The organism is Caballeronia udeis (assembly GCF_001544555.2).
GTDB lineage: Bacteria > Pseudomonadota > Gammaproteobacteria > Burkholderiales > Burkholderiaceae > Caballeronia > Caballeronia udeis.
Map to the genome: position 1 here is coordinate 55,832 of NZ_FCOK02000030.1, position 42,631 is coordinate 98,462.

General features: G+C 61.2%; 42 protein-coding genes (1 of these 42 only partly in view). 15 read left to right on the forward strand and 27 right to left on the reverse strand.

Features of this window, described 5'->3' with window-relative positions:
- The 3 genes in view from AWB69_RS21290 to AWB69_RS21300 are tightly spaced (at most 14 nt apart) and all read right to left on the reverse strand, a layout consistent with a single transcriptional unit that may run on beyond the window.
- Positions 1-1,469, reverse strand: the 5' portion of a protein-coding gene (locus AWB69_RS21290) for an ABC transporter substrate-binding protein (RefSeq protein ID WP_062088360.1). The gene continues 40 nt to the left of window position 1, outside the view; only the first 1,469 of its 1,509 coding nucleotides appear in the window; it begins with the start codon at positions 1,467-1,469; its stop codon lies beyond the left edge, outside the window.
- Between the two features lie 14 nt (positions 1,470-1,483).
- Positions 1,484-2,587, reverse strand: a complete 1,104-nt coding sequence (locus tag AWB69_RS21295; RefSeq protein WP_062088362.1) for an ABC transporter ATP-binding protein — start codon at positions 2,585-2,587, stop codon at positions 1,484-1,486.
- Positions 2,584-3,648 carry an ABC transporter ATP-binding protein gene (locus tag AWB69_RS21300; protein WP_062088454.1) on the reverse strand — a complete coding sequence of 355 codons (1,065 nt, stop codon included), beginning with the start codon at positions 3,646-3,648 and terminating at the stop codon, positions 2,584-2,586. Before AWB69_RS21300 ends, AWB69_RS21295 begins: the two co-directional genes overlap by 4 nt.
- Before the next feature lie 210 nt (positions 3,649-3,858).
- On the opposite strand from AWB69_RS21300, the gene AWB69_RS21305 reads away from it, so the two are divergent.
- From AWB69_RS21305 to AWB69_RS21315, 3 genes are all read left to right on the forward strand, one after another.
- Complete coding sequence (locus AWB69_RS21305) at positions 3,859-4,722, forward strand: LysR substrate-binding domain-containing protein (RefSeq protein ID WP_062088365.1); 864 nt, start codon at positions 3,859-3,861, stop codon at positions 4,720-4,722.
- 179 nt (positions 4,723-4,901) lie between these two features.
- A complete protein-coding gene (locus tag AWB69_RS21310) occupies positions 4,902-5,177 on the forward strand; it encodes a hypothetical protein (protein WP_062088367.1) in 276 nt (91 codons plus the stop codon).
- A 253-nt stretch (positions 5,178-5,430) separates the two neighbouring features.
- Complete coding sequence (locus AWB69_RS21315; RefSeq protein WP_062088370.1) at positions 5,431-6,405, forward strand: PDR/VanB family oxidoreductase; 975 nt, start codon at positions 5,431-5,433, stop codon at positions 6,403-6,405.
- 31 nt (positions 6,406-6,436) lie between these two features.
- Here AWB69_RS21315 and AWB69_RS21320 read toward each other — a convergent pair whose 3' ends face one another.
- Complete coding sequence (locus AWB69_RS21320) at positions 6,437-7,372, reverse strand: LysR family transcriptional regulator (protein ID WP_062088372.1); 936 nt, start codon at positions 7,370-7,372, stop codon at positions 6,437-6,439.
- Positions 7,373-7,489: 117 nt separating this feature from the next.
- On the opposite strand from AWB69_RS21320, the gene AWB69_RS21325 reads away from it, so the two are divergent.
- The 6 genes from AWB69_RS21325 to AWB69_RS21350 are packed head-to-tail and all read left to right on the forward strand — an operon-like array spanning position 7,490 to position 12,100.
- A complete protein-coding gene (locus AWB69_RS21325) occupies positions 7,490-8,782 on the forward strand; it encodes an aromatic ring-hydroxylating oxygenase subunit alpha (protein WP_062088374.1) in 1,293 nt (430 codons plus the stop codon).
- Between the two features lies 1 nt (position 8,783).
- On the forward strand, positions 8,784-9,281 hold the full coding sequence (locus AWB69_RS21330; protein ID WP_062088376.1) for an aromatic-ring-hydroxylating dioxygenase subunit beta: 498 nt from the start codon (positions 8,784-8,786) through the stop codon (positions 9,279-9,281).
- Between the two features lie 23 nt (positions 9,282-9,304).
- Positions 9,305-9,670, forward strand: coding sequence for a hypothetical protein (locus tag AWB69_RS21335; RefSeq protein ID WP_062088378.1), 366 nt, complete (start codon positions 9,305-9,307; stop codon positions 9,668-9,670).
- Positions 9,667-10,209 (forward strand): nuclear transport factor 2 family protein, encoded by a 543-nt coding sequence (locus AWB69_RS21340; RefSeq protein WP_062088380.1) that lies wholly within the window; start codon positions 9,667-9,669, stop codon positions 10,207-10,209. Before AWB69_RS21335 ends, AWB69_RS21340 begins: the two co-directional genes overlap by 4 nt.
- The gene (locus AWB69_RS21345) at positions 10,206-11,360 is read left to right on the forward strand and encodes an amidase (RefSeq protein WP_062088381.1); all 1,155 of its coding nucleotides are present in this window, start codon (positions 10,206-10,208) and stop codon (positions 11,358-11,360) included. The genes AWB69_RS21340 and AWB69_RS21345 overlap by 4 nt, the downstream gene beginning before the upstream one ends.
- Positions 11,357-12,100, forward strand: coding sequence for an SDR family NAD(P)-dependent oxidoreductase (locus tag AWB69_RS21350; protein WP_062088383.1), 744 nt, complete (start codon positions 11,357-11,359; stop codon positions 12,098-12,100). The genes AWB69_RS21345 and AWB69_RS21350 overlap by 4 nt, the downstream gene beginning before the upstream one ends.
- A gap of 76 nt (positions 12,101-12,176) precedes the next feature.
- Here AWB69_RS21350 and AWB69_RS21355 read toward each other — a convergent pair whose 3' ends face one another.
- The 4 genes from AWB69_RS21355 to AWB69_RS21370 all read right to left on the reverse strand — a co-directional run bounded on the left by AWB69_RS21355 (position 12,177) and on the right by AWB69_RS21370 (position 16,953).
- Positions 12,177-13,415 carry a dienelactone hydrolase family protein gene (locus AWB69_RS21355; RefSeq protein ID WP_062088456.1) on the reverse strand — a complete coding sequence of 413 codons (1,239 nt, stop codon included), beginning with the start codon at positions 13,413-13,415 and terminating at the stop codon, positions 12,177-12,179.
- A 20-nt stretch (positions 13,416-13,435) separates the two neighbouring features.
- Positions 13,436-14,152: an SDR family oxidoreductase gene (locus tag AWB69_RS21360; protein WP_062088390.1), complete on the reverse strand. Its 717-nt coding sequence runs from the start codon at positions 14,150-14,152 to the stop codon at positions 13,436-13,438.
- Between the two features lie 30 nt (positions 14,153-14,182).
- Positions 14,183-15,736, reverse strand: a complete 1,554-nt coding sequence (locus AWB69_RS21365) for an ABC transporter substrate-binding protein (RefSeq protein WP_062088391.1) — start codon at positions 15,734-15,736, stop codon at positions 14,183-14,185.
- A gap of 95 nt (positions 15,737-15,831) precedes the next feature.
- Positions 15,832-16,953, reverse strand: a complete 1,122-nt coding sequence (locus tag AWB69_RS21370) for a porin (RefSeq protein WP_063977871.1) — start codon at positions 16,951-16,953, stop codon at positions 15,832-15,834.
- A gap of 650 nt (positions 16,954-17,603) precedes the next feature.
- Between AWB69_RS21370 and AWB69_RS21375 the strand changes: the two genes are divergently transcribed.
- The gene (locus AWB69_RS21375) at positions 17,604-18,710 is read left to right on the forward strand and encodes an LLM class flavin-dependent oxidoreductase (RefSeq protein WP_197500290.1); all 1,107 of its coding nucleotides are present in this window, start codon (positions 17,604-17,606) and stop codon (positions 18,708-18,710) included.
- Between the two features lie 116 nt (positions 18,711-18,826).
- Entirely contained in the window at positions 18,827-20,446 is a 1,620-nt protein-coding gene (locus tag AWB69_RS21380; protein WP_062088393.1) for an AMP-binding protein, read from the forward strand.
- Here AWB69_RS21380 and AWB69_RS21385 read toward each other — a convergent pair.
- The 10 genes from AWB69_RS21385 to AWB69_RS21430 all read right to left on the reverse strand — a co-directional run bounded on the left by AWB69_RS21385 (position 20,443) and on the right by AWB69_RS21430 (position 30,372).
- On the reverse strand, positions 20,443-20,739 hold the full coding sequence (locus AWB69_RS21385; protein ID WP_062088397.1) for a Zn-ribbon domain-containing OB-fold protein: 297 nt from the start codon (positions 20,737-20,739) through the stop codon (positions 20,443-20,445). The two genes, AWB69_RS21380 and AWB69_RS21385, sit on opposite strands and share 4 nt — an antisense overlap.
- Positions 20,736-21,902, reverse strand: coding sequence for a thiolase family protein (locus AWB69_RS21390; protein WP_062088399.1), 1,167 nt, complete (start codon positions 21,900-21,902; stop codon positions 20,736-20,738). The genes AWB69_RS21385 and AWB69_RS21390 overlap by 4 nt, the downstream gene beginning before the upstream one ends.
- 12 nt (positions 21,903-21,914) lie before the next feature.
- Entirely contained in the window at positions 21,915-22,607 is a 693-nt protein-coding gene (locus tag AWB69_RS21395) for a GntR family transcriptional regulator (RefSeq protein WP_062088401.1), read from the reverse strand.
- Positions 22,608-22,758: 151 nt separating this feature from the next.
- Positions 22,759-24,633, reverse strand: coding sequence for a dipeptide ABC transporter ATP-binding protein (locus tag AWB69_RS21400; protein ID WP_231937186.1), 1,875 nt, complete (start codon positions 24,631-24,633; stop codon positions 22,759-22,761).
- Between the two features lie 2 nt (positions 24,634-24,635).
- Positions 24,636-25,604 carry an ABC transporter permease gene (locus AWB69_RS21405; RefSeq protein ID WP_231937187.1) on the reverse strand — a complete coding sequence of 323 codons (969 nt, stop codon included), beginning with the start codon at positions 25,602-25,604 and terminating at the stop codon, positions 24,636-24,638.
- A gap of 11 nt (positions 25,605-25,615) precedes the next feature.
- Positions 25,616-26,635 (reverse strand): ABC transporter permease, encoded by a 1,020-nt coding sequence (locus AWB69_RS21410; RefSeq protein WP_062088405.1) that lies wholly within the window; start codon positions 26,633-26,635, stop codon positions 25,616-25,618.
- On the reverse strand, positions 26,635-28,071 hold the full coding sequence (locus AWB69_RS21415; RefSeq protein WP_062088408.1) for an FAD-binding oxidoreductase: 1,437 nt from the start codon (positions 28,069-28,071) through the stop codon (positions 26,635-26,637). Before AWB69_RS21415 ends, AWB69_RS21410 begins: the two co-directional genes overlap by 1 nt.
- Positions 28,072-28,078: 7 nt before the next feature.
- Complete coding sequence (locus AWB69_RS21420) at positions 28,079-28,840, reverse strand: HpcH/HpaI aldolase family protein (protein WP_062088411.1); 762 nt, start codon at positions 28,838-28,840, stop codon at positions 28,079-28,081.
- 132 nt (positions 28,841-28,972) lie between these two features.
- Entirely contained in the window at positions 28,973-29,923 is a 951-nt protein-coding gene (locus AWB69_RS21425) for an NADP-dependent oxidoreductase (RefSeq protein WP_062088413.1), read from the reverse strand.
- Positions 29,920-30,372, reverse strand: a complete 453-nt coding sequence (locus AWB69_RS21430; RefSeq protein ID WP_062088415.1) for a hypothetical protein — start codon at positions 30,370-30,372, stop codon at positions 29,920-29,922. The genes AWB69_RS21425 and AWB69_RS21430 overlap by 4 nt, the downstream gene beginning before the upstream one ends.
- A gap of 157 nt (positions 30,373-30,529) precedes the next feature.
- On the opposite strand from AWB69_RS21430, the gene AWB69_RS21435 reads away from it, so the two are divergent.
- Complete coding sequence (locus tag AWB69_RS21435) at positions 30,530-31,234, forward strand: EthD family reductase (protein ID WP_062088417.1); 705 nt, start codon at positions 30,530-30,532, stop codon at positions 31,232-31,234.
- A 22-nt stretch (positions 31,235-31,256) separates the two neighbouring features.
- Here AWB69_RS21435 and hpaC read toward each other — a convergent pair whose 3' ends face one another.
- Together hpaC and AWB69_RS21445 are read right to left on the reverse strand one after the other, a co-directional pair.
- The gene (gene hpaC / locus AWB69_RS21440) at positions 31,257-31,766 is read right to left on the reverse strand and encodes a 4-hydroxyphenylacetate 3-monooxygenase, reductase component (RefSeq protein ID WP_062088419.1); all 510 of its coding nucleotides are present in this window, start codon (positions 31,764-31,766) and stop codon (positions 31,257-31,259) included.
- A 13-nt stretch (positions 31,767-31,779) separates the two neighbouring features.
- Entirely contained in the window at positions 31,780-32,973 is a 1,194-nt protein-coding gene (locus AWB69_RS21445) for an acyl-CoA dehydrogenase family protein (RefSeq protein WP_062088421.1), read from the reverse strand.
- Between the two features lie 95 nt (positions 32,974-33,068).
- On the opposite strand from AWB69_RS21445, the gene AWB69_RS21450 reads away from it, so the two are divergent.
- The gene (locus AWB69_RS21450; protein ID WP_062088466.1) at positions 33,069-33,986 is read left to right on the forward strand and encodes a LysR family transcriptional regulator; all 918 of its coding nucleotides are present in this window, start codon (positions 33,069-33,071) and stop codon (positions 33,984-33,986) included.
- Between the two features lie 16 nt (positions 33,987-34,002).
- Here AWB69_RS21450 and AWB69_RS21455 read toward each other — a convergent pair whose 3' ends face one another.
- The 7 genes from AWB69_RS21455 to AWB69_RS21485 form a co-directional block, all read right to left on the reverse strand.
- Positions 34,003-34,776 (reverse strand): class II aldolase/adducin family protein, encoded by a 774-nt coding sequence (locus AWB69_RS21455; RefSeq protein WP_062088423.1) that lies wholly within the window; start codon positions 34,774-34,776, stop codon positions 34,003-34,005.
- A 411-nt stretch (positions 34,777-35,187) separates the two neighbouring features.
- Complete coding sequence (locus tag AWB69_RS21460) at positions 35,188-35,547, reverse strand: L-rhamnose mutarotase (protein ID WP_231937188.1); 360 nt, start codon at positions 35,545-35,547, stop codon at positions 35,188-35,190.
- Positions 35,548-35,550: 3 nt separating this feature from the next.
- The gene (locus AWB69_RS21465) at positions 35,551-36,669 is read right to left on the reverse strand and encodes a mandelate racemase/muconate lactonizing enzyme family protein (RefSeq protein WP_062088425.1); all 1,119 of its coding nucleotides are present in this window, start codon (positions 36,667-36,669) and stop codon (positions 35,551-35,553) included.
- Positions 36,670-36,692: 23 nt separating this feature from the next.
- Positions 36,693-37,553, reverse strand: coding sequence for a carbohydrate ABC transporter permease (locus AWB69_RS21470; RefSeq protein ID WP_062088470.1), 861 nt, complete (start codon positions 37,551-37,553; stop codon positions 36,693-36,695).
- Between the two features lie 4 nt (positions 37,554-37,557).
- Positions 37,558-38,412 (reverse strand): carbohydrate ABC transporter permease, encoded by an 855-nt coding sequence (locus AWB69_RS21475; protein WP_407923048.1) that lies wholly within the window; start codon positions 38,410-38,412, stop codon positions 37,558-37,560.
- A gap of 99 nt (positions 38,413-38,511) precedes the next feature.
- Positions 38,512-39,846, reverse strand: coding sequence for an ABC transporter substrate-binding protein (locus AWB69_RS21480; protein WP_062088429.1), 1,335 nt, complete (start codon positions 39,844-39,846; stop codon positions 38,512-38,514).
- A gap of 68 nt (positions 39,847-39,914) precedes the next feature.
- Positions 39,915-40,979 (reverse strand): ABC transporter ATP-binding protein, encoded by a 1,065-nt coding sequence (locus AWB69_RS21485; protein WP_062088431.1) that lies wholly within the window; start codon positions 40,977-40,979, stop codon positions 39,915-39,917.
- 387 nt (positions 40,980-41,366) lie between these two features.
- Between AWB69_RS21485 and AWB69_RS21490 the strand changes: the two genes are divergently transcribed.
- Together AWB69_RS21490 and AWB69_RS21495 are read left to right on the forward strand one after the other, a co-directional pair.
- The gene (locus AWB69_RS21490; RefSeq protein ID WP_062088433.1) at positions 41,367-42,158 is read left to right on the forward strand and encodes an IclR family transcriptional regulator; all 792 of its coding nucleotides are present in this window, start codon (positions 41,367-41,369) and stop codon (positions 42,156-42,158) included.
- 55 nt (positions 42,159-42,213) lie between these two features.
- On the forward strand, positions 42,214-42,631 hold a 418-nt coding region (locus tag AWB69_RS21495), incomplete at its 3' end, for a cupin domain-containing protein (protein WP_082913506.1).

Sequence of the window (42,631 nt, forward strand, 5' to 3'; positions counted from 1 at the left end):
TCAGGATAGGGCGTGAATCCCTGTACTTTCTTCGACAACGCATACGGCCACGGCTGCGCGTACAAATAGATGACCGGATCTTCCTCGGCGAGGATCTTTTGCGCGGTGTCATAGACCGTCTTACGCTCGGCCACGGTCGCTTTCACACGGGCGTCGTCGAGCAGCTTGTCGACATCCGCATTGCAATAGCGCCCGTAGTTCAGATTACCCTTGCAGGTCACGAACTGATGCAGGTTGCCGTCCGGGTCCGTGCGGCCCGACCAGCCGAGATACAGCAATTCGAAGTCACCTTTCGTCGATGCATTCAGCGCAGCAGCGTAGTCAGTCGGACGCAGCTTCAGGTTGATGCCGGCTTCGGAAAGCATGGCTTGCAGCATCTGCGCCATCTGGTTCGATACCGTGTTGTTACCAAAGGTCAGCTCCACATTGAGCTGCTCGAAACCCGCCGCCTTGAGCAAGGCCTTCGCCTTCGGAATATCGCGTTTGGTCGTCTTGATCGATGCATCGAAGTACGGGCTGTTAGACGGGATCGCCTGCCCGATGGGCGAGAAAATCCCGCCGCCAATCACCTGGTTGATCGCGTCACGATCAATGGCAAATTCGAACGCCTGACGCACGCGTTTGTCCTTGAACGCCTTCGGCGCACGCGGTCCGTTCGAGACGTTGAACGTCAGGTCGTAGAAGCCCAGTCCGCTCATCGAAATGAAGTTGAGGTTCTTGTCGCTTTTCACCGACGCCACGTCGGACGGCGCGAGACGTTCCAGCATGTCGAGCGAACCAGAGCGCAGGTTCGCGAGGCGCACGGTGCTGTCGGGAATCGGCTGGAAGATGACTTTCTGGATCGGGTATTTGTCGGTGTCCCAGTAGCCCGCGAATTTCTCCAGCACCACGCGGTCGTTCTGCACGCGCTCAACGAACTTGTATGGTCCCGAGCACACCGGATGCGTGGAAACGCCCGCGTCATCGGTGAGGGTTTTCGGCGCGAGCATCATGCCGGCGCGGTCGGTGAGCGTGGCGAGCAACGCGGCATCCGGCGCTTTCAACACGATCGCGACGGTGAACTCGTCAACCACGTCCACGTGATCGATGGAAGCCAGTTCGCTCTTGCGATTGCTCGCGGGCATGGAACGCGCGCGGTCCAGGTTCGCCTTGACGGCGGCGGCGTTGAACGGCTCGTCGTCGTGGAATTTCACACCGTGGCGCAGCTTGAACGTGAGCGTCTTGTTGTCGGCGCTCATGCTCCAGGAGGTCGCGAGCATGGGCACGATCTTCAGGTCCGGGCTAATATCCACCAGCGAATTGCATAGCGAACTGAACACGATCCGGTCGACCACCTGACTGCTGCGCGCCGGATCGAGTGTGCCAATATCGTCTTGCAAACCAATCCGGATGGTCGAGTTCGACTGAGCCATCACGGTGCTGCTACCGACACTTGCGGCGAGCGCCGCGGCCAACATAATCTTTCGCATCTGGACTTCCCCGTTTACTGTGTGTTCGATTGTTCTTTGAGCGCGCCGTCGACCAGCGCCTGACGCTGCCGGTACACCTCCAGCCGCTCGGTAAGCTTCGGGCTGACGATGGAAACAAGAGGCGCACCGCCGCCCGCGTTCTGGATCTCGCGCCAGAAATGACACGCAACCCGGTGGCCGTTTTCCAGCGTTTCGCTGACTGGTTGTTCGTCGGCGCAACGTGAACGTGCATGCGGGCATCGCGGATGAAAACGGCAGCCGGAAGGCGGCGCGGTTGGACTTGGCAGATCGCCGGTCAACGCGGGTTTGCTTCTCCGTTGACGCGGACTGCTTGCAGGAATCGCCTGCAACAGAGCTTGCGTATAAGGATGCAGCGGCTGGTCGAACAACACGTTCACGTCTGCCATTTCCACGATTTCGCCGAGATACATCACCGCCACGCGATCGCTCATATGGCGGATCACCGCGAGGTCATGCGCGATCATGATAAGCGTCAGCCCAAGCTCCTGCTTCAGCGACTCGAGCAGGTTGATCACTTGGGCTTGTACGGAGACATCGAGCGCGGACACGGGTTCATCGCCGACTATCAGCTTGGGCTCGCCCGCGAGCGCCCGCGCAATCCCAATGCGCTGCCGCTGCCCGCCCGAAAACTCATGCGGATAACGCTCCGCGTAACCCGGCTGCAGCCCGACCGTACGCAGCAGGTCGGCCACGCGTTGCTGAAGTGCTGCTCCTTTCGCGAGGCCATGCAGCGAGATCGGTTCACCAATGATCTGGCCAACGGTCATGCCCGGATTCAGCGACGCGAACGGGTCCTGGAAGATGATCTGCATCTCGCGGCGCAAGCGGCGCATGGGCTCGGTGCCCAAGTGCGTGATGTCCTTGCCTTCGTAGATCACGCGGCCTTCGGTGCTATCGATAAGACGCAGCAACAGGCGTCCCAGCGTCGACTTGCCGCAACCCGACTCCCCGACTATGGCAAACGTCTCGCCCTTCCGCACGGAGAACGAGACGCCGTTCACCGCGTAGACCGTCGGCGTACGCGTGAACATGTTGCGTGTACCGCCAAAGTGCTTGGTCAGCTCCTTGGCTTCAATGATGGGAACGTTGGGGTTCATGCCGCCGCCCCGCCAAGAGCCGGCGCATCGAGAGTCACTTCAACCGGCGCGACCCAGCACGCCACCCGATGCGTTCCGTCCAGCCGCTTGTCTGGTGGTACCGCGTCGATGCACCGCTGCTCCACGAACGGACAGCGCGGCGCAAACCTGCAGCCTTTGGGCATCTGTTCGGGCGACGGCACAGAACCGCGAATGGTCGCGAGCGCGCCTTCACGTTTTCCCACCGATGGAATCGCGCCCATCAAACCAATGGTGTACGGATGCTGCGGGTCATCGAAGATTTCATCCACCGAGCCATATTCCACGATCCGTCCCGCATACATCACCGCGACGTAATCGGCCACTTCGGCCACGACGCCCAGGTCGTGCGTGATCAACACCATCGCCGTGCCGGTTTCGGCTTGCAGGCTGCGCACCAGCAACAAGACCTGCGCCTGGATGGTGACATCGAGTGCTGTCGTGGGTTCGTCGGCGATCACCAACTGCGGGCGATTGGCCAGCGCCATCGCGATCATCACGCGCTGGCGCATGCCGCCGGACAGCTCATGCGGATACGCGTCAAGCCGGGTTTCGGGTGCCGGAATGCGCACGAGGCGCAGCATGTCCAGCGCCTCCTTGCGCGCCGCCACGCCGCTCAAGCCACGATGCCGCTGCACGCATTCCGCAATCTGATGCCCGACGGTGAACGCGGGATTGAGCGAGGTCATCGGCTCCTGGAAGATCATCGACATCCGGTTGCCGCGGATATCGGCGAGTTCGCGTTCGCTCAGCGTGAAGAGATCGCGGCCGTCGAAGATCGCCTTCCCCGCGACAATATTCGCCGGCGGGCTCGGCAGCAAACCCATCAACGCCAGCGACGTCACGCTTTTCCCGCACCCCGACTCCCCGACGATGCACAGCGTTTCGCCCGCGTTCACGGAAAACGAGACGTCCTCGACTAGATTCGGAACCTGCGCGGCGCGCGAGAATTTCAACGAGAAACCGCTGACTTCGAGTACAGGATGCCTGGCAGGCGGATTGACCTGATCGAGGCGATCAGGCTGGCGATCGGGCTGGTTCAGGGGCAGCTTGCTTAACGTCGACAAATTCAATACTCCGCTGCGGGGGAATACAAGCGGCTAACCCGGGCCTTTTAGTCCATGTCGACACCGGTGTCAGCAACCCGGCAGCCGCCCGTCGCCAAAACTTTCAATGAAGTAATTATGTCGGCCTAAATCCATCAGGAAATATTAAACTTTCTTTTTGATACTTAACTTTTTCTTGAATAAGCCATGCCGACTATTCGAATGCTGAAGACGTTCCGGGCGGTTGCGCGCACGGGCTCGTTCGCGGCCGCGGCTGATAAGGTCGCGCTCACCCAGGCTGCGGTCAGCTTGCAGATGCGTGGGCTGGAACAAGCGCTGGGGCGGCAGCTTTTTGACCGCAGCGCAAGGCAGATCACGCTGAACCGGCAGGGGCACGAGATTCGGCCGAAGGTCGAGCAGATACTGGATCTGCTCGATGAGCTGGAGGCCACGCCGGCCGGGTCTATGCAAGGGCCTGTGGCGATCGGCGCGGTGGTGTCGGTGATTGGGGCGCTTTCGCTGGGTGTTGCGCAGTTGAAAACGGCACACCCTGGGTTGGATGTGAGGTTGCTGTCGGCCCGTTCGGACGAACTGACGGTCATGGTCGAACAAGGGGAAGTCGACATTGCAGCGGTAGTGGCACGTCCCGACAAGGCCTTGCCTGAGGCGCTCAAGTGGACGCCGCTGTACACGGAACCGCTGATGCTGATCGTGAGCCGCGAGATCACCGATACGGACCCGCGGCGAATCTTGGCATCGCATGGCTTCCTGCGTTTCGACCGGCGCGTCCGAACGGGCGTGGTCGTCGATCAGGCACTAACCACGCTCGGGCTGGAGGTGACCGAGTATCTGGAGCTCAATTCCATCGAGACGATCGTGGCGCTGGTGCGGAAGAACGTAGGGGTGACGGTGTTGCCACAGCTACATAGGGCGGGATGGCAGACAGACCCGTCGCTGCGGCTGATTTCGATTGCGCAGCCGGCGATTCTCCGGACGGTAGGGATGGTCGAACGAGCTTCGTACGGGCGCAGCGCCATCACGGCGGCGATTATCGAGACGCTTCACGACTAGCTTGCGCCCCCGGATGGCACCCGCGCCTCCATCTCATTATTGGCAAATTCCGAAAAGTCAATTGCATGCTATCGACATAATAAATCGATAGTAGGGGTATACACTGCATTTCATCGACGCAGCGAGCAGAAAAAACCAGCCACTGCGCCCCTTAAAACTCATGCAAATCGGAGCACATCATGAACAAGAATCTTATCGCCGCATTGTTGGTCGCCGCTTCCGCAGCTTTGGCTGCCCCCGCTTTCGCCAGCAGCGGCTACGGCCCGGCGCCGTCGTATAACCCGACCGTCGGCGCACCGGCTTCGCAACGCGGCCAAAGCGTTCAAACCGTTGCAGCGGAACAAGCGCAAGCCAACGCAAATGCAACGTCCTACGGCGGCGTGCAAGACACGCAATCGCAATCGGGCAGCCGCATTAGCGTGAGCAACGAAAAGTCGCTCTACTCGCACAACTAATTCCAAGGCCGTACACCGGAGCGATGTTTGCTCCGTCGTAAGGCGGAAGTGTGCAAAAACCAAAGCCCGGGAGAACTTGAGTTCTCCCGGGCTTTGGTTTTTGCACACCCTCATAAGCGTGGCTGATAGCACTATCGATTTATTATCGATTTGGCCTATCTGGAATCTGCCTGTATTTTTCCAGTACAGCGCGCTCCGGCCAAATCCCTTGATGCCTTTGCGCGCATCAATCGTAAAACAGCCCCCACACGCCATGAGTTCTTCCGTCATCACCGTCTGCGTCGATGCTGTGCGCGACGAAGCCCCCGGTATTCGCTCCTTCGTCATCTCGCGCGTCGACGGCGCGCCGCTCGACGCGTACGAGCCCGGCGCTCACATCGACGTAACCAGTCCGTCCGGCGTCACGCGGCAATACTCGCTGTGTGGTGACCCGGATCGCAGAGAGCAGCATCTTTTCGCGGTCAAGCGCGAAAACGCTTCGCGAGGAGGATCGAGCTCGTTGCACGACCACGTGGAGCCGGGCGCGCATTTGCTCATCGGGCCGCCGCGCAGCCTGTTTCGCCTCGACCCGACAGCCAGCGAACATGTCCTGATCGCAGCCGGGATTGGTATTACGCCGCTGCTCAGCATGGCCTACCGCCTGGTTCGCCAGAATGCCTCGTTCAAACTGCACTATTTCGTTCGCGACCAAGCCAGCGCCGCCTTCCTCCCGTTGCTTTCGCAGCCGCCATTCGCCGACCATGTGGCGCTTCATTGCGGCATCGAACCGGATAGAGTCGATGCCGAAGTCGAAGGATGTCTCGTGGGCGTTGCTCCCGGGGCCCACGTCTACACATGCGGCCCGGGTGCGTTCATGGATCGTGTGGTCAGCGTGGCGGAACAGCACGTTTCCGCTGAATCAATCCATCTCGAACGGTTCGCCGCCGATCCCGCCACGACCGCCGCCACAGCGCCCATGCTCGATTCCTTCGACGTGGAGGTCGCCAGCACGGGGGCGAGAGTGCGAGTGAGCGAAGGCATGTCGATAGTGGAAGCGCTCGCATCCATTGACATCATCGTCGATACATCCTGTGGCGAAGGCGTCTGCGGCACCTGCATGGTCGATGTCGTCAGCGGTGAGCCTGAGCACCGTGATCACTGCCTGAGCAAGTCGGAACGCGCGAGCGGCGCGGTCATTTGCTGCTGCGTCTCGCGCTCGAGATCTCCCGTGCTGGTCCTTGACATCTAATCGACATCTAATCGACCTCTAAAACCGACCTCTACGCGTCCGCCTGCGGAAACTGATCGAAGGTCTGCACCCTCTCGGTCAGCAACTCACGCAGCCAGACGTTGCCTTCGTCGTTATCGAAGTTCTCGTGCCAATGCATCGTGACGGTCGCGCCGGGTAACTGCACCGGCAGTTCGTAGACCTTGAAGCGGCCATCGCGATTAAAGATCTGGGCCAGCCGGCGCGGCAGCGTCGCGTAGTAGTCCGTGACGCCGAGCACGCTGGGCAACGCAACGAAGTGCGGCAATTCCAGCAGCGTATTGCGCCCAACGCCCTGCGAGCGGAACGCGTCTTCCAGTGCATGGTGACTGTGTTCAACCGACAAGACCTGCACGTGCGGCGCTTCCGTGAACGCGGCCAGATCGATCTGCGCGCCGCGCGGCAAGCCGGGGCGCTTGCGCGTCATGCAGACATAAGTCTCATCGAATAAAAGCCGATGGCGCGTTCGCGCCGTGAGCTCCGGCAAATTACCGATCGCGAAATCGAGCCGGCTTACCCTCAGCGCTTCTTCAATCTCCTCCACGGGCGTCGGCTCTATCCGCAGCTTCACGCGCGGCGCAAGCCGCTGCAACGCCGCGCAGATCGGCGGCAAATATGCCAATTCCCCCGCATCCGATAACGACAGCCTGAAGGTCCGCGTACTGATGGCCGGGTCGAACCGTTCCGCATAACGCAGCGCTTCGCGCACCGTATCCAGCGCCCGCGCCACGATTGCCGCCAGTTCGAGCGCGATGGGCGTCGGCTGCATGCCAACGCGCGTGCGAATAAAAAGCGGATCGTCAAAAAGCGTGCGCAGGCGGCCGAGCGAATAGCTGACCGCCGGCTGCGACAACGCCAGCCGCTGCCCCGCTCGCGTCAGGCTGCGCTCTTCAATGATCGCGTTGAAGACACGCAGCAGGTTCAGGTCAACGTGATCGATGGAGGTCATGATATTTGCCGCATTGATGGACCTACCGATTTTAGATGAATTTGACCTATGAGCACCGGCAGCCGACACTTCAATCTATAACTAGCGTCACGGCCCCCCACTTTACTCAGGTGATCGATGAGCGATTTCCAACCAACGGCCTGTCAGACCATCGACACGAGCGCGCTTTACAAGCGCGCGGAAGCCGACCGCGTTTCTCCCTCGCTTTATAACGATCCGGCGATTTTCGAAGCGGAACTCGAACGCATCTTCTACAAGACGTGGATCTGGGTTGCGCATGAAAGCGAACTGCCGAAGCCGGGCGACTTCCGCACCACGACAATCGGACGCCAGCCGGTGATCGTGGTCCGCGACAAGACCGGTGAGATCAATGTGCTCGAGAACCGTTGCCGCCATCGCGGCGCGACCGTCTGCGAGCAGCACAAAGGCAACGCGCGCGGCTTTACGTGTCCGTATCACAGCTGGACCTACGGACTTGACGGCGCACTGCGCGCGCTGCCGTATGGCGATGGCTACGAGGGGATTGTCGACAAGACGGAACTGCCGCTGAAGAGCCTGCGCGTCGGCATTTATCACGGACTGGTTTTCGCGAGCTTCGATCAGTCGATCGAACCGCTGGAGGATTTTCTCGGCGGAGCGAAACCGTGGATCGACCTGTTCATGAAACAGGGCGCGGGATTTCCGGTCAAGGCGAACGGTGAACACAAGTTCAAGTTCAAGGGCAACTGGAAGATCCAGCTCGAAAACACCACTGACCTGTATCACTTCCCCGTCGTCCACAAGTCGTGGATGAAGACGATCGACGACGAAACCGCTGCCGCCATCACCAGCTTCATGACGAGCGACAAGGCGTTTTGCCGCTCGCTTGGCAACGGCCATAGTCTTGCCGTCCTGGTCCCGGAGATAGTCGACTTGGACGAAGACAACGGCGCGCCAATTCCGACGCGCTACGAGGCCCTGGCAGAGTCCTTGGCGGCGGACTATCCGCCCGATCAGGTGAGGCGAATCGTTCGCTCGCTGATGGGCGTGGGCTTCAACCTGAACCTGTTCCCCAACCTCGCGTTGTCGATGGCATTTTTCCGCGTGCTGCGGCCCATTTCCGTCGAGGAGACCGAGATCCGTCATGTCGCGCTCGGCATGGACGGTGGTCCCGAGGAAGCCAACCGCGCACGCTTGCGCGTGCATGAACATTTCCAGGGGCCGTTCGGTTTTGGCAGCCCCGACGACGCCGAAGCGTGGGAGCGCGTGCAACGCGGCTCGCATGCAGGGCCCGACGTACCGATCCTCGTCAACCGCGGATTGAACCGCGAAACCACGGCGGCGAACGGCGAGAAAACAGCGCACGCCACCGACGAAACCGGCATGCGCGCCGCCTACGCGAAATGGCGCGAAATGATGGAGCAGCAATAACATGGACGCTACCAACGCCCTCCTCATGCAGCCCGTGTTTGCGAAAGCCGTGCAGTTCATCTGGCGGGAAGCCGAAATCCTGGACCGGAAGGACTATCGAGCGTGGCTTGAACTGTGGTCGCCTAAGGGATTCTATGTGGTGCCTATCGACCCGCTTGCGACCGACTTCGCGGCCACGCTGAACTACGCCTATGACGATCACGCCATGCGTGCGCTGCGCGTGCAGCGGCTGAGCTCGGGCTACTCGCCGTCGGTCACGGACGCCGCGCGCACGGTACGCACCGTATCGCGCTTCACGATGTCGAGTGAGTCGGCGGACATAGTCGACGTACGCAGCGCGCAGGTCATCGTTGCGTACAAGCGCGGTGCCAGCACGCTGTTCGCGGCGGACGTGGAGCATCGCATCGATCTGTCCGATGGTGAGCCGCGCATTGTGCAGAAGGTCGTGAGGCTGATCGATTCCACCGACGCGCTCAACGCGATCGGGTTCCTGCTCTAGCTCGCTCCCAGGAGAGATCCACCATGGTGGACAACGCATCGTTGCCTCTGCGCGTACTGTTTTGCTGCGGCGTGACGCAGAATTTCTTCGACCTTCCTCGCGAGCAGATCGGCACGGTCTGGCAGGCATACGGCGCGATGCTGAAAAGCATCGAGGCCATGGAAGGGGTCAAGGTGCTCGGCATCATGGACGACGACCGCGTGGTTGTGGGTCAGGCCACCGGCGCACCGTGGACCTTCTACATCATGGCCGACGTCGACAGCTTCGACACAGCGGCCGCCGTCTGCAACCTGTACCGGACCACCCCCGTGGGCGAATACAACCTGTGGCGCTACGGCAAGATCGAAGCCCGCATAGGCCGGGCGCTGACCGTGCCGAGCCCGTCATGAACGAGACGACAGAAGCGGCGCTTGCCGACATCACAGCCCGGCTCTCCGTGCTCGAAGCCGAGCGTGCGGTGCGCCGGACCATGATGCGATACATGGCGCTCTGCGACGTTCCATCGGGTGGCCAGCCGTCCGAGACGCTCGCGGAGTTGTTCAGCGTTGATGCTGTATGGCAAGGCGTCGGGCCTGAGTACGCGGAGAAGTTCGGCGCATTGACCGGCCGGGAAGCGATCGTCGCAATGCTTGCGCGCTATCTGCCGCCCACGCCGCATTTCAGCGTAAACGCGCACTTCATGGCGTCGGAGACTATCGATGTCGACGCCGCCGCGACGCACGCCACGGGGCGCTGGATCATGTTGCAGGCATCGGGCTATGTGACCGGCGGGGCCGAGCTGGTATCGGCGAGACTTGAAGTGGATTTCGAGCCGGCCGCCGGCAGCGAGCGCTGGCTCATCAGGCATTTCCGTACCCAACGCCTGTTCGATGCGCCCTGGCAGGTCCATCCCTCTTCCACCGGCAGCTCCGGCGCCCTCAGGCAATGAACGAATTCATCAGCGAATTTACGCTTGGCGACGCCGATGGCCCGAGCATTGCGCTCAAGGACACCATCGACGTGGCCGGTTATCCGACCACGGCGGCAAGCCGCGCACTGCTGGACGCGCCGTCGGCGCCACGTCACGCGGAAGTGGTGGACCGCCTGCTCGCGCAGGGCTGGCGTGTGGTCGGAAAGACCAACATGCACGAGCTGGCGTTCGGCATGACCGGCATCAACGACTACACCGGCACGCCGGAGAATCCGCAGGACGAGACGCGCATTCCGGGCGGTTCGTCGAGCGGGTCTGCGGCGGCGGTCGGGCTGCATCTCTCGAGTGCAGCGCTTGGCACCGACACCGGCGGCTCGGTGCGCGGCCCTGCTGCTTGCTGCGCTGTGATCGGCATGAAACCTACGTTCGGACGCGTGTCGCGACGCGGCGTTGCGCCGGCACGGAGCACGCTCGATTGCGTCGGCCCGTTTGCGCGCGAGATGCTGACGCTGATCGATGTAATGGCTGCCATCACACCCGGCTTCGATGAACACGTGGCGAACACGTTGCCGTCATCGGTCAGGATTGGCGTAGTGTCCGCCGATGCAACCCGTGAGATCAGCGACGCCGTGACCAACGCGCCGTCGCTTGCGGGCTTCGCCTCGCAGGGCATCGAGTTGCTCAACCTGCGCGCCGCGTTCGATGCGGGACTGACCGTGATCAACGCCGAAACGTGGGCGGCATTCGGGCATCTGCTCGAGACGGGCAAGCTCGGTGCGGATCTGGTTGCACGCCTGCGCGTGGCGTCGAAGACGACGGAGGCTGATCTTGCCGTCGCGGAGTCAGTGCGCGCGCGCTTTACCGACGAGGTCGATCATGCGTTGCAGAGCGTGGATGCGATTGTGCTGCCGACCCTGCCCGCGTTGCCGATCACGCTGGAAGCGGCGAGGAACGGGACGTCGGTCATTGCCATGTCGTCGTTGATCCGGCCATTTAATCTCAGCGGTCATCCGGCGCTCAGCCTGCCCCTGCCGATCGCTAGCTCGCCTCTGCGAGCAGGTTTGCAGATCGTCGGGCGCAAGGGCGCGGACGAACTCGTGTGCGCTATCGCCGCAAGTTTTGAAGCTTGTTTTGAAGACTCGTTTGCCCGATGGACGGAAACAGCATGACGGACAGGGTAGTCCTGGTGACGGGTGCAGCCCGAGGTCTCGGCGCGGTCATTGCGCGGCGCTTTCACGCGTCGGGATATCGCGTAGCGATTGGCGACATTGCATTCAATGCCGCGCAGGAACTGGCGAGCGAACTCAGCGCCGATCATTCGACCGCGTTTGCGTTGAATCTCGACGTGACATCGAAAGACGATTTCACCGCTGCGCGCGATGCGATCCTGCACAAGTGGCAACGCATTGATGTTCTGGTCAACAACGCGGGCGCGTCGAAGGTCGTGCCGGTGATGGAAATCACCGCGGAGCAATTCGACCACGTGATCCAGGTGAATCTGCGCAGCGTGTTGTTCGGATGCCAGGTTTTCGGCCAGCATTTCGCCGATGCAGGCGCGGGGCGCATCGTCAACATCGCATCGCTCGCGGGGCAGAATGGCGGCTCGGCAACGGGCGCGCACTACGCGGCATCGAAGGGCGGCGTCATTACGCTCACCAAGGTTTTCGCGCGTGACCTCGCCTCGCGCGGCGTGACGGTCAATGCCATTTCACCCGGCCCGATGGACTTGCCCATCGTTCATGAAAGTGTGCCCGCCGACAAGTTGAGCGCGGTTGTCGCGAGCATTCCAGGCGGACGTCTTGGATCGGCCGACTACGTGGCCGATGTGGCCGTCATGCTCGCCGCGGAGAATGCTTACTTCGCGAACGGGGCATGCTGGGATGTGAACGGCGGCTTGTTCATGCGATAAGGCGGGTGCTTTTCAGGCGACGGAACCGCGTGGCGCCGTCACCTTTTACGTCGCCTTTTACGTCGCGTTTTCCCGGTTAAACCGGCTTGCCTTCACTCGATGCCCAGTTCGGCATCAACGTATTGGTCGGCAAGGTTTCGTCGACCATTTTCTTCGCGGTCTGAATGCCCGCGACCGGCAAGCCTGTTGGATCGAGCGCGCCGATCTGCACCAGCACCGACGCCTGGTCCCAATAGATATGCTCGTTGTACAGCTTGTCGCCGCGAAAACAGATGACCGCGAGCATGGGCACTTCGAAGTATTTTCCGGTCGGCTTGAGTCCCGGCAACAGCCAGTCGATTTCCCGATCGTGCGTCGCGCAGAACACGAACTCGTCGACCACCCGATCCGCGCCGATAGTGCGCGACACCGGAATCAGGCGCGTGTCGGCCGGATTCGAATCGACGAAATGGTATTTATAAAAGCGCTTCAACTGGTCATGGCCCACACCGCCGGTCATCGTCGGAACGTGGTTGACGTAGGGCTGCGCCACCATGGTCGGCATGACGGCGTTGACGTCGCGCGTGCCGAATTCGTAGTAGCAATGCATCTCCCAAAGCTGGTTCAGGTCGTACACGGGACCGAGCACTTTACGCAGCAGCGCCATGGTTCGCGAGTACGCCATCATGGCCGCGGGCTTGTCGAAATGCTCGCGCTCGGGCGTGGCGAATGCATGGTCGCAACCCGGGTAAACATAGGTTTCAATCGACGGTTTTTGCTTCAGCGCCGCGATGATCTTTTCACGCGACTCAGTCGGCGTCATCGCGTCGTTCTCTGCGAAGTGGAAGATCATCGGACAGTGAATCGCCGGGATCTTGCTCGTGTACGCATCGAGTCCCACGCCGTAGTAACTCACCGCGCAATCCACGTCGGTGCGCGCGGCTGCGAGCATCGCAAGACGGCCGCCCAGGCAATAACCGATCGTGCCGACCTTGCCGGCCTGCTCAGGCAATGCGCGAATCGCGGCAATGGTCGCGGCAATGTCGTTGACCGCGTTCTCTTCATCGAGCTTTTCGTTATAACCGAGCGCTTCCTTGAAATCCGCTTCGCCGTAGCCGAGTTCGACACCCGGTTTCATGCGCCAGAACAAATCCGGAACGAGCACCACATAGCCTTCCTCGGCATAACGATCGGCCATCGACTTCATATAGCCATTGATGCCGAAAATCTCCTGAAGCAGCACGAGGCCGGGACCGGACCCTTGCGCCGGCTTCGCGAGATACGCCGCGAACTTGCCGCCGTCGTACGCTGTCACCTGTATTGTCTGACCGCTCATCATCTCTCCTCCGTCGATGTTCAAAGATACCCCGCGAACTGCTTCTGGACCGCATCGCGATCGGCCGCGAGACCCGCACTGACGCCTTGCGCCATCGCGCCAACATACACCTCGTCGGGACCATCCGCGAGTGCGGCGAACACGGCGTCGACCACTTCGGTTACCGACAGCTTGGGCGGCGGAAAGTCGCGGCTCATGTCGGTATCGATCGCACCGGGCAGCACGCCGAGCACGCGCACATGATGTTCCGCGAGTTCGGCACGCAGGCATTCCGTCATGCGCAACGCCGCCGCCTTCGACGCACACAAGGAGCCCATCATGGGCAAGCCGACGCGCGCGAGAATGGACAGCATGTTCACGACCGCGCCGCGATTGGCGATCAGCGCGGGGGTGAACGCGCGGCACATCCCAAGCGTGCCGAAGTAGTTCACCTCCATTTCAGCGCGGGCTGCAGTAGCGTCGCGAGGAAGAATGGCTCGCTCGAGCCGGTTGATGCCGGCGTTGTTGATCAGCAGCGTGACATCGCCTGCTGTTGCAGCGGCTTGTGTCACCTGTGCCGGGTCCGTGATGTCGAGCGTGATCGGGATGATCCGCGAGTCGCCTGTAGCAACGGCGCTGGAATCGCGGGCCGCGGCATACACCTTGCGCGCGCCGCCTTCGAGCAGGCTCGTGACAAAGCGTGCACCTACACCGCGATTGGCGCCTGAGACGAAGGCAACAGAATCTTCAATCTGCATCGCATGCTCCTGGTTGAAAAGGACCGGACTTCACTTGCGCTTATATTCGACCGGCAGGATATAGCCGCTATCGAAGGTCTTCACATCAATATTCGATCGGTACGCAATCGTGGTCACGGCCTGCAGCAGAGGCACGACCCACGATTTCTCCGATGCCTCCTGACTCAGCGCGCGATACCCCGCCATACGCTTGTCTTCATCGACTTCGGTCATCAGGGCCTCGACACGCGGCGCCAGCGAGTCGTCTTTCCACGCCGAAAAACGCAGGCGCGGATCGAGAATGCGGCCCGTGTAGTTCTCGGGGTCGCCGGTCGAATTGGCCCAGCTATAGAGCAGCACACCGCTCATCTTGGTCGCCTGGATCTCACCGATCACCTTGGCCATGGTGGTCTGCGTAAGGTCCGCCTGGATGCCCACGCGCTGCCACATACCAGCAATCGCGCGCGCCATGTCGTAGTCGCTCGGGAACGTGCCGTTGGTCGTCAGGAACGGCACCTTCACCGGTTTGTTCGGGCCATACCCCGACTTCGCGAGCGCCGCGATCGCGCGTTGCGGATCAAAGCCGATCTTGAAACCCGGCACGTCCGCGGGCGATCCGGGCGTGGCCGTGACGGACAACGGCACGGCTTCGCCACCGTAGAACGCCTTGGACAGCGCGGCGGTATCAATGGACCAATGCATGGCTGCGCGCACGTTTTCGTCGTCGAACGGCTTGACGTAGTTCGGCATGCGCAGCATGTAGATCTCGCTGTACGGATAGATCTTCGTCGTGATGCCCGGCGTCTTCGCCAGGCGCTGCGCCTCGCGCAGCGGAATCTGCACGGCCACGCCCGCGCGGCCGGATTCAACCGCGGCCACCCGCGCCGACGGTTCCGTCGTGATCTGGAACGTGACGTTCTTGATGGCCGGAACGCCGCCCCAGTATTTATCGAAGGCTTCGAGCACGATCCGCGAACCGCGTTGGTAATCGACCAGCTTGTAGGGCCCGGCGCCAATTGGCTTCGCCAGTAAACCGTCAATGCCGGCCTTCTCCATATAAGCCTTCGGCACAATATAGCCAGCCAGGAACGCAAGATAGATCGGTGCGGCCGGCGTCGGTTTGGCATACACCAGCACGGCGCGCGTGGGCGAAATGATCTCGACATCCTTCAGCGTCTGGAACATCCCGCCAACAGCCAGTTTCTTGTCGGCGGACGGGCGATCGTGAAGACTGTATTTCAGGTCGGCGGTCGTGAGCTTCGAGCCGTCATGGAACAGGATGTCGTCGCGCAAGGTCACTTCAAGCCGCTGGTCGGTCTTGTCCTGCCACTTCCATGCCGTGATCTGGCGCGCCTCCAGCTTCAGCGTTGGCGAGTATCGCAACGGGGAATCGAAGACGGTCTCGTAGATGGATTGCGCCTGCGGCACCGTGATCGCCGTCGGGTCCCAGGTCGGCACGTCGGAGATGTACGCAATGTTCAATACATCGTCGCTTGCCGAACCCTGTGCACGCGCGAAGTCCCACGGCAATATCAGGCCCGCTCCTGCGGCCAGCGAGCCCAACAACCATTGCCTGCGCTTCGCGTCGATCTCGAAACTGTCCATCGATACTCCTGTGTCCCGGCATCCCGCCGGATGAAGATGCACGAAAGCGTGCCGCGACTTGACTCGTGGCACGCGCGAAGATGAATTATTGACGGTCAGAAACGATGGCGCAGCCCCAATCGCACTTCAACCTGGTTGGGCGTGCTCGAGCGCTGCAAGACCGGCGCGAGATCGGCGTATTGAGCGTCACCCGCGGCGTGCATGTAAGTGGCCTGCAAGTAGGTATCGGTGCGTTTCGACAGGAAGTAATCCACGATCGCATCGAAGTTGTGATACTTCGGCTTCTGCGAAGTCGCCGAGACCTGACCTTGCGTATAGCTGTACCCGGTGCCAAGTTGCACGGACGGCGTCACGAAGTAGCTCGCCACGATTTCAAAAATGTTAAACGTCACGTGGCCGCTGATGTTGGCGCCGACCGTCGGGTCCAGTCCGAGAAACTTTGTGTTCGTATAGTCGGCGCTGATCTTTGCGGCGCCGAACGAGTACTGCCCGCTGATACCGAACGACTGGTACTTCGACGCAGCCAGTCCATAGTTGCCATCGACCGTGTTCGTTGCTGTCCACACGCCTTCGGGCACAGCTTCGGACGGGTGATCGATCGATGTATACGCCGCTGCCAGTGCGACCGGACCGCCCGCGTATTTCACGCCGACCGACTTGACCGCGTCGCGGTTGGTCGCGCCGGCCACGTTCCCGAATCCATACAACGCGGACGCCTGGAGGCCCGAGAAGACCGGCGAGGTGTATCGGACAGCATTGTTGATACGAAAGTCGATGCCGGTGTTGTCGAGATCGCCCGGATGCGGGAACAGGATGCCCCAGTTGCCGTTCGCGGTGTACAGCCCCACGTAGTCGCCCATCATTTCGTTTTGGCGGCCGAGCGTGACCGTTCCCAGCGTGGTGCTCGACAAACCCACGTAAGCGCCGCGGCCGAATTCGCGGCCTTGTTGCCCGAGCTTGCCCGAATTGATGTCGAAACCGTTCTCGAGCCGGAAGATCGCCGACAACCCGCCCCCCAGATCCTCAGCACCTTGAAGGCCCCAGCGGCTGCCCTGCGAAATGCCGCTTTGCATCTGATAGGCCTTCGCGCCAAGCTGATTGTTCGAGAAGGTCAGGCCTTCGTCGATGATCCCGTACAGCGTCACGCTGCTTTGAGCGTACACGGAGCCGCTCGCGCACAACGCGGCGAACGATGCAGCAATAAGAGGAGTTTTCACTTGGGTTCCGTTAAAGATCGTGAGTGGATGACGAGATTTCTTGATGTCGTGATTTCGTTTGTTCGTGACGTCAGACTTCGGACTTCGGGGTAGAACTCGCCGCGCCACGCAAGTCCCTGGGACGGCAGCGTCATTTCGTGAGAATGTTTTGTGTCTCCATCAACATTCTGAATTCAGATTATTTCAGTAAAAATTGGGCGTCAAGAACTTGCCAAAATTGTTTTTGTGGCGAAGGTGCGCGTCGAGGTGAGATGCTCAGCCGATGGAACGGGGTTGTTCGCTCCTCGCGACGCGATTCGCACGAAATGGAACATGAAACGCGCGGCATTCACCAGCCGCAGGAGCGGCGTGATCGCGGCATGAATTCCCTTAAACCGCTGCCATCAACGCGTTTTTGCACCTGAACCGCGCTTGTTGAGATCAAGCGGGCTTGTTACTCTGAATGGCACGACCGGTTTTGACGCATCGAAAGATGCCGGCAAACATCACTGCACCGCAGCGAACTTTTCTTGCGGCGCGCATGCCCCAAGGTGGTCTGTTTTCGCACAAGCGCAACGCATCGCACATGATCCTTGACATGCGATTTTTCTGAATTCAGTATTCTTAAATAATCATCCTCGATAACCGTCGTCGATCTCAAGGAGCCCGTCTTGACCGAACTCGCCGCGAATCCGATGCAACTCGCTCACGCGTTCAAGCTCGGCGTCTTTGCAGCCAATGCGGATCGCGGCCTTTCGTTCACGACAGTGCCCGAGCAATGGCGTGCGACGTGGGACGACGTGCAGCGCGCCGCCGTCGCGGCCGACGCAGGCGGCATGGACTTTTTCCTGCCCATTGCGCGATGGCGCGGCTTCAGCGGCACCACGCATGTTCGCGAATGGTCTTTCGAGACCTTCACGTTCGCCGCGGCGCTTGCCGCGGTGACGCGGCGCATTGCGTTGTTTTCGACGGTTCACGTGCCGCTCGTGCATCCGCTGTATGCAGCGAAGGCACTGGCGACCATTGACCACATCAGTCATGGCCGCGTGGGGTTGAACATCGTGTGTGGCTGGAACCCGGACGAGTTCGACATGTTCGGCGTGAAGCTGATCCCGGAGGCCTATAAACAGGCAGCTGAATGGTCCGAGATCCTGATGAAGCTCTACACGTCGGCCGAGCCCTTTGATTTCGAGGGCGAGTTCTATCATTTGAAAGGCGCCATTTCACGGCCGGTGCCCTTGCAGGCGCCTCGTCCGGTCACCATGAACGCCGCGTTTGGCGCACCGGGCCGCGACTTCGCCGCGAAGTATTGTGACTATCTGTTCACCACGTTTTCGGAACTCGACGCCGGCCGCGAACATGTCACCGATATCCGGGGCCGTGGACAAGCGGCGGGACGCGACATTGGCGTATACACGGTGGCGCATGTGGTGTGTCGCGAGACCGGTCAGGAGGCGCAGGATTACTACCACCGCTATTCCGTGGAACACACCGACGAAGCCGCGCTCGACTATCACATGAAGCAGAAGAAGGGCTTCAGCAACAGTCACGACGACCGGGCGTTCACCGAGTATCGGCAGCGTTTTGCAGCCGGAACCGGAAGCTTTCCGCTGGTCGGCACGCCGGTTCATATAGTGGATCAACTCATCAAGATTCATGAAAGCGGGTTCGCAGGCGCCGCGCTGACCTTTGTGAATTACGCCGATGAACTGCCCTTTTTCTGCGAGCAAGTCATGCCCCTGATGCGCGAAGCGGGTTTGCGCAACGACACCGACTGACCCGGACCGATCCTTTCCTTATTCGCAGTTATTTGACTACAGCGCTTTTGTCTGAACGGGCGTTGCGCGCTCGTTCAGAAAACGCTCGTCCGAACGCGTTACATCACTCTCGCCTTATGACACTGACGACACTGACTTCGCCTTATCTCGCGTTCAAGCAAACCGCACTGCAGTATCCCTGCAACGACTTTCTGCATATTCCCGCATCCGCTCGCAAGCATTACGCAACGGCCGAACCGCTGACGTTGAAATACGGCGAAACGCTGGAGCGGATCGACGAACAGGTTGAGCGCTATCGCGATGCGGGTTATCGCGCGGGAATGCGCGTGGCGTTATTACTCGAGAACCGGCCTGAGTTCTTCGTTCATTTCTTCGCGCTCAATGCACTCGGCATCAGCGTCGTTCCGCTTAACGCCGACTCGCGTCCGCATGAAATAGCGTATGTGGCTGAACACAGCGAGATCGTGCTGGCGGTTGGTATAGGTACGACGAAGCCGCTTCTGCATGCCGCGCTCCAGGACAAAGTCCCCGTTGCCGATGCGAACACCTCTGCGCTGCCCACGATTGAAAGCGCCGGCCGCGCGGTCCCGACACCCTCCATGGACGATGAATGCGCCATTCTTTACACGTCCGGGACCACGGGCAAACCTAAAGGCTGCGTTCTCGACAACCGCTATTTCTTGTCCATTGGAGAGATCTACATCACGGAAGGCGGCTTGTGCGATGTCCGTCCGGGCGTCGAACGCCTGATCACCCCGCTGCCGCTATTCCACATGAATGCGCTCGCCTGCTCGACCATGGCCATGGTGTTGTCCGCGGGCTGCGTGATCCAGCTCGACCGGTTTCATCCGCGAAGCTGGTGGGCTGATGTGGCGGACAGCGGTGCAACGATCGTCCATTATCTCGGCGTCATGCCCGCGATCTTGCTGGGCATGGACGCCGATGCACCCGTCACGCATTCGGTGCGATTCGGCTATGGCGCGAACGTCGATCCGAAACATCAGCAGGTGTTCGAACAGCGCTTCGGCTTTCCGCTCATTGAAGGGTGGGCCATGACCGAGACCGGCGGCGCCGTGGTGATCGCATCGAGCCGCGAACCGCGTCACGCAGGCACGCGATGTTTCGGCCAGCCGCGCTCAGGCATGGAAGTGAAGCTCGTCGATGCCGAGTACAACGAGGTCGCGAGCGGTGTGCCGGGTCACATGCTGGTGCGCCGGGAGGGACCGCATCCGCGTCTCGGCTTTTTTCGCGGCTATCTGAAAGACGATGCCGCGACGGAGGCCGCATGGCAGCACGACTGGTTCCATACCGGCGATATCGTGCGTCGCGGCGACGACGGCAGTCTTCATTTCGTCGACAGGCAGAAAAATATCATCCGTCGATCGGGGGAAAATATTGCGGCCTTGGAGGTGGAGGCGTGCCTGCTCGATCATCCCGATGTGCGTCAGACCGCAGTCATTGCCGCGCCCGATTCCCTGCGCGATGAGGAAGTGATGGCCTGCGTGATCGTGTCGCCGGGAACCGTGCGCGATGAAACAACCGCACGTGCTTTGCAGGCGTGGTGCCTGGAGCGGCTCGCCTATTACAAGGCACCGGGTTATGTTGCGTTCGTGGACGCGTTGCCGGTGACATCGACCAACAAGGTGCAGAAAACGCAGCTCGCCGCGTTCGGTTCAGACCCGTTGAACGCGCCGGAATGTTATGACTTGCGAGCGTTCAAGAAGCGTGTGAGTTAGTCGCTGAAACCAACAATGGCGCCGTCACTTTCAAGACGCAGCGAGACGACGATGCCCGGTGCAAGCAAGCGCTCAAGCCGGGCGATGACGCGCGGTCCGGCGTGAGTCAGCACCGTCGCAATGTACGCAATATCCCCGCCCGTCTTCCCCGCCCGATGATGCAAGATCGTGACTTCTTCAACGCTGCCGGTGGAAGCAGCCACCTCGGCAAATTCATCGCGTCCGCAAGACGGGCACAACAAGCGCCGGGGAAAATCGACCTGACCGCACGCGACGCAAGCGAATACCTTCATTGCGCGGCTCCCCGTTCGAGCACCACGGCATTCGCACACATGCCGTATCGATACTGCACCATGCCGTAACCGCTCACCGCCGCGAAGCGCGCGTCGTCCACCTGGCGCATACCGGCCTCGTGACGCAACTGGGTGACCGCTTCGACAAGACCATGCATGCCCGCCGCCGCCCCCGCCTGCCCCGCCGACAATTGCCCGCCCGACGTATTCACAGGCAAGCGGCGTGATGCAATGCGCTCGTGAATCAACGCGTGCAAGTCGGGCTGGTCGCCGGCGAAGCCGAGGTCATTGAGTTGCGCGAGGATCATCGACGGATAATCGTCATAGACCGAGGCAAGGTTCATATCGGCTGGCTGGAGGTTCGCGTCACGCCAGAGGGAGTCGCGAATGCTCGCAAGGCCCGTGACAAGCCCGTCGCCATGCTGGTGATCCACGTTATACGCCGCACGCAGCGCGCGAATACGAACCGGTGAACGCTCAGCACAACGATGGGCCGACGAGGTCAGCACAATCGCATTGGCCCCGGACACCACCGGCACGCAATCGTAGCGGCATAGGGGTTCGGCCACCGGCACCGCGGCAAGATAGGTTTCGAGCGTCAACGGCTCACGGTAAACGGCCAGCGGATTCATCGACGCCCACTCGCGTTGCGCGATGCACAGCGCCGCATAATCCTCGCGCGTCAATTGCGAGGCGCGCATCTGCCGTTGCGTGAGCATGGCGAACAGGGGGTTCGGCCCGCCTGTGTTCAACGGCCGGAGATGCGTTCGCGTGGTCACGTTGTAATTTTCGACGAGCGACGTGAAATCCGCCGCCTCGAAATGGTCCCCGCTGACCAGGACGATCACGCTTGCGTCGCCGGCCTGAATTGCACGCGCGGCATGCTGCAACAGATTGATTCCGCTCGCGCCGCCGTGACAGTCGTCCATGCACCAGCCCACGCGCAAACCGGCACGCCACGCAAAGTCAATCGCGTGATCGGGCGGCAAGGTGAACGATGCAACGCCCAGACCGTCGACTTCATTCGCCGACAGTTCCGCCTGCAAAAGCGCGGCCTTCAGGGCCTGAGCGAGCAAACCCGCGGTACTCGTGCCGGCCGGCGCGTGACGCGTGTACGGCACTTCGACCGCGGCCACGATCGACACGCTTGCGAAGTCGTTCATCGCGTGGAAGCGTCAGACCGCATCGTCGCTGTCGAGAAAATATTGCTGCTCGGCGTCATCGATAAAACCTTGCGTCGCCGAGCGTACCTTCATCGCATCGCGATCCACGAAGCCTTTCAGCAGCACCTGCATGCCGTCGACAATCAGCTTCATCGTGCCCGGTTTCGTCATGGTTCCGTGACGCACCTGGCGCGTGTGATCGGCGAAACGCAGGATCGTGCCTTTCAGCCGCGTGTTCAGCACGCCTTCCAGCCAGATGGCGCGGAACTCGACGTTGGCCTCGGTCATCAACCCGATGTCCTTGCGCTCGAATGCGCGGCGGCATTTGCGATAAGCCGCGCCCATGCCGGCGAGTTGTTCATCGGTGAGCACGGCAGCGGCCGCTGCCGCCGCGCCCGGTTCGAGCATGCGGCGCACTTCGAAGATCTCGCGCACATCTTCGGCGGTCAGTACGGGCGTGATAAAACCGCGCGTGGTTCCGACCAGATAACCCTCGTTCACGAGGCGCAGCAGCGCCTGGCGAACCGGCATGCGCGTGCACTCGAATTCCTCCGCGATCTCGTAGTCGAGCACACGGTCATCAGGGCCAATCTGACCGCGCTGAAGGCGGCCCAGCACTTCCTGGTACACCGACTCCATCAGCGTGGCCGGGCGCAGCGCAGTTCGTCGTGGCTGCTTGATAACCGTCGGGTCGGCGGTTGCCATGGTGTTCTCCATTGTCTTGTCTTGCGATTTCGTCACAATTCGCACGATTTGCACGCCGCCGCGATGGCGGCAGCGTCACTGCAATCAATAATTGTACTGGCTGGCTTCCGGCCAGCCTCTGAAAGCGCGCCACGCATGATCCGCAAGACGCTCAAGCCGCTTCCTCCAACCCGGCGGGCGGCCATGGCGTCCCCGCATGATCGCTCGGCACCGCGTCGATCAGCGCACGCGTGTACGGATGGCGCGGCGCGGCGAACACTTCCTCGGTCAGCCCCTGCTCCACCACTTCGCCACGACGCATCACGAGCACGCGGCTGCACAAGTAGCGAACCACCGACAAATCGTGCGAGATGAGCAACAGCGCAATCTGGCGCTCGCGACGCAACTCCAGCAGCAGATTCAGGATCTGCGCCTGGACGGATACATCGAGCCCCGACACGATTTCATCGGCGACGATCAATTGCGGCGATGCACACAGCGCCCGGCCAATATTCACGCGCTGCTTCTGACCGCCGGACAACTGCGAGGGAAAGCGCGTAAGGGTATCGGCGGGAAGACCCACGTCGCGTTGCACCGACTGCGCGCGGGCAATACGCTCTTTCGCATCGAGCGACGCCACGCCGGCCGCTTCCAGCGCCTGCGTCAGGAGCCTCTCGACTGAGCGTCGCGGGTTCAACGCCGACTGCGGATCCTGGAAGATTATCTGAACCTGTTCGCGAGCACGCCGCACGCGCTCCGCGCTGCCGTGTGTCAAATCTTCGCCGCCGATCATCACCCGGCCATCGGTCGGCTGTTCGATACCCATCAACAGCCGCGCCACCGATGTCTTGCCACTACCGCTTTCTCCCACGATCCCCACGAATTCCCCGGGGAAAATCTGCAGCGACAGCGGCTTCACCGCATGGAACGAAGTCTTGCGCTGGCCGAACACGCCGCTGCGGCTGGTGTACGTCAGCGCTGCCTCGCGCAATTCCGCCACCGGTTGCGCGCCCATGACGGGCGCGGGCGGCAACAGCGGCGCCTGCGAATTGTCCATCAGCGGAGCATGCTCGCACGCCTCGCTGCACGCGACCCGGTGCCCGTTGGGCGCCACGCGAGACTGCAGCACAGCGGCGCACGCGGCGCCGGCGCTTGGGCAACGCGGCGCGAAACGACACCCTGCGATTCCCGCCAGCGCGGACAAACCCGGCATTTGCTGAGCGAGTACCGGCAAGCGACGCCGGGGACCGGTGAGATCAGGGGTCGCGTATTTCAACGCACGTGTGTAAGGGTGGCGCGGTTCATCGAGGACATCGCGGGCCGGGCCGTACTCGACCAGATCGCCGGCATACATCACGGCGACGTCGTCGCAAACATGGGCCGCCAGCCGCAGGTCGTGCGTGATCAGCAGCACGGCGGTCGAATGCACGCGCTGTTGTTCCGCCAGCATGCGCATCACGCGGGTTTGCGTAACGACATCGAGCGCGGTCGTGGGTTCGTCAGCAATCAGCAGCGCGGGGTTGCTTGCGAAGGCCATCGCTATCAGCACGCGCTGGCATTGGCCGCCTGAGAGCTGATGCGGATAGCGCTTGAGCATGTCGGCAGGCACCGGCAGTTGTACCGATTCCAGCGCTTGGCGCGCCGTTTCCCAGCGTTCGTTCGACGGTACGCCGATACGCGCGAGATGTTCATTGAAGGTATCGGCGATAGTCCACAGCGGGTTCAACGCAGTCAACGGTTCCTGCGGGATGAATGCGATTTTCCGGCCGAGAAGGGCGCGACGTTTGGCCTGCGGCATGGCAAGCATGTCCTGTCCGGCGAAGTGCATGCTGCCGCTCGTCACCATGAATCCGCCCGGTAACAAACCTGAAATCAACCGCGCCAGCATGCTTTTGCCGGCGCCGGATTCCCCGACCACGCCCAGCACGCGACCCCGGCCTATCGATAAGGTCAAATCCCGCAGCGCCGCGACCGGTGTGCCACCCAGCTTCGCGGTCAGCGTTACGCCATCCAGTTGCAGCACGACATCGGTCATTTGCGTCGCCATGATCATTCTCCCTTGCTGCGCATGCGGGGATCGAGCGCGACACGCAGGCCGTCGCCAAGAAGGTTGCAGCCAAGCACCGTGACCACGATCGCGAGCACCGGGAACAATAGCCCCGACAACGACTCATGCATGGACACGCGCGCGTCCGCGATCATCACGCCCCACGCGGTCACATTGGCCGGCACGCTCAAGCCGATAAAACTCAGCAGCGCCTCGACCGTGATCGCAACGCCCATTTCGAGTGAGAACAGCGTGATCATCAACGGCAGCGCAGCAGGCAATATTTCGCGCAGCATGATCCGCAAATGCGTGAAATTGAGCAGTTGCGCCGCGAGCACATAGTCACGCTGACGCACGACCATTACCTCGGAGCGGACGACGCGGCAAAAGCGCGTCCAGTCCACCAGCACGATCGACAGGATCACGTTCTCTATACCAACGCCAAGACTCACCATCAGCACGAGCGACAACACGACCGGCGGAAACGACATCCACAGATCCACCAGATAACTGATGCTGCGATCGACCCAACCGCCGAAATAGCCGGCGAGAATCGCCAGCACGCTGCCGACAATCCCCGCGCCGAACGCGGCAATCACAGCAACCGTCAGCGCAATACGGCTGCCATATAACAAGCGCGATAACACGTCACGGCCAAGGCTGTCCGTGCCGAGCGGAAACGCCGGGTCACCGCCGGCCATCCATGCGGGCGGCGACAACATGTGCAGCAGATCCTGATCGAGCGGGTTATGCGGCGCGAGCCACGGCGCGAACACGGCGCAGAACAACACGCCCAGCACGATCGCGCCGCCGAGCCACAGGTTGACAGCGGGTTTGCGCCGCGCGCGAACTGATTTGCCAACGACCTGCACAAGCGGCGCGGCGGCTTCCGGCGACGGGTCGACTGAAGTGGATTCGTGCAGCATGTCAGCCTTCATATCGTGCTTCGGACTCAACGGGGTCGTGGACATGTCGTATGTGCTCAAGCTGTTTTGCGCAGGCGCGGATTCATGATCACGTACAGCGTGTCGACGATCGCGTTGATCACCAGCATCAGCGCGCAGAACACGATCGCGATGCCCTGGATCAACACCAGGTCGTTGTTGCGCACCGCCTGCACCATCAGATTGCCCACGCCCGGAAACGAGAAAATCATCTCGACAAGCAACGCGCCGCCGAACAGGAAACCGAACTGCACGCCAATCATGGTCAGGGCGGGCAACGCCGCGTTCTTCAGCATGTGACGCCACAGGATCCGGCTCTCCGATACCCCGCGCAGCCGCGCCACGCCCACATACGATTCATTGCGCTGGTCGAGCAGGCTCGATCGCAACACGCGGATCACGAGGGGCGCAAAGCCGAAGGCCAGCGCAAGCGAGGGCAACACCAGATGACTCACCGCGCTCAGCCAGTCGCTGAATTCGCCCTTCACCAGGAAGTCGATCAGCAGGAAACCGGTGAGATGCGGCATCGGAATGCCGTCGCCTACACGCCCGGAAAACGGCAGCACGGGCAGGTACACACCGAGCAGCGCGATCAGCAACAAGGCCCACAGGAACGACGGCACGGACTGCATCAGCACCACGCCGAAGCTGACCGGCAACTCGCCGCGGCGGTCGGTGACGGCGTAAGCAAACACGCCGCCCGGCACGCTGATGATCAGCGAGATGACGAGCGCCGTGAGACAGAGTTCAAGCGTCGCGGGCAAGGTCGAACCGATCAGCGTGGCGACCGGTTGCTGGAACGAAATCGATGCCCCCAGGTTGCCGTGCAGCGCATTCACGAGCCAGATCAGGAACTGGCTGGGGATGGGTTTATCGAGGCCGAGCTGATGGCGCAACAGAGCGGCATCGGCGGGCGTGGCGTTGGGCGGCAGCATCATCGCGAGCGGGTCGGCCGGGATGAGGCGCAGCACGACGAACACGATCAGCGAGAGCATCAGCAGCGTGGGGATCGCGGCAATGAGCCGGCGCGAGAGAACGGTAGAGATCAGCCGCAGCATCACAGCGCTCCAGTGGGGCTCGACCTGCCGGGCGCAGCGTCAGCGAACACCTTGCCGGGATTGAGCAGGTTTAAGGGATCGAGGGCGCGCTTGATCGCGCGCATTGCGCCGATCGCGCCGGCGTCTCGGGTGTGGCCCAGATACGCGCGCTTCTTGCCGCCTATCCCATGTTCCGCGGACACCGCGCCGTGCCATTCGCGCGTGAGTTCGTAGACCGCGGCATCGACGTGTTCGTGGAGATCAAGCGGCGCATTCTTCAGATGCGCGATGACGTGCAGGTTGCCGTCGCCGAGATGGCCGTACACCAGCGTGCGCATAGTGGGCCAGCGCGCATGCAGCATGGCTTCGCATTGCCCGGCAACCTGGCCGATATCGGCAATCGCAAAGCTGATGTCGAAGCCGATAAGACCCGGCAGAAGAATCGGGAATTCAGCAGGCGCGTCGCGGACGGCCCAGAAGCGGGTGGCATCGGCGGCGGAACTGGCAAGCGATGCATTCCCGATCACGCCGGCATCGAGCATCTCGCCGAGCATGGCCTCGAACTCTTCGGCTTGTCTTTCGGCGTTGGAACCCATGCTTTCCAGCAGCACGTAGAACGCATGCGTGGTGTCGAGCGGCGCGCGCACGGTCTTCACGTTCGCAAGCACGTAGTCGTAATAACTCGGCCACATCACTTCGAACGCCGAGACCCCGCCGGACATCCGCGCGCGGGCATGCTGCAGCAAGCGCGTGACGGCGGCGAAGTCAGGCAGCCCGCACCACGCCGTCGATACCCCCATTGGCTTCGGCGCAAGCCGCATGACCGCGCGCGTGATAACCCCCAGCGTGCCCTCGCTGCCGATCAGCAGGTTCTTCAGGTCATAACCGCTGTTGTTCTTGATCATCTTGTGGAGATCGCTGACCACGGTGCCGTCGGCAAGAACCGCCTCCAGACCCAGCACATGCTCACGCGCCATGCCGTACTTGATGACGCGATTTCCGCCGGCGTTTGTCGCGAGGTTGCCGCCGATCGTGCAACTGCCACGCGCGCCGAGATCGAGGGGAAACATCATGCCGGCGGCATCCGCTGCGTCCTGCACGCGTTGCAGCACCGCGCCCGCCTGCACGGTAATCGTCCCCGAAACGGTATCGACTTCTTCGATCGCGCTCATCCGCTCCAGGCTCAGCGCCACTTCGCCGCCGGACAGGTTGGCGCCGCCCGCGAGGCCGGTCAAACCGCCCTGCGTAACGACCGCCTGCTGGTTGGCATGGCAAAACGCGAGCGCCCGCGATACCCCCAGCGTCGAACGCGGCCGGATCAACGCGATGGGTTCGGCACCCGGTGTTCCGCTCCAGTCACGCACCCGCCGGGTGCCGAGATCGGAACCCGGCGTCACCACGTCGGCGCCCAACTCGGCCACCAATCGTTCGACGAAGCTGCTCGAAGATGACGTCATGATCGACTCAGTCTTTAAGCGCGGAAACGGCTTGCTCGAAGCCGGCGCGCACCACTTCAATGTCGCTTGCGGCCACGACGAAGTCGAAGCCCTGTGCGCGCGCGGCAAGCGCGTCCTGCGACGACCCGGTATAGATGCCGCACGGAAGCTTGTTCGCGTGCGCGGCTTTCAAAATGCGCGCGCAGTCCTGTTCGATCGTGCCCGGCGCGGCATCGCCTCGCGATAACGACAGGTCGCCAGTACCTATAAACAGGTATCCCAGCCCTTCCACGGCGGCAATGGCTTCGACGTGCTCCACGCCCGCAACCGTCTCGATCATCACGCCAATCGATATCCGCTCGCCGTCGTTTTTCATGGCTGCCATGCCGGCAATCAGCGGCCTGACGCCACCCGCCGAGCGCTGTCCAAAGGGCGGATAGCGGCCGAAGGAGACGGCGCGGCGGGCTTCATCGGCGGATTCGATCAGCGGGACCAGGGCCGACGCCGCGCCGGCGTCCAGCGCTTCGGCAATCGCCTGAGCCGAGTTCTCGCCCACCCGCACGATCACCGGAACCTGATACCGCGCCTGCCCGATCACCGCTTCGAGGGCGGTGCGCTCCCATAACCCATGCTGCCGGTCAATCACGATCAAATCCGGCCCGGCCGTCAGGGCGATCTCCACGAGCGGCGTGCTGCCCATTGCGAACCAGACGCACGACAAAGCGCGTTTTTCCGCGAACGCTGTTTGCATCGACTGGGGCACGGGGCGCACATCGGGAATTTTTTGCATCGTATGGTGGCGAGAACTTCTTCTGACATCGAGTTGGAACGCGCAGGTCGAAATTCAATCACCTGATCTGAAACGGCGTTTACGAAATTCTGAATTCAGATTATTGGGTTCAAAATTGGACGTCAAGCGTTTTCAACCTCCATCCTCCATGTTCAGCACGATCCGGCCGCGCGTAACCTGGCCCGCTTCAAAGCGGCGGTGTGCATCGGCTGCGGCGGCGAGTGGGAGCGTGGCCATTACGCCCGGTGTGAGCACGCCTTCGGCGGCGAGTTGCGAGACGGCATGGAGCGCGTCCGGCGCGTCCGAAATCATCGCGCGCGTGACGGTGACGCCGTATTTTTCGGCCTGGTTTTCAAACGGCATGGCGGTCAGGTAGATAAGCTGACCGCCCGCTTTCAGTACCTGATATGACCGGGCATGCGTCTCGCCGCCGATCAGGTCGAAGACGACATCGATATGACGCAGCGAGCTGAAGTGATCCCGATAGTCCTCGCGATCGTAGGCCATTGCCCGATGCGCGCCGAGCCCCAGCACATAGTCAATATTCGCCGCGCGGCAAGTTGTTGTCACATTGAGGCCGAGATGACGCGCGAGCTGGATCATCTGGCTGCCGACCGCGCCCGCGCCGCCATGAATCAGCACGCTCACACCTTCCGATAGCGTCGCGGTCCGGCACATCGAAATCCATGCGCTGACACCGGGCTGAAGCAAGGCAGCCGCTTGTGAAATCGAGAGGTTGGCTGGCTTCTTCACTACGCGTGACGATGCACAGACAATCGCTTCGGCGTAGGTCCCGCTGCGTGTCGGGTCCGCCGCGACGCACACTTCATCGCCTACGGAAAACCCTGTCACCCCCTCGCCGATTTGATCGATGACACCCACGCCGTCACGCCCCGGAATTTTCGGGAACGCCAGCGAGAAGTGCGCTTGCAAGGCGCCGGAACGCAGCTTCGTGTCAATCGGCGATACCCCTGCGGCCTTCAGGCGAACACGCACTTCATCGGGTCCCGCGAAGGGCTCGTCGAGCGTGACAAGCTTAAGGACATCGGGTGCGCCGTACCGCAAATACTGGATCGCTTTCATGCCGACGCAGCGTCGCAATCACGACCCGATTCGAGCAGCGCCCGGATCAGGAACATCTCGGTTTCGTGCGTCGAGCAGATTTGCGCCCATGCGTCGTCGGATTGCGTAGCGAGCCGCCACGTGAAAAGCGTGATGACGGACGTGCCTTCGGGATGCCCCAGCACCGGGCCATCGAATACGCGCGCGGCATTGCGGAACCGCAGGCCGCCTTCATTGCCGCCGACTTCGTAATCGATCGTCAATGCGACCGGATCGGCATGAATCCGCACCCAGGTTTCAGCGCCCGTGAACACCGATTCTCCAATGAACGTCTGCGCCCCAACCGTTCTGCGCTTCCAGCTTCCCAGCGCCCATCGGCCTTGACGCTCTCCGTCGGACATCAGTACAAATGCTCGCCGGGCGTCGGCCTGGACGCGAATGCTGCTGCTATGACAATGTGCGTCGATCACCTTGAGTTTCCGGATAGGTTTTCAAAAAGGGCGCGAGCGCAAAAAATCACGCTCAAAGCTTTTTGCAACATTCTGAATTCAGATTATTATCTGAAACATTGTTCGTCAAGCGACGTTTCCAAATCGTTTTCCGCCTGCCCAACCGGAAGCAAAACTCATGGATGTCTGCCTCTTTCTGATTGCGACCGAGCGCGCAACGGCCGATGTGACCCAACCGCTTGATGCCCAAGGGATTCTCGATGCGGCCGCGACCTTCCCCGGCATCAGGCGCGCGGTGGTCCACGTGCCCGTGGAAGGCGGCGCGAACGACCCGTACCTGCACGCCGAGACGCCGCCGCGTTGCACGCTGCAGGCTTACTTTGACAGTATCGATGGGCTGGAAGGCGTCTTGCGCGAAGGCGGCAACGCGCATGCGCTATTGAATCTGACAGGGTTGAAAGAGTGCGACCTGACGCAGCAGGTCATGGCCGTGCGGCGCTTTCCCGTGCCCGACTCCGGCACGCAACCGGCCGATGATCCTCGCTGCACCTATCTGGTCAGCTACGAAGGTCCGGCCGAGGATTTGAACGCGTGGCTGGGTCATTACATCGACAGTCACCCGCCGATCATGGCGCGCTTTCCCGGCATCCGGGAGATCGAGATCTATACGCGGATGGATTATCGCGGCGCGCTACCTGTGGCGCGATCGAACGCCATGCAGCGCAACAAGGTGGTCTTCGATTCGCCGGACGCGCTGAACGCCGCGCTGGCGTCGCCGGTGCGTCACGAGATGCGCGCCGACTTCAAGAACTTCCCGCCGTTCAGCGGCGCAAACCTGCATTTCCCCATGATCAGCCGTGCACGCGACTTTACGGCTGCCTGACGCCCGATCGTGCCCTACGCTTTCAGCAAGCAACCGGCGCTCTCGCCACCCGATGAAAATCGCGATCGAAATAAATCAGGCCGTCGCCGTCGTGGCGCACCACCATGTCCGCGACTTCCACGAACATCACCGAGTGCGACCCGACGGTCTTCCGCTCGACAATCCGCCCTTCCAGGCTCGCGAGGGCATCGGTCAGAACAGGCGTGCCGAGCAGTCCCGCGGTCCAGGTCTGCTGCTCGAAGCGGGCGTTCATCGGCAGCTTGGTCATGCCGGCGAAATGCCGCGCGAGTTCCTGCTGATTACCGGGTAGCACATTGATGCAGACCCGGCCATTCCCCGCGAACACCGCATGCGCGGCGCTCGACTGGTTCACGCAGACAAGCATGGTGGGCGGGCTATCCGTGACCGAACAGACCGCGCTTGCCGTGATGCCGCAGCGGCCATGCGGGCCATCGGTCGTAATGATGTTCACGGCCGCCGACAGATGCGCCATGGCTTCGCGGAACAACTTGCGGTTATCGACTTCATTCATGCGGCCTCCAGGCTTACGGATACGGCGTGATCGTGGGCGCGATGCCCGCGAAAATGGCGCCGGCGCCGTCGTAGGTCGCTTCCCCCAAAAAGGCGTGCTGCGTGACGACCATGGAATCGCGAACGAGGCGCTGCATCCGGTTGTTCCGGTAGATTGCCGCGACACCGGCCAGCCGGTAAGCCTGCTGGACCACATCCGCGCATACATGGGCCGCGTGCGTGGCGCTCAGGCGCAACAAGCTCGCTTGTTCGGGCGTAACCGGGAGGCCGGCCATGATCGAGTCCCAGGCGTCTTCGGACGCTTGATAGAAGAACGCGCGGGCGCTGCGCCACTGCGCTTCGGCGCGACCCAATTCGATGCGGAAGTACGCACGATCGGCCAGACGTGGCGCGCCGGTCGTGGTTTTCGTGCCGCCCGACATCTCCGCAGCCAGGTCGAGCGCCGCGCGCGCCAGCCCGACGTTGACCGCCGCATGGACTTCGGCCTGGTACGAAACGGCGGGATATTTGTACAAGGGTTCATCGATCACCGCGCCGCTGCCGCGCATGAATGTCCACGGATCGGCGACGAATTTGTCTTTCAGGCGCAGGTCGTGGCTGCCCGTGCCCTGCATGCCGACCACGTTCCAGTTATCGACGATCTCGACTTCTTCCGCACGAAACACCGCCGTCAACGGCTTGCCGGCGTTCGGACTGTCGCTGCCCGCGGGCGCCCCGCCAATGCCCACGCCGATCCAGTCCGCGCCCTTGCAGCCGCTCGCAAAATGCCATTGACCGCTCACGGTCCAGCCACCCGCAGCAGCAGCGGCGGGTTGCACCGGGTAAAGGCCGCCGGCGAACACCTGATCCGGGCCGCTTGCATAGATTTCGCGCTGGGTTTCAACGGGCAAAGCCGCGAGATAGACATTGGCCGAGCCGAACGCGGCCACCCACGCCGTGGACCCGTCCGCCACCGCGATGCGTTCCAGCACGCGCAGGAAATCAGCCGGCGCAAGCGCGTCGCCGCCGAAACATCTGGGCGTGCTTGCGCGGAAAATGCGAGCGCGCTTCATGGTCGCGATCATGTCGCGGGGAACATGCGAGAGTTCATCGAATTCATCGCGGCGCGCAGCAATTTCCGCGATGACATCGTCCAGCGCGAGCGGATTGGCGATTGCGCTCGATGCGTGGGTGAGCGGCGCCAGCTTGGGGTCGTCTGCGAGATTCATCGGGGCTCCGGCGTGGTTTTGTATCGGTGGGATGGATTGTCCTCAAGATAGAATTGGCCCACCCATGCGTCAAATTCGCACCAATAATGGATGCCATGAACCAGACGAATAGCGGTCTCACCGACCTCAACCTGTTGCGCGTATTCCTCGCGATCTGGGACCTGCGCAGCCTCACTGCGGCGGGCGAGCGGCTTGGTCTGACACAGCCCGCCGTGAGTCATTCGTTGCGGCGTCTGCGCACCTTGTTCGACGATCCGCTGTTCGTGCGCACGCCGCAAACCATGGTGCCGACCGAGGCCGCGATCCGCCTTCACGGTCCGCTCGATGAAGCGTTCAGCATCATCAGCCTCGCAATGCAGGCGCATGGTCACTTCGATCCCGCGACCGCGTCACGCGTGTTCAAGATATCGATGTCGGATATGTCAGAGTTCTACTTCCTGCCGCCCTTGCTTGCCGCATTGGAAAGCACGGCGCCGAAGGTTCGCTTCGAGATCGTGCAGCTTGCGTCCGAGTCAGCGGGCGCCGCCATGCGTGCCGGCGAGATCGATCTCGCGCTCGGCTACATGCCGGGGCTTGGGGAAGACTGTATAGGCGACAGGCTGTTCTCAGACGAACACGTGTGCCTGGTTCGCGCGGGACATCCGCTGAAGGGGAAGAAGGCGTCGAAGCAGGATCTGGCTGGTTTGCGATACGTCTATGCAAGCACAAACGCCACCGGGCACCGGATGATCGAGCAATGGCTCGCGGAACTCGGCATGGAACGCGATATCGTGCTGCGGCTGCCGCATTTCATCGTGGCGCCGGAGATTGTCCGGACCACGGATCTCGCGGTGATCTTTCCACGCAGCATTGCCGAGCGCTTCAATCGCGGTCACGCATTCCGGTTGCTCGCGTTACCGTTCGATTTGCCGGCCATCGAAGTGAAAATCCACACGCATGTGCGCTTCTCAAGCGATGCCGGTATTCAATGGCTGCGCGATGTCCTGATGGAGATGTTCGCCGCGCAGCCTTGAGGCGCTACTGCCCGCGTCACTGCCTGTAGGTCGTGTCGGTGCGGTCAAGGCGGCGAATCAACGCGTCCAGGACCTGATCTCCGCCGCCAAAGCGCGGATCGTATTGAAGCGCGTCGCGGGTCGAGCGCTCGCTGATTTTTGGATCGACGAGCAGGGTTTTGCCTCGCATGGAATGCGTCGCGAGTTGAATTTCGCATGCGCGGTTCAGGGTCCAGATCAGCACGAACGCATGGCCGAGCGTGGCGCCATGCGCGAGCAAACCGTGATTGCGCAGGATCATCAGCCGCTTGTTATTCAGCGACGCCACCATGCGCGACTTTTCTTCATCGTGGACGGTCGTGCCTTCGAACGTGTGATACGCGACCATGTCATGCAGTTGCGACGAATAGATATTGTTGTCCTCCAGCCCCTCCTCCATGCAGGCGACCGCGACGCTTGCCGTGGTGTGGATATGCATGACGCAATGCGCATCGGGGACGTTGGCGTGCACGGCGCTGTGGATGGTCAGCCCTGCCGGATTGACGGGGTACTGGCTGTCGCTGAGGACTTTGCCGGTCAAGTCGATCTTCACCAGGTTCGATGCGGTGACTTCGTCGTAAGCAAGTCCGAACGGGTTGATGAGGAGTTGATCCTCGGTGCCCGGCACGCGCAGCGTGATGTGGTTGAAGATCAGTTCATGCCAGCCCAGCATGAAGAACACGCGATAGGTCGCGGCCAGTTTGATGCGTGCAGCCCATTCGGCGTCGGTGCAAATAATCGGACGGGCTGCAGCGGTTTCCACAACGGTCATATTCAGCTCCAAGTCAGCTCCATTGAGTTTCAAGCAGATAAGGAATTCTGAATTCACTTTACCAGAACGAAATTTTTGAGTCTATTATTCGTCGTGGTGGCTGGGCGAGCGGCGGGTGCGCCGGCTGGACAAGTTGGGGTCAGTTCACTTACAGGGGTAAGCGTGATGCGCAAGGACCAAGCGCGGCTTAATGTTCTCTTAAGTCTCGCGTTTTACGATGCATCTCATTGATCCCCCTGTAGTACCCCTCTTCAGGCCGCTTTTGCGGCCTTCTTTTTTAGGTACGACCGATGAAGACCCTTTGGCGTTTGTGCGCAGTAGCCGTATGCCTGGTCGGTGGCGTCGGTATTGCGGTATGGCTGTTTTCCGTGATCGTGCGTATTGTCTGATCAAGCGGGCTTGGGCCAGCTCTTACGCTCGCTTCATCTGCGCCTGCATATTGAACGCGAGTTTCATCGGCTGCCATTCAGCGCTCGTTGCACCCGGCAGCGGACACTGAAAGCTCGCCATCAATGCGTTCCACTCAGTCACGCGCGGGTGAACATCCGCGCCCGCCACGAGTTGATCAAAGCTGAAGTCAGGCATTGTCTCAATCAACATCACCAGCCGCGTATCGCGCCGCCAGATCGTCATGTCGATGATGCCTGACGCCCGCAGCGCATCAAGCACCTCAGGCCAGACCGCCTCGTGATAGTGATCGTATTGCGCGATGACCTCGGGGTCGTCGCGCAGATCGAGTGACAGGCAATGGCGCATCACGTTCGTGCTCATGGCTCAAGCCGCCGCGCGGGCATCGACGCAAACATGCGTGCGTTGCGTCGCCTGTATCGCATCCCAATCCCAGTCGATGCCAATCCCCGGCTCCATCGGTGCGACGGCATAACCCTGCTCGATCTGGACCTGCTTTCCGGTCAACGCGTCGAGTTGCGGAATATATTCGAGCCACGTTGCGTTCGGCACGGCCGCGCACAAACTCACATGCAACTCCATCAGGAAGTGCGGGCAGATGGACACGTTCATGGTCTCGGCCAGATGCGCCACTTTCAGCCACGGCGTGATCCCGCCCACGCGCGCGACATCGGCCTGAACGATCGAGCATGCATCGGCCTTCAGATACTCGGCGAATTGCGCCGGGTGATACATCGATTCCCCCACCGCAATGGGCACCGGACTCGCGGCGCAAAGCCGCTGGTGCGCCGCGATATTTTCAGCGGGCATGGGCTCTTCGAGCCACGCGAGCCGCAACGGCTCGAACGCATGCGCGCGGCGGATGGCTTCGGACAACGTGAAGCCCTGGTTCGCGTCGACCATGATTTCGAAGTCATCGCCCATGGCGTCGCGCACAGCCGTGAGCCGCCGCGTGTCTTCAGCCAGATGCGGCCGGCCAACCTTGATCTTCGCGCCATGAAAACCGGCATCGCGCGCCTGCAGGGTTTGATCGACGAGTTCGGCCTCAGACAAATGCAACCATCCGCCTTCGGTGGAATACGTGCGCGTGCGCGGCTTCGATCCGCCGGCCGCGACCCACAACGGCAGGTTCGCCACGCGCGTGTTGCGGTCCCATAGAGCGGTATCGATTGCGGCCAGCGCCAGGCTCGTGATCGCACCGACCGCCGTTGCGTGCGTATGGAAAAAGAGGTCGCGCCAGATAGCTTCGTACCCGGCCGGGTCGCGCCCGATCAGCAACGGCGCCAGGTGATCATGCAGCAACGCGACAATGGACGAACCGCCCGTGCCGATGGTGTAGGTGTATCCGGTGCCCACGCTGCCATCGCTGCAATGGAGCGTCACCAACACAGTCTCCTGGACTACGAACGACTGGATCGCGTCCGTGCGTTTGACTTTGGGTTGAAGGTCGACCTGGCGGATGTCGACGGTATCGATAGTTGTCATTTTGGGTTTCCTTTAAAGCGCGTTCAACCTTTCACGCCGCCGAGCGTCAAGCCCGCGATCAGGTGTTTTTGCACGATGAACGTCAGCACGATCGCCGGAATGATGATGATCACGGCCATCGCGCACATGCCGGCCCAGTCGACCGAAAACTGCGCGGTGAAGTCCATCAGCCCGACAGGCAGCGTCTTCGTATCAGGGCTTCGGCACAATTGCGTGGCGAGTGCGAATTCGTTCCAGCTAGTGAGAAACGCAAAGATTCCCGCCGATGCAATCCCGCTTTTTGCCAGCGGCAATTCGATGCGCCAAAACGCTTGCCAGCGGTTGCATCCATCGATCTGCGCCGCTTGCGACAACTCGATCGGCACCTCGCGAAAGAAGCCGTCGATAAGCCATACGGTGAACGGTACGTTCATCGCAAGATAAACAAGGATCACGCCAATGCGCGTATCGAGCAGACCGGTCCATGCCCACAGCATGAAGATAGGCAGCGACAACGCAATGCCAGGAATCGCACGTGTCAGCATCAGCGCCACGAACATGACCTGCTTGTGCCTGAACTCGAAACGCGCGAATGCATAACCGCCAAGCACGCCGACCGCGAGCGCGGCGATCGTACTCACGCAAGAAATGATCAGCGAATTGACGAAGTACTGGCTGATGGGCAGCGACGCCATTTGCCCGTAGCCGAACATGCTCTTGAAGTTATCGAGTGTGTAGCTGGAACCGACCAACGGGGATTGATTCGACAAGATCGCCACGTTCGAACGGAACGCGTTGAGCACGACCCACAGCCCCGGCAAACAGATGATCGCCATCACGATAAACACGCCGAACCACAACGCCGACTTGCGCAGGAATGCGCCTTTGATTGCGATATCGCTCATGATGTCAGGCTGGCCCCATGTGTTTGCGCGCACCGCTCAACTTGCGGAAGAAGTACAGCGTGAAGAGGATGGACACCAGCACCGAGACGTACGCAATCGCGTTGGCGTAACCCATGTGCGAGTCGTCGTACGCAATCCGCCCGACCATTGTCCAGAGCAGTTCCGTGCGTCCGCCCGGACCGCCATTCGTCATGATGCGCACGATGTCGTAAGCACGGCCTACGTCGAGCGAACGGATCGTCATGGAGATATAGATAAACGGCATCAGGTACGGCAGCGTGACGTAGCGGAATGTCTGCCATGACGTGCAGCCATCCACCTTCGACGCTTCTATCGGATCTTTCGGCAACGCCATCAAACCCGCCAGCAGGATCACCGCGAAGATGGGTGTCGAGTTCCATACCTCGGCTGCGATCAACGACGCAAGCGCGGAGTTGGCGTTAACAAGAAACGGGAACGCAGACTTCGCGCCGAATAGCGTCTGCATCAGGTTGTTCACAATGCCCGTGCTGTCGTTGAGCATGAACTTGAACTGGAAGCCAACCAGCACTGGCGAGAACATCATGGGGAACATCATCACCGTGCGTAACGCCCGCTGGCCTTTCGTCACCTGATTGAGCAGCAGCGCCACGCCAAGGCCCAGCAGCAGCTCAAGATTCAGCGCAACGGTCAAAAACAGGATCGTGCGCCCGAACGCCGCCCAGAAGTCTCCATTCGCAAACGCGCGTTCGTAGTTACGCCAGCCGATCCAGTGCGAAAGCGTATCCGGGTCGGTCAAGCGATACGCCGTGAAGCTCGTGTAAAACGAGAACAACAGCGGCAGGATCACCACGATCCCGACCGCCAGGAACGCGGGCATGAGCAGCTTGATCGGCAGCGGTATGCGCCGGCGCGATGTAGCCAGGACAGGCTCGCCGCCGATCGAGTAAGGCGTGTTGGATTGCATGTTGATCGTCGGTTACTGGTTGTCCGCCGCGTCCTGCATGATGTCCGCGACCTTCTTCGCCGCATTGTCGAGCGCTTGCTGCGAGGTTTCGTCACCGATAATCGCCTTCTGCAACTCCGGCCACAGCGCGTTCGAAATCTCGTTCCATTGCGCAACACGCGGCGGGGTGAAGGAGTCTTCCTTCGCGGCCTGACTGAAGGTCGCGACCGCGTCCGCCATGAAGTGGTCGTTCTTCGTCTTGAACTCCTGCACGATCGCCTGCTGCGCATCAATACGCGAAGGAATCGAACCGAGACGCGCTTCGACCATTTGCGAATCCTTGCTCGTCAGGAACTCGATAAAACTGGCCGCCACTTCCGGCCGCGCGCAGACTTTCGTGATCGAGAAACTATGCGAACCCGACCAGCCCGGCCGCTTGTTGGCCGCACCCAGCGGCGCACGAACCACACCGACGTTGCCGGCGAGCTTCGACGTTTTCGGGTCGTTATAGAACGATGCAAAACCCGGCCAGTCGAGATCGAGCGCTACCTTGCCTGACGCGAAGTTGTTGCCAAGATCGTCCCAGACGTAGCTCGGCACGCCCTTCGGCACCACGCCCGCTTTGTACAGGTTGACGAACCAGTCGAGCGTCTTCACGCCCACCGGCGAGTTGAACTTGGGTTGCATCTTGGCATCGAGCAACTGGCCCCCGTTCGCCACCAGCAGCGAATAAAAAGTGCCCGTCAGCGCCTCGTCCTTGCCCGGGAATTGCGTGCCGTAGAAGTTCGGCGCCTTGGTGAAGAAGGTCGCCTGCTGCGTGTATTCGGCGAAGGTCTTCGGGGGCGCGAGATCCACGCCGAATTGCTTCTTGTACGCATCGCGATTGGCCGGATCGGCATAAGCGGTCTTGTTGTAATAGAGCGCTTCTATATCCGTTGACCGGGGGATCTGGACAAGTTGCCCCTTCACCTCGGACTGCTTCAGCAAAGCAGGCGCGAACGCCGCAAGATAGCTCGCGGGGAACAAACCCTTGAGGTCGCGGAAGATGGGATATTGCGCGGAGAAATTTGTATGATTCGACGACACGCAATAGTCGATATGCTGCGAAGCAATGTCCTGCTTCAACTCCCGATCCAGCTCGAAGTGACTCTTGCGCGAGACAATCTCGACCTTCGCGCCGGTCTCTTTTTCCCACAGCGGAATGCGCGTGTAGAGCGCTTCATATTGCACACCGCCGATCAGCTTGACGCGCAGTGTATAGCCTTTGTATTCGTTGTCGGCGCGTGCGGCGGTGGTCGCCACCAGACCCGCCAAAGCCAGTACCGACACAGTGATCTTGAGGCCGGTTTTTATCGAATCCCTAACCATGATTCATCTCCTTTGTTATGTGCCGTGACGTCAAGCGGTACGGCTTGCATGTGGTTGTTTCCAGCTTTCTAGCGCAGCCGGCGGCTGGTGCCGGTGTCGAAGACCAGCGTGTTTTCAAGCTCCGCGTCGAGGCGGATGCCCTGCTGCGGGCTCAGCAACAAACGTCCGTTCACGATCACGCAACAGCGCTGCCCCGCGACCGTCCCGAACAACTCGGTGGATGCACCTGTCGGCTCGACCACATCGACGTTGAATGGAATGCCGCCGGCCTGCGCCACCGCAAGATGCTCGGGCCGCACACCGACCGTCACCTCCTGGCCGTCTTTGGCGTTGACCACCGGCACCTGTATCGAGAAATCGCCGATACGAACCCGCGCGCCATCGTTTTGCAACTCGTAGCGGCCGCTAAACAGGTTCATGGACGGCGAGCCGATAAAACTCGCGACAAACAGGTTGTCGGGGTCATCGTAGAGTTCGAGCGGCGCACCAATCTGCTCGATCACGCCACCGTTCAGCACGACAATGCGGTCTGCCATCGTCATTGCTTCAATCTGATCGTGCGTGACGTAGACCGTCGTTGCGCGCAGGCGCTGATGCAGCGCCTTGATCTCCGCCCGCATTTGCACGCGCAGCTTTGCGTCGAGGTTCGACAACGGTTCGTCGAACAGGAACACCTTCGGGTCACGCACGATCGCGCGCCCCATGGCCACGCGTTGACGCTGACCACCGGACAGGTGGCGCGGATATCGGCCGAGCAAGTCCTGAAGTCCCAGAATGGTCGCGGCCTGATTTGCACGCGCCGCGATTTCATCGGGCTTCAGGTCGCGCAACTTCAGCGCGAACGTAAGGTTCTCCAACACGCTCATGTGCGGATACAGCGCGTAGTTCTGGAACACCATCGCGATGTCCCTATCCTTCGGCGGCAAGTCATTGACCACACGGCCGTCTATCAGGATCCGTCCATGCGTCACGCCTTCCAGTCCCGCCAGCGCGCGCAGCAATGTCGACTTGCCGCAACCGCTTGGGCCCACGAGCACGAGGAACTCGCCGTCCTTTACCGTCAGGTCGATCTGCTTCAACACCTGTACGGCGCCGAACGATTTCTGCACCTGTTTGAATGCCACTTCAGCCATTAGCGTCGCCTTCTCTGTCGACCGGAGTTAAGGTGTCGACCGGAGTTGGCGCTTTAGCGCTTACTCCGGTCCCATGACCCTTACTCCGGTCCCATGCCGATGTTGGTACGCGAATCACTCCGCGCCGCGGACCTGTGTCCCGCTCGTCTTGCGGACCACTTTTCTACCGATGCAAAACATTTTAAAGATAAAATGCCATTTCATATGTGAATTTGCGTCAGTGTTTTCCCGATGCCCGTCCGCCCCCTGTTTCCGTCGAGGATGACGTCAAATGCAAGGGTTTCACGAACTACAATCACGCCATGCGTTGCCGGATCCCGCCGTGTCGGGATCGGCTGCCGGTTATCGGTTGAAGGCGAACATCGGGCTTGAGAGCAAGGAGAGATTTTGGACAACACACGATATTCGGCACCGGCGCTCGAAAAGGGGCTGGACATCATCGAACTGCTGGCGAGTCATCCTGAGGGGTTGTCACTGGCTGACCTGGGGAAGACGCTCGGGCGCACGACTGCAGAGATCTTTCGCATGGTCGTCACGCTGGAAGCGCGTGGATATCTGCTGGCAATAGGCGACCGGTACGTGTTGTCGTTGCTGCTGTTCCAGCTTGCTCACCGGCATCAGCCGGTAAGGTCTCTGGTGACCACCGCGCTGCCGTTGATGACACAACTGGCCAACGACGTCAGGCAGTCGTTCCACCTCTGCGTGTATCAGGACGGGCGCGTGCTGATTGTCGCGGGAGTGGAAAGCCCGGAACGCTGGGGCTTCTCGCTGAAAGTGGGAACACTGATCGGCATGACCGATACCGCCTCGGGACAAGTGCTCATGGCGTTCCAGGAAGAACTGGAACGCAAGAGGATGCTTAAGCTGCACGTCCCCGTTGACGGCGAGCTCCCGGTCGATGCAAAACAGCTTGCCGCGGATCTCGCGCGGATCAAGGAACGCGGACATGCACGCATGCCCAGCCGCCAGGTCAAGGGCGTCAAGAATCTCGCTTATCCCGTGTTTGGACGAAACGGACACGCAATTGCTTCGCTGACCACGCCGTATATAGAACGCATCGATCAAGCGCCGGTACCCACCATGAACGAGGTCGGGGAAAGGATGAAAACGGCGGCGCAAACGTTGACCGGGTTAATGGGGCTAAATGTGTACTGGGAGCCGGGTGTGGGCGCGGGTTGAAGCACTCGCCCCCTGCTTGGCCGCATCGTGGCTGCACGACTAATTGAGCGGAGAAATGACCATGAACCTGGCCTTTTCAGCGGGCGCCATCGACCTGAAGACGGCGTTCGACGCAGTTACCGAATACTGGTCACCCAAGGTCGTAGCGCAAGTAAATGATCAATATGTGAAAGTTGCCAAGGTCCGGGGCGAGCTCGTCTGGCACAACCACGCTGGAGAAGACGAACTGTTCTACGTCGTACGCGGGAGTCTGCGGATTGAGTATGAAGGAGGGCAAGCGATCCAGTTGCCGGAAGGATCCATGCATGTCGTGCCGCGCGGCGTCATGCATAACCCGGTGGCCCAAGAAGAATGCTGGATTGTGTTGATCGAACCGGTGACGACCAGGCATACCGGGAGCCTGTCCAAAATTTTGTGTGTAAGGCATAACATGTCGCAAAGGAGCATGTATGCCACGCAAACCGAAGGCGGCC

What these genes read in the sequence shown, in the direction of transcription:
- AWB69_RS21305 (WP_062088365.1), top strand. Translation starts at nt 3,859, where the DNA reads ATGCCGACTATTCGAATGCTGAAGACGTTCCGGGCGGTTGCGCGCACG.
- AWB69_RS21365 (WP_062088391.1), bottom strand. Translation starts at nt 15,736, where the DNA reads ATGGACAGTTTCGAGATCGACGCGAAGCGCAGGCAATGGTTGTTGGGC.
- AWB69_RS21355 (WP_062088456.1), bottom strand. Translation starts at nt 13,415, where the DNA reads ATGAGCGGTCAGACAATACAGGTGACAGCGTACGACGGCGGCAAGTTC.
- AWB69_RS21420 (WP_062088411.1), bottom strand. Translation starts at nt 28,840, where the DNA reads ATGCAAAAAATTCCCGATGTGCGCCCCGTGCCCCAGTCGATGCAAACA.
- AWB69_RS21480 (WP_062088429.1), bottom strand. Translation starts at nt 39,846, where the DNA reads ATGGTTAGGGATTCGATAAAAACCGGCCTCAAGATCACTGTGTCGGTA.
- AWB69_RS21410 (WP_062088405.1), bottom strand. Translation starts at nt 26,635, where the DNA reads ATGCTGCGGCTGATCTCTACCGTTCTCTCGCGCCGGCTCATTGCCGCG.
- AWB69_RS21335 (WP_062088378.1), top strand. Translation starts at nt 9,305, where the DNA reads ATGGTGGACAACGCATCGTTGCCTCTGCGCGTACTGTTTTGCTGCGGC.
- hpaC (WP_062088419.1), bottom strand. Translation starts at nt 31,766, where the DNA reads ATGAATGAAGTCGATAACCGCAAGTTGTTCCGCGAAGCCATGGCGCAT.
- AWB69_RS21310 (WP_062088367.1), top strand. Translation starts at nt 4,902, where the DNA reads ATGAACAAGAATCTTATCGCCGCATTGTTGGTCGCCGCTTCCGCAGCT.
- AWB69_RS21390 (WP_062088399.1), bottom strand. Translation starts at nt 21,902, where the DNA reads ATGAACGACTTCGCAAGCGTGTCGATCGTGGCCGCGGTCGAAGTGCCG.
- AWB69_RS21345 (WP_062088381.1), top strand. Translation starts at nt 10,206, where the DNA reads ATGAACGAATTCATCAGCGAATTTACGCTTGGCGACGCCGATGGCCCG.
- AWB69_RS21445 (WP_062088421.1), bottom strand. Translation starts at nt 32,973, where the DNA reads ATGAATCTCGCAGACGACCCCAAGCTGGCGCCGCTCACCCACGCATCG.
- AWB69_RS21460 (WP_231937188.1), bottom strand. Translation starts at nt 35,547, where the DNA reads ATGAGCACGAACGTGATGCGCCATTGCCTGTCACTCGATCTGCGCGAC.
- AWB69_RS21415 (WP_062088408.1), bottom strand. Translation starts at nt 28,071, where the DNA reads ATGACGTCATCTTCGAGCAGCTTCGTCGAACGATTGGTGGCCGAGTTG.
- AWB69_RS21315 (WP_062088370.1), top strand. Translation starts at nt 5,431, where the DNA reads ATGAGTTCTTCCGTCATCACCGTCTGCGTCGATGCTGTGCGCGACGAA.
- AWB69_RS21395 (WP_062088401.1), bottom strand. Translation starts at nt 22,607, where the DNA reads ATGGCAACCGCCGACCCGACGGTTATCAAGCAGCCACGACGAACTGCG.
- AWB69_RS21325 (WP_062088374.1), top strand. Translation starts at nt 7,490, where the DNA reads ATGAGCGATTTCCAACCAACGGCCTGTCAGACCATCGACACGAGCGCG.
- AWB69_RS21450 (WP_062088466.1), top strand. Translation starts at nt 33,069, where the DNA reads ATGAACCAGACGAATAGCGGTCTCACCGACCTCAACCTGTTGCGCGTA.
- AWB69_RS21435 (WP_062088417.1), top strand. Translation starts at nt 30,530, where the DNA reads ATGGATGTCTGCCTCTTTCTGATTGCGACCGAGCGCGCAACGGCCGAT.
- AWB69_RS21340 (WP_062088380.1), top strand. Translation starts at nt 9,667, where the DNA reads ATGAACGAGACGACAGAAGCGGCGCTTGCCGACATCACAGCCCGGCTC.
- AWB69_RS21360 (WP_062088390.1), bottom strand. Translation starts at nt 14,152, where the DNA reads ATGCAGATTGAAGATTCTGTTGCCTTCGTCTCAGGCGCCAATCGCGGT.
- AWB69_RS21350 (WP_062088383.1), top strand. Translation starts at nt 11,357, where the DNA reads ATGACGGACAGGGTAGTCCTGGTGACGGGTGCAGCCCGAGGTCTCGGC.
- AWB69_RS21465 (WP_062088425.1), bottom strand. Translation starts at nt 36,669, where the DNA reads ATGACAACTATCGATACCGTCGACATCCGCCAGGTCGACCTTCAACCC.
- AWB69_RS21475 (WP_407923048.1), bottom strand. Translation starts at nt 38,412, where the DNA reads ATGCCCGCGTTCCTGGCGGTCGGGATCGTGGTGATCCTGCCGCTGTTG.
- AWB69_RS21380 (WP_062088393.1), top strand. Translation starts at nt 18,827, where the DNA reads ATGACACTGACGACACTGACTTCGCCTTATCTCGCGTTCAAGCAAACC.
- AWB69_RS21455 (WP_062088423.1), bottom strand. Translation starts at nt 34,776, where the DNA reads ATGACCGTTGTGGAAACCGCTGCAGCCCGTCCGATTATTTGCACCGAC.
- AWB69_RS21320 (WP_062088372.1), bottom strand. Translation starts at nt 7,372, where the DNA reads ATGACCTCCATCGATCACGTTGACCTGAACCTGCTGCGTGTCTTCAAC.
- AWB69_RS21385 (WP_062088397.1), bottom strand. Translation starts at nt 20,739, where the DNA reads ATGAAGGTATTCGCTTGCGTCGCGTGCGGTCAGGTCGATTTTCCCCGG.
- AWB69_RS21330 (WP_062088376.1), top strand. Translation starts at nt 8,784, where the DNA reads ATGGACGCTACCAACGCCCTCCTCATGCAGCCCGTGTTTGCGAAAGCC.
- AWB69_RS21405 (WP_231937187.1), bottom strand. Translation starts at nt 25,604, where the DNA reads ATGTCCACGACCCCGTTGAGTCCGAAGCACGATATGAAGGCTGACATG.
- AWB69_RS21425 (WP_062088413.1), bottom strand. Translation starts at nt 29,923, where the DNA reads ATGAAAGCGATCCAGTATTTGCGGTACGGCGCACCCGATGTCCTTAAG.
- AWB69_RS21485 (WP_062088431.1), bottom strand. Translation starts at nt 40,979, where the DNA reads ATGGCTGAAGTGGCATTCAAACAGGTGCAGAAATCGTTCGGCGCCGTA.
- AWB69_RS21400 (WP_231937186.1), bottom strand. Translation starts at nt 24,633, where the DNA reads ATGGCGACGCAAATGACCGATGTCGTGCTGCAACTGGATGGCGTAACG.
- AWB69_RS21470 (WP_062088470.1), bottom strand. Translation starts at nt 37,553, where the DNA reads ATGAGCGATATCGCAATCAAAGGCGCATTCCTGCGCAAGTCGGCGTTG.
- AWB69_RS21295 (WP_062088362.1), bottom strand. Translation starts at nt 2,587, where the DNA reads ATGAACCCCAACGTTCCCATCATTGAAGCCAAGGAGCTGACCAAGCAC.